The organism is Paenibacillus sp. Marseille-Q9583, assembly GCF_976954365.1.
The window spans coordinates 1-50,311 of record NZ_CDRJTB010000050.1 but is presented as its reverse complement, the minus strand read 5'-3'; the positions used below and the strand labels follow the sequence as shown (position 1 = coordinate 50,311).

At 45.1% G+C, this 50,311-nt stretch carries 55 protein-coding genes; 9 read left to right on the top strand and 46 right to left on the bottom strand.

Annotated features, from left to right (window positions below; translation table 11 throughout):
• The first annotated feature begins 110 nt into the window (after positions 1 to 110).
• On the top strand, positions 111 to 1,061 hold the full coding sequence (locus ACWNM1_RS20835) for a sugar kinase (RefSeq protein ID WP_449602490.1): 951 nt from the start codon (positions 111 to 113) through the stop codon (positions 1,059 to 1,061).
• Between the two features lie 587 nt (positions 1,062 to 1,648).
• Here the strand turns inward: ACWNM1_RS20835 and ACWNM1_RS20830 are convergent.
• The 6 genes from ACWNM1_RS20830 to ACWNM1_RS20805 form a co-directional block, all read right to left on the bottom strand.
• On the bottom strand, positions 1,649 to 2,665 hold the full coding sequence (locus ACWNM1_RS20830; RefSeq protein WP_449602489.1) for a LacI family DNA-binding transcriptional regulator: 1,017 nt from the start codon (positions 2,663 to 2,665) through the stop codon (positions 1,649 to 1,651).
• A 73-nt stretch (positions 2,666 to 2,738) separates the two neighbouring features.
• The gene (locus ACWNM1_RS20825; RefSeq protein ID WP_449602488.1) at positions 2,739 to 3,857 is read right to left on the bottom strand and encodes a hypothetical protein; all 1,119 of its coding nucleotides are present in this window, start codon (positions 3,855 to 3,857) and stop codon (positions 2,739 to 2,741) included.
• On the bottom strand, positions 3,854 to 4,393 hold the full coding sequence (locus tag ACWNM1_RS20820) for an RNA polymerase sigma factor (protein WP_449602487.1): 540 nt from the start codon (positions 4,391 to 4,393) through the stop codon (positions 3,854 to 3,856). Before ACWNM1_RS20820 ends, ACWNM1_RS20825 begins: the two co-directional genes overlap by 4 nt.
• 200 nt (positions 4,394 to 4,593) lie before the next feature.
• Positions 4,594 to 7,272: a ComEC/Rec2 family competence protein gene (locus ACWNM1_RS20815; protein WP_449602486.1), complete on the bottom strand. Its 2,679-nt coding sequence runs from the start codon at positions 7,270 to 7,272 to the stop codon at positions 4,594 to 4,596.
• A gap of 116 nt (positions 7,273 to 7,388) precedes the next feature.
• Positions 7,389 to 7,907 carry a deoxycytidylate deaminase gene (locus ACWNM1_RS20810; protein ID WP_042191041.1) on the bottom strand — a complete coding sequence of 173 codons (519 nt, stop codon included), beginning with the start codon at positions 7,905 to 7,907 and terminating at the stop codon, positions 7,389 to 7,391.
• 115 nt (positions 7,908 to 8,022) lie between these two features.
• Entirely contained in the window at positions 8,023 to 8,664 is a 642-nt protein-coding gene (locus ACWNM1_RS20805; protein ID WP_449602485.1) for a ComEA family DNA-binding protein, read from the bottom strand.
• 186 nt (positions 8,665 to 8,850) lie between these two features.
• Between ACWNM1_RS20805 and comER the strand changes: the two genes are divergently transcribed.
• Complete coding sequence (gene comER / locus ACWNM1_RS20800; protein WP_449602484.1) at positions 8,851 to 9,702, top strand: late competence protein ComER; 852 nt, start codon at positions 8,851 to 8,853, stop codon at positions 9,700 to 9,702.
• Between the two features lie 59 nt (positions 9,703 to 9,761).
• Here comER and leuS read toward each other — a convergent pair whose 3' ends face one another.
• The 6 genes from leuS to ACWNM1_RS20770 form a co-directional block, all read right to left on the bottom strand.
• The gene (gene leuS / locus ACWNM1_RS20795; protein WP_449602483.1) at positions 9,762 to 12,212 is read right to left on the bottom strand and encodes a leucine--tRNA ligase; all 2,451 of its coding nucleotides are present in this window, start codon (positions 12,210 to 12,212) and stop codon (positions 9,762 to 9,764) included.
• A 517-nt stretch (positions 12,213 to 12,729) separates the two neighbouring features.
• Positions 12,730 to 13,797, bottom strand: coding sequence for an AI-2E family transporter (locus ACWNM1_RS20790; protein WP_449602482.1), 1,068 nt, complete (start codon positions 13,795 to 13,797; stop codon positions 12,730 to 12,732).
• Positions 13,798 to 14,043: 246 nt separating this feature from the next.
• Positions 14,044 to 14,253 (bottom strand): hypothetical protein, encoded by a 210-nt coding sequence (locus tag ACWNM1_RS20785; RefSeq protein ID WP_036677557.1) that lies wholly within the window; start codon positions 14,251 to 14,253, stop codon positions 14,044 to 14,046.
• 14 nt (positions 14,254 to 14,267) lie between these two features.
• Positions 14,268 to 14,789, bottom strand: coding sequence for a PRC-barrel domain-containing protein (locus tag ACWNM1_RS20780; protein WP_042191050.1), 522 nt, complete (start codon positions 14,787 to 14,789; stop codon positions 14,268 to 14,270).
• Positions 14,790 to 14,888: 99 nt separating this feature from the next.
• Positions 14,889 to 16,034 carry a cysteine desulfurase family protein gene (locus ACWNM1_RS20775; RefSeq protein ID WP_449602481.1) on the bottom strand — a complete coding sequence of 382 codons (1,146 nt, stop codon included), beginning with the start codon at positions 16,032 to 16,034 and terminating at the stop codon, positions 14,889 to 14,891.
• Between the two features lie 230 nt (positions 16,035 to 16,264).
• Complete coding sequence (locus tag ACWNM1_RS20770) at positions 16,265 to 16,714, bottom strand: DUF523 domain-containing protein (RefSeq protein ID WP_449602492.1); 450 nt, start codon at positions 16,712 to 16,714, stop codon at positions 16,265 to 16,267.
• A gap of 126 nt (positions 16,715 to 16,840) precedes the next feature.
• Here ACWNM1_RS20770 and ACWNM1_RS20765 point away from each other — a divergent pair, with 126 nt between their 5' ends.
• On the top strand, positions 16,841 to 17,515 hold the full coding sequence (locus ACWNM1_RS20765) for an SOS response-associated peptidase (protein WP_449602480.1): 675 nt from the start codon (positions 16,841 to 16,843) through the stop codon (positions 17,513 to 17,515).
• A gap of 75 nt (positions 17,516 to 17,590) precedes the next feature.
• Here ACWNM1_RS20765 and ACWNM1_RS20760 read toward each other — a convergent pair whose 3' ends face one another.
• From ACWNM1_RS20760 to ACWNM1_RS20750, 3 genes are all read right to left on the bottom strand, one after another.
• The gene (locus tag ACWNM1_RS20760; RefSeq protein WP_449602479.1) at positions 17,591 to 18,688 is read right to left on the bottom strand and encodes a glycosyltransferase family 4 protein; all 1,098 of its coding nucleotides are present in this window, start codon (positions 18,686 to 18,688) and stop codon (positions 17,591 to 17,593) included.
• Between the two features lie 25 nt (positions 18,689 to 18,713).
• Positions 18,714 to 19,922: a glycosyltransferase family 2 protein gene (locus ACWNM1_RS20755; RefSeq protein WP_449602478.1), complete on the bottom strand. Its 1,209-nt coding sequence runs from the start codon at positions 19,920 to 19,922 to the stop codon at positions 18,714 to 18,716.
• A 159-nt stretch (positions 19,923 to 20,081) separates the two neighbouring features.
• A complete protein-coding gene (locus tag ACWNM1_RS20750; RefSeq protein WP_042130445.1) occupies positions 20,082 to 20,456 on the bottom strand; it encodes a hypothetical protein in 375 nt (124 codons plus the stop codon).
• Positions 20,457 to 20,656: 200 nt separating this feature from the next.
• On the opposite strand from ACWNM1_RS20750, the gene ACWNM1_RS20745 reads away from it, so the two are divergent.
• Both ACWNM1_RS20745 and ACWNM1_RS20740 read left to right on the top strand, forming a co-directional pair.
• Positions 20,657 to 21,022, top strand: coding sequence for a hypothetical protein (locus ACWNM1_RS20745; protein ID WP_449602477.1), 366 nt, complete (start codon positions 20,657 to 20,659; stop codon positions 21,020 to 21,022).
• Between the two features lie 33 nt (positions 21,023 to 21,055).
• On the top strand, positions 21,056 to 22,273 hold the full coding sequence (locus ACWNM1_RS20740) for a sialidase family protein (protein ID WP_449602476.1): 1,218 nt from the start codon (positions 21,056 to 21,058) through the stop codon (positions 22,271 to 22,273).
• A 462-nt stretch (positions 22,274 to 22,735) separates the two neighbouring features.
• Here the strand turns inward: ACWNM1_RS20740 and ACWNM1_RS20735 are convergent, their stop codons facing one another.
• Entirely contained in the window at positions 22,736 to 22,954 is a 219-nt protein-coding gene (locus ACWNM1_RS20735) for a hypothetical protein (RefSeq protein ID WP_449602475.1), read from the bottom strand.
• A gap of 24 nt (positions 22,955 to 22,978) precedes the next feature.
• Positions 22,979 to 23,719, bottom strand: a complete 741-nt coding sequence (locus tag ACWNM1_RS20730; RefSeq protein ID WP_449602474.1) for a hypothetical protein — start codon at positions 23,717 to 23,719, stop codon at positions 22,979 to 22,981.
• 194 nt (positions 23,720 to 23,913) lie between these two features.
• Here ACWNM1_RS20730 and ACWNM1_RS20725 point away from each other — a divergent pair, with 194 nt between their 5' ends.
• From ACWNM1_RS20725 to ACWNM1_RS20715, 3 genes are all read left to right on the top strand, one after another.
• Positions 23,914 to 24,102 (top strand): type II toxin-antitoxin system HicA family toxin, encoded by a 189-nt coding sequence (locus ACWNM1_RS20725; protein WP_449602473.1) that lies wholly within the window; start codon positions 23,914 to 23,916, stop codon positions 24,100 to 24,102.
• 37 nt (positions 24,103 to 24,139) lie between these two features.
• A complete protein-coding gene (locus ACWNM1_RS20720) occupies positions 24,140 to 24,562 on the top strand; it encodes a type II toxin-antitoxin system HicB family antitoxin (protein ID WP_449602472.1) in 423 nt (140 codons plus the stop codon).
• Between the two features lie 258 nt (positions 24,563 to 24,820).
• Positions 24,821 to 25,429 (top strand): Ltp family lipoprotein, encoded by a 609-nt coding sequence (locus tag ACWNM1_RS20715; protein ID WP_449602471.1) that lies wholly within the window; start codon positions 24,821 to 24,823, stop codon positions 25,427 to 25,429.
• A 51-nt stretch (positions 25,430 to 25,480) separates the two neighbouring features.
• Here ACWNM1_RS20715 and ACWNM1_RS20710 read toward each other — a convergent pair whose 3' ends face one another.
• Positions 25,481 to 25,954: a hypothetical protein gene (locus ACWNM1_RS20710; RefSeq protein ID WP_449602470.1), complete on the bottom strand. Its 474-nt coding sequence runs from the start codon at positions 25,952 to 25,954 to the stop codon at positions 25,481 to 25,483.
• A gap of 13 nt (positions 25,955 to 25,967) precedes the next feature.
• Positions 25,968 to 26,159: a hypothetical protein gene (locus ACWNM1_RS20705; protein ID WP_449602469.1), complete on the bottom strand. Its 192-nt coding sequence runs from the start codon at positions 26,157 to 26,159 to the stop codon at positions 25,968 to 25,970.
• Between the two features lie 134 nt (positions 26,160 to 26,293).
• On the opposite strand from ACWNM1_RS20705, the gene ACWNM1_RS20700 reads away from it, so the two are divergent.
• Positions 26,294 to 26,557, top strand: a complete 264-nt coding sequence (locus ACWNM1_RS20700; protein WP_449602468.1) for a hypothetical protein — start codon at positions 26,294 to 26,296, stop codon at positions 26,555 to 26,557.
• Positions 26,558 to 26,610: 53 nt separating this feature from the next.
• On the opposite strand, the gene ACWNM1_RS20695 is transcribed toward ACWNM1_RS20700, so the two are convergent.
• The 27 genes from ACWNM1_RS20695 to ACWNM1_RS20565 all read right to left on the bottom strand — a co-directional run.
• A complete protein-coding gene (locus ACWNM1_RS20695; protein WP_449602467.1) occupies positions 26,611 to 27,345 on the bottom strand; it encodes an N-acetylmuramoyl-L-alanine amidase in 735 nt (244 codons plus the stop codon).
• The gene (locus ACWNM1_RS20690; RefSeq protein WP_449602466.1) at positions 27,342 to 27,617 is read right to left on the bottom strand and encodes a phage holin family protein; all 276 of its coding nucleotides are present in this window, start codon (positions 27,615 to 27,617) and stop codon (positions 27,342 to 27,344) included. The genes ACWNM1_RS20695 and ACWNM1_RS20690 overlap by 4 nt, the downstream gene beginning before the upstream one ends.
• A gap of 15 nt (positions 27,618 to 27,632) precedes the next feature.
• A complete protein-coding gene (locus ACWNM1_RS20685) occupies positions 27,633 to 27,911 on the bottom strand; it encodes a hypothetical protein (protein WP_076136624.1) in 279 nt (92 codons plus the stop codon).
• Positions 27,912 to 28,013: 102 nt separating this feature from the next.
• A complete protein-coding gene (locus tag ACWNM1_RS20680) occupies positions 28,014 to 28,796 on the bottom strand; it encodes a hypothetical protein (RefSeq protein WP_449602465.1) in 783 nt (260 codons plus the stop codon).
• Positions 28,797 to 28,802: 6 nt separating this feature from the next.
• Positions 28,803 to 32,093, bottom strand: a complete 3,291-nt coding sequence (locus ACWNM1_RS20675; protein WP_449602464.1) for a phage tail-collar fiber domain-containing protein — start codon at positions 32,091 to 32,093, stop codon at positions 28,803 to 28,805.
• 12 nt (positions 32,094 to 32,105) lie between these two features.
• Complete coding sequence (locus tag ACWNM1_RS20670; protein ID WP_449602463.1) at positions 32,106 to 32,657, bottom strand: phage tail protein I; 552 nt, start codon at positions 32,655 to 32,657, stop codon at positions 32,106 to 32,108.
• On the bottom strand, positions 32,650 to 33,777 hold the full coding sequence (locus ACWNM1_RS20665) for a baseplate assembly protein (protein ID WP_449602462.1): 1,128 nt from the start codon (positions 33,775 to 33,777) through the stop codon (positions 32,650 to 32,652). Before ACWNM1_RS20665 ends, ACWNM1_RS20670 begins: the two co-directional genes overlap by 8 nt.
• Position 33,778: 1 nt before the next feature.
• Positions 33,779 to 34,111: a GPW/gp25 family protein gene (locus ACWNM1_RS20660; protein ID WP_449602461.1), complete on the bottom strand. Its 333-nt coding sequence runs from the start codon at positions 34,109 to 34,111 to the stop codon at positions 33,779 to 33,781.
• Positions 34,108 to 34,527: a phage tail protein gene (locus ACWNM1_RS20655; RefSeq protein ID WP_341146177.1), complete on the bottom strand. Its 420-nt coding sequence runs from the start codon at positions 34,525 to 34,527 to the stop codon at positions 34,108 to 34,110. The genes ACWNM1_RS20660 and ACWNM1_RS20655 overlap by 4 nt, the downstream gene beginning before the upstream one ends.
• A gap of 3 nt (positions 34,528 to 34,530) precedes the next feature.
• The gene (locus ACWNM1_RS20650; RefSeq protein WP_449602460.1) at positions 34,531 to 34,917 is read right to left on the bottom strand and encodes a phage baseplate assembly protein V; all 387 of its coding nucleotides are present in this window, start codon (positions 34,915 to 34,917) and stop codon (positions 34,531 to 34,533) included.
• A gap of 1 nt (position 34,918) precedes the next feature.
• Positions 34,919 to 35,941 (bottom strand): phage late control D family protein, encoded by a 1,023-nt coding sequence (locus ACWNM1_RS20645; RefSeq protein ID WP_449602491.1) that lies wholly within the window; start codon positions 35,939 to 35,941, stop codon positions 34,919 to 34,921.
• A gap of 11 nt (positions 35,942 to 35,952) precedes the next feature.
• A complete protein-coding gene (locus tag ACWNM1_RS20640) occupies positions 35,953 to 36,156 on the bottom strand; it encodes a phage tail protein (protein ID WP_449602459.1) in 204 nt (67 codons plus the stop codon).
• A complete protein-coding gene (locus ACWNM1_RS20635; RefSeq protein WP_449602458.1) occupies positions 36,153 to 39,062 on the bottom strand; it encodes a phage tail tape measure protein in 2,910 nt (969 codons plus the stop codon). Before ACWNM1_RS20635 ends, ACWNM1_RS20640 begins: the two co-directional genes overlap by 4 nt.
• Positions 39,063 to 39,220: 158 nt before the next feature.
• Positions 39,221 to 39,529, bottom strand: coding sequence for a phage tail assembly protein (locus tag ACWNM1_RS20630; protein ID WP_449602457.1), 309 nt, complete (start codon positions 39,527 to 39,529; stop codon positions 39,221 to 39,223).
• Between the two features lie 43 nt (positions 39,530 to 39,572).
• Positions 39,573 to 40,091 carry a phage major tail tube protein gene (locus tag ACWNM1_RS20625; protein WP_449602456.1) on the bottom strand — a complete coding sequence of 173 codons (519 nt, stop codon included), beginning with the start codon at positions 40,089 to 40,091 and terminating at the stop codon, positions 39,573 to 39,575.
• A gap of 15 nt (positions 40,092 to 40,106) precedes the next feature.
• Positions 40,107 to 41,555, bottom strand: a complete 1,449-nt coding sequence (locus ACWNM1_RS20620) for a phage tail sheath family protein (protein WP_449602455.1) — start codon at positions 41,553 to 41,555, stop codon at positions 40,107 to 40,109.
• Positions 41,545 to 41,949 carry a hypothetical protein gene (locus tag ACWNM1_RS20615; protein ID WP_449602454.1) on the bottom strand — a complete coding sequence of 135 codons (405 nt, stop codon included), beginning with the start codon at positions 41,947 to 41,949 and terminating at the stop codon, positions 41,545 to 41,547. The genes ACWNM1_RS20620 and ACWNM1_RS20615 overlap by 11 nt, the downstream gene beginning before the upstream one ends.
• Positions 41,946 to 42,380, bottom strand: coding sequence for a hypothetical protein (locus tag ACWNM1_RS20610; protein WP_449602453.1), 435 nt, complete (start codon positions 42,378 to 42,380; stop codon positions 41,946 to 41,948). The genes ACWNM1_RS20615 and ACWNM1_RS20610 overlap by 4 nt, the downstream gene beginning before the upstream one ends.
• Positions 42,377 to 42,946: a phage tail protein gene (locus tag ACWNM1_RS20605; protein WP_449602452.1), complete on the bottom strand. Its 570-nt coding sequence runs from the start codon at positions 42,944 to 42,946 to the stop codon at positions 42,377 to 42,379. The genes ACWNM1_RS20610 and ACWNM1_RS20605 overlap by 4 nt, the downstream gene beginning before the upstream one ends.
• A complete protein-coding gene (locus tag ACWNM1_RS20600; RefSeq protein ID WP_449602451.1) occupies positions 42,943 to 43,257 on the bottom strand; it encodes a hypothetical protein in 315 nt (104 codons plus the stop codon). Before ACWNM1_RS20600 ends, ACWNM1_RS20605 begins: the two co-directional genes overlap by 4 nt.
• Complete coding sequence (locus ACWNM1_RS20595) at positions 43,250 to 43,453, bottom strand: hypothetical protein (RefSeq protein WP_449602450.1); 204 nt, start codon at positions 43,451 to 43,453, stop codon at positions 43,250 to 43,252. Before ACWNM1_RS20595 ends, ACWNM1_RS20600 begins: the two co-directional genes overlap by 8 nt.
• Positions 43,453 to 45,498: a prohead protease/major capsid protein fusion protein gene (locus tag ACWNM1_RS20590; protein WP_449602449.1), complete on the bottom strand. Its 2,046-nt coding sequence runs from the start codon at positions 45,496 to 45,498 to the stop codon at positions 43,453 to 43,455. Before ACWNM1_RS20590 ends, ACWNM1_RS20595 begins: the two co-directional genes overlap by 1 nt.
• A complete protein-coding gene (locus ACWNM1_RS20585; RefSeq protein ID WP_449602448.1) occupies positions 45,446 to 46,966 on the bottom strand; it encodes a phage portal protein in 1,521 nt (506 codons plus the stop codon). Before ACWNM1_RS20585 ends, ACWNM1_RS20590 begins: the two co-directional genes overlap by 53 nt.
• A complete protein-coding gene (locus ACWNM1_RS20580; RefSeq protein WP_076208737.1) occupies positions 46,963 to 47,190 on the bottom strand; it encodes a hypothetical protein in 228 nt (75 codons plus the stop codon). Before ACWNM1_RS20580 ends, ACWNM1_RS20585 begins: the two co-directional genes overlap by 4 nt.
• Positions 47,187 to 49,022 carry a phage terminase large subunit family protein gene (locus ACWNM1_RS20575; protein WP_449602447.1) on the bottom strand — a complete coding sequence of 612 codons (1,836 nt, stop codon included), beginning with the start codon at positions 49,020 to 49,022 and terminating at the stop codon, positions 47,187 to 47,189. The genes ACWNM1_RS20580 and ACWNM1_RS20575 overlap by 4 nt, the downstream gene beginning before the upstream one ends.
• Positions 49,000 to 49,530 carry a hypothetical protein gene (locus tag ACWNM1_RS20570; protein WP_449602446.1) on the bottom strand — a complete coding sequence of 177 codons (531 nt, stop codon included), beginning with the start codon at positions 49,528 to 49,530 and terminating at the stop codon, positions 49,000 to 49,002. Before ACWNM1_RS20570 ends, ACWNM1_RS20575 begins: the two co-directional genes overlap by 23 nt.
• A 396-nt stretch (positions 49,531 to 49,926) precedes the next feature.
• On the bottom strand, positions 49,927 to 50,311 hold a 385-nt coding region (locus ACWNM1_RS20565), incomplete at its 5' end, for a hypothetical protein (protein WP_449602445.1).

The following is a 50,311-nucleotide window of genomic DNA, read 5'->3' as shown; positions in this document are numbered from 1 at the left end:
ACCTTTTGGATTAAAAATCAATCTTTTATTGTACAAAACCGATTTATGTGATAATTTCAAATTATACATCATTATACTGGGATAAATTCATTACCCTAGGAGGAACTCAAATGAGTAAACAGTTGGATGCCGTCACTTTCGGGGAGCCGATGGCGATGTTTTATGCGAATGAAACGGGTCCCCTACATGAAGTATATTCGTTCTCCAAAGCGTTGGCAGGTGCTGAGAGCAATGTTGCTACAGGCTTATCGCGCTTAAATCATCCTACAGGTTATGTTACGAAGCTTGGCGAAGATAACTTTGGTCATTTCATTGCTCAAGCAATGAAGAAAGAGAACATTGATACCACCAACATTACTTTTACTAAAGAAAATTCAACGGGTATGTTAATCAAATCAAAGGTTGTTACAGGCGATCCTAAAGTCGAATACTTCCGTAAAAATTCCGCGGCCTCCAAGCTTAGTCTGGTTGATTTTGACGAGGCATACTTTAATGCTGCAGGACATTTACACGTAACAAGTATCTCCGCCGCCTTATCCAAGAGCTGTCATGAATTCTCTGTTCATGCTATGGAGTTTATGAAGCGACAAGGAAAGACGGTCTCCCTCGATCCAAATCTGCGCCCTAGCTTATGGCCGGATACAGAAACGATGGTGAAGACGATCAATGATCTGGCTACACGCTGTGATTGGTTCCTTCCAGGACTCGGTGAAGGCAAGATTCTTACAGGTCTAAGTACGCCAGAAGAGATTGCGGACTATTATCTGGCGCGTGGCGTCAGCTTAGTCGTCATCAAGCTCGGACCTGAAGGCGCTTACTATAAATCCGCTGAAGGAGAAGGTTATGTAGACGGGTTTAAGGTAGAGCAGGTCGTTGATACCGTAGGTGCAGGTGATGGTTTTGCCGTTGGTGTAATCAGTGCGATGCTGGAAAAGCTTCCGATTGCTGAGGCCGTCAAACGTGGCAATGCGATCGGTGCGTTAGCCGTTATGTCGCCTGGCGATATGGATGGACTTCCGACCCGTGAGGAGCTTGCGAAGTTTATGCAGCAGGAGGTTTAAGCACATAGATTTGAAATAGGCTCACAACCTCCAGACATTCGCTCAAGATCAGCCTTATCCCATCATTAAACACTATAGGTTGTACAAATGGGGGTCCGCATTTCTGAGGTGTTTATGGGGCATTTCTGGGGTGTTTATGTTCCACTTCCTGCTTCTTCTCAGTCTCAATCCCTGGTATAGGGAATTCCTCCCTTTAATTTTGCGTTTTAGTCAATAAAATGAAGAACAAAGGGAAAACCTCCTTATAATTCATCGGATTTTGACTTATTTCGGGTTTTATCCGAATTTATACGGAGGAATTCCCTATACTCATTGAGAACAAACGGAACCCCATTAATTATAGGGAGCATTTCCCTATAATTTCAAATTCGCTCACTCTTAGTTAACTATCTGCATCTTTGAGCTACACCGTGCCATTTAGCCCTTGATCAATTCTTTTAATTCACATAAAAAATGCCGTCTCACAGTTGAACTGAAGTGCTCCCATCATAGTAGAGAGTAGAAAAAACAAAATTTTCTACTGCTACAATGATGGGAGCATAATCAAACTGTGGAACGGCATTTCTTTGTATTTTTATAGCCTGTACTTATTTATAAGACTTCACAGATTGCCCTTGTTGCAAGGTCGGCGGAAAACGATAAGTGATGGGAACAGAAGCACCTTTATCCTCGATACAAGAGAGTATAATCTTAGCAGCTTGCATGCCCATTTCGTAAGCAGGCTGACGAATTGTTGTAATGACCGGATTATAAATTTGCGCGAACTCCGCATCATCTATACCGATGACAGACAATTGTTGCGGAATAGCGATGGCATTTCGATTCGCATATTTCAAAATCTCTGCTAGCGTGATATCATTCGTAGCCAATAGCGCTGTCGGAGGGTCCGGCAACGCTAAAAGACGCCTCAGTCCTGCAGCTAGTTCCTCTTTTGGCACACTACAAATATACTCCTCACGCAGCGTTAGGCCCGCTTCTTCCATCGCTTTTTTATAACCACTGATCCGCTCTTTACGAGGGGTAATAGCATGTTCACCTAGCGGCAGGGTGACCAGAGCAATTCGCTCATGGCCTTGCTGTGTAAGCTGTCCCACACCTATCTTGGCCGCCATTTCATTGTCGAGCAGCAAACTCTGCGTAGTGATTCCATCTACCAGACGATCCATAAACACTAACGGAAAATCCGCCTCTATTAGTCGGCTGTATGCAGATGGATTGTTCCCCGTCGGAAAAATAATCAAACCGTCCACCTGGCGGGCAACTAAGGTTTCGACGTATTTGCTTTCTTTTTCCGCATTCTCATCGGCATTGCATATGATTACTTGAATCCCGTGTTGCTGCAGCTCGTTCTCGATCGCCCGGATACATTGAATAGACAGCGAATAATCGATATTAGCAACGATGATTCCGACCATATGCGTCCGATTCTGTTTCAGACTGCGCGCAAGTCCATTCGGTTGATAATTGAGCTCCTCAATCACAGCCTCGATCCGGTTTTTCGTCGCTTCACTCATATATTTAAATCGTTTGTTCAAAAATTGGGAGACCGTACTCTTCGACACTCCCGCTTTTTGAGCCACATCATCAATCGTTAACTTCTTCATCACTTCGGCTCCACTCTTCTCAAAAGAAAATTACTTTATCAAAAAGTATAGCTTTTATTGGGTGAATTATCTACTAAGGAGTATTGTTCATATAATCCATATAAAGCTTATTTTGTTGCTCTTCCGATAAAAAAGCCCAATTCTCATCCAGCCACCCCATTCCACTTTTTGCAATTATATCTGCTTTGTATAGCTCACCGTCAACTTTATAATCCATGGTTAAGGCATCTCCCTTAATCTCTTTAAAGCCTATGGCTGATGCTGGTGTTTGAATGCTTAAGGTCTCCAGATCATAAAGAACTGTTTTGTCTTGGTATGTCTTATCTACCGGGTATTCTAGGTAACTAAAAATGAGTTGCTCATTCTCCTTATCAACAGCAATGATCGACTTGTAATCTAATATTGTAATATCTAAGGATTTAAGATCAATCGGAACCACAGTTTCCCCTGCTGCTGCTTTTTTAACATTAAGCGTTGAAAGTTTACCCTCCTCATACATTCCTACACCAAGAGTCTTTTGGTAGGAAGAGAATAGAATATAATCTCCCGCTCCATAAATTCCACCTAAATATTGATACGTACTTGCACTTCCCGCATAAAGAGGAAAAGTATATATCCTAGTAGCCGATGAAGCCAATAGTTCCGTCTGGTCCTTCGAGCTCAGGTAAAGGGAGTACGGTTCTGTAGGATGTGTGTACTTTGGCTTCTTGTAGTCCACCATCGGAGGTGGCGGCGACCAGAGGATTCCCGCTGTTGTCTCAACCGCATATGCTTTGCTCTTATCTCTGCTCATTGGCAAAGGCATGTAATATCTCTTACCGCTAATCTCAAACTCTGCTGGACTTGTCGGAGGCTCTAACGCTTTGTCATTAGTAGCAGGAGCAGAAGAAGGTAGTATCCCTGCAGCTTGTGACTGCACCGATGAAGATTGGACTGGACCATGACTCTTCCATGCGCCTATAGGCAAGTTAAGTGCACCTATCAACAAAATCATAGCCACACTGGTCAGTAGCACACTTTTGTTTATTCGATAACGTCTGTGATTTTTATTTTTAAGCGTAGCAGCCTGTTCGATCTGAATCATCAGCTCAGGTGTAAAGCCATCTTCAATAAAAGGCTTTTTTCCTGCTTGTGCATACCAATCAGTCTGTCCGATCATCACTGGATTACTATTATCAGCTTTGCCTTTCATTCTCTCTCCTCCTTCTGGATGGCTTGCTTAACCTTCTCTCTCGCCCGCGCGAGACGAGATTTCACAGTCCCCTGAGCTATATTCAATAAATCAGACATTTCGGCAATCGATAGTCCATGCTGAATATCCAGTACAAGCACCTCTCTGTTCTTATCTGGTAGGGTCATAATCATTTCCCAGATTCGGTTCGCATACTGATTGCCTAGCGCTTCTCTTTCTGCAGATAGAGCAGTTATAGTGACAGGTTGATCCCCAAATGGTATGAATCTGCGCCAAAAGCTATTTTTGCTCCAACTGAAGGCAGTATTTCTAGTAATCGTGAGTAGCCAAGTTTTCATCGACGATTGTCCCCGGTACTTCCCCACATTTTTATATGCCTTCAAGAACACTTCTTGGCTGATATCATTCGCTTGCTCACGGCTTCTAGTTAAGAAAAAAGCATAATTCCACACATCCGATCCATACTCCTCCATCATTTCCCGCAAGGTCATTTCGGACGCATACGCTTCTGCATATGGCATATCTTCGCTTAGCATGTTTCGTCTCACCCCTTGCCTAATAAGACTTTCCAAACTTGAAAAAGTTCCCTTTAAAATAAATAATTAGGCCATATATTACTTAACAGCATAATCTCTATATCTGTCTATTAAAAAGCACCACCGATGAACGCTTAAACGTCATCAGTGGTGCTCGCGTGTCGGATTGGGGAGATCTGGATATATCTGTAAATAGCTTTCTATTGCACAAATTGCAATGCCTCCACCAACTTATATCGCACTTCAACCCCCTCCGCCCGCACCCGCATCTGTATCTCCCCCTGCTGATCCGTCCGGAATATAGATGCTTGGTTATCTTGCAATCGCTCCAATACCTCAGCTTTCGGGTGACCATACAGATTATTGACACCCGCAGAAATCACCGCTGCTGCAGGCTTCCAGAAGTCAAGCCAAGTTTCGCCAGAGGATGTCTTGCTCCCATGGTGAGCCACCTTCAGCACATCAATGACAGGTCCAGCGCTGATCCCCTTTTGCTTAGCCTGCTCTACAATCTCCTCCTCGGCGTCCAGATCCATATCTCCGGTGAATAGAAAGTTCCTACCATTCATCTCTAAGCGAAAAGCTACCGAATCGTGGTTCTGGTCTTCCAGTAGAGGAATGCCATTCTGATAAGGAGTACCCGACACTTCTCCATCCCTTCCCTCCGGCCATAAAAAGGACAGCTCCGTCTTGTCATCCGGGGAAAGGGTCATTCCTTGATGCACAGCATACAACTGAACATCCCTCTCTAGTGCAGTCCTCATCATCCCCATATAAAACTCGCGATCAACTAACGTTCCATTAAAAAGCAACGCCGAAACCGGAATCTCTTCCAACACGGCTTGGAGACCTCCGGCATGATCCTGATCTCCATGAGTCAAAATAATGACATCTAAACGGTGGATTCCACGTTTTTTCAGCAGAGGCACCAGCACTTTAGCTCCAACCTCGAACGGACTTCGTCGAACGCGCCACTCTTCTTTTTGACCAAAGTTTAAGGTTCCACCACCGTCCACTAGAATGTGTGCTCCGCTCGGTGTAGTGATAAGAATGCTGTCACCTTGTCCGATATCCAGATAACTAATTGTACCTCTACCTGCTTGACTATCCGACTGATAACCCCTATACAGCAACATCCCCAGCCCAACTGCTAATAGTAGAACAATCGCTCCGCTCCAGCGTCCAACCATCGAAGCACCAATAGCAATCTGTGCATTCCCCACTCTCCCAAACCCACCGTGACTGTTCACAGATAAACCAGCCTCCGCTAAAGGTCTCGTCTCATCCTCCATATATTGCGGTGCAGAACGAGCTTCCTTTCTTAGCTTGGCAACATACAGCAGACCATACAACAAAATATAGTAAACCCCGATCCACAGCAATGAAGGCGAGCCCCAAATCAAGACTCCACCAGCAAATTCATTGATCCACTCCACAGCGTAAAAAGTAAAGTTATTCAGCAGCTCCGTAACATGTGCCAGAACTTTTGCGGCATCTTCCCACAGTCGTCCAAGCAGTAGCGCAAACGTCCCTAGCGGCAATACTACAAAGGTAATAAAAGGTACAAAGACCAAATTGGCGACAAAGGACAGTAGCGAAAACTGATTAAAATAATAAATCGTGAGCGGGAAAGAAACTAATTGGGCCACTAACGTCACAGAGACCGCACCTTTAAGCCAGCGTGGCAGTATGCTCAAAAGAGGATTCATAAGCGGAACGTATACCATCAAGCCCAGGGTCACCAGAAAAGACAGCTGGAAGCTGACACTGAGCAGCATATAAGGATTCCAGATCAACATAACCAGTGCCGATGCCGCCAAAATATTCAGTCCATCCTTCAGCATCCCAACTCGTGCAGCGAGCAAGGCAATCATACTCATCAGCCCCGCACGCACAATGGACGGACCCGCACCAGACAAGAGGACGTATACCGGAACGAGTAAGAAAGTGAGCGTTAGTGCGGTCTCTTTTGTCAGGCGTAAGCGTCTGAACAGAAATAAAAGAACGCCTACATACACCGCTACATGCATACCTGAAATGGCGAGAATATGCGTCAAACCGAGCTGAGAGAACTGCTTAAAGGTATCCGGATCGAGATCATCCTGCATCCCAATGATTAAGCCCTTCATATACCCAGAGTGGCGTCCTTGAAAAAGTTGGTCCAGCTCTGCCCCAAGGGCCGTTCGCATGCTGTCATTTAAGCGAAGAATCGTAAACGGACTCCATGAATCCGGCACGTTTACCCTTACATTTCCCGCTCCCTGCCCCTTCAATAGCCACTGAATCTTCTTCGTATGTAAATAAGCACGATAATCGAAGCCTCCAAAATTACGCGCTACTGCCGGCTCTTCCAGCACGCCATTAAGAAGCACCTCATCCCCTCTTCGCCACTCCGCAGCGACAGCAATTTCTTGCTCAGCCAGAAGTTTGATCTGAACTGCGATTAACTCACCCTCCCCCTCTTCACCCTGCTCTTCCACTGGATCAGATGATTTTTCATCCCCTTCTGCAAGCAGGTTCATATGTGAGAGCTTCATTATAAAATCAATCCGATCCCCATCCCGTTCCACGACGGAAATGATCTTGCCTCTAGCTTCCACGGGGCTCCCATTCAGCTCTGCAATCGTGCTACCCAGCGCTTCAGGAATTCCGCTAATATTGCGAGCTTCGTTCCACTCCCAATATCCAGCCGCTAAAGAAACGGATAAACACAACACGGCTATGTATTTCCAACTTACTGCTCCCCACACCCTCAGACTTACCAGTAAAAATATTAATCCAGCCCACGCTAATAGCAGTCCGTTCCCTGAGCTTAAGCAAGCCGCTGCGCTTCCAGCCACCCAACATACTGTAAAGCTTAACAAGGGTCTTTCCTTCACGCGCCGATCCCCTTTCACAATACTGGATACAAAAAAAGAACCTCTGTATACGCCATAAAAGCGCACGAGAGGTTCTTCCTCAAGCCATCTTATTAAATTGGTGTTATACAGATCAGCTATTCCGATACTTTAATCATCGTTTCACTTGGCGGCTCATAGTTCTCCAATTGACGAAATATGATACCCTTGGCAGCCATCATCGCTTCAACCTTTTCCATATCCTTACGGTAAGGTCGGTAATACACGATTTCCACGATACCACTGTTCGCCAGCATATTAGCGCAGGTCCAGCAAGGCTCATCTGTCACATAGACGGTACTGCCTTCCCGATCGATTCGGTCTGTAAATAGCAATAGATTCTGTTCCGCATGAATCGTGCGAATACAGCGCTGTTTCTTCACCATTGTCTCTACGCCATCCACGATTTCCATTTCATATTGCTCCGAGAGCATGCAGCCTGCCTCTGAACAATCAGGTACGCCCATTGGCGCCCCGTTGTACGCTGTTCCTAGCAACTTCTTGCCTTGTACCAGCACAGCACCCACATGTCGGCGATTACAGCGTGAACGAGTTGAGACCATGCAGGCAATGTCCATGAAGTAAGTATCCCAGTCTTTACGATAAGCAGCAGTCATAATCAATCTCCATATCCTTCTAAATAGTTGTTAACTATTGTAACACATCCCCGCAAGTATTCACTAAGACAACGGTTGTAGCACATTCAACAGTACCTTCAATACCCTTTTATCTTCAAAATATTACTAAAGGCTTTAGCTTTTCCAGCATTTTGGGCCCGATCCCCTTCACCTTCCCCAAATCTGACAGACTACGAAAAGCCCCTTCACGATTGCGGTAATCGATTATAGTCTGAGCCTTCTTCTCTCCGATGCCCGGGAGGTCCATCAGCTCCTTAGCACCCGCAGTGTTCACATTTATTTTACCTTCCTGTGAAGCGACTGACGTGGTAACCTCAAGCGCCTCCAAAGCATTCTCTCCAGTAACTGTTGTTGTTCCCTTTTCATCTACTGGAGTCGGGACAGCATGATCTACTTGTGCAGTATCCTTCACCTTCTGAGCAGCATCAGACTTATCACTAACTTCAGCCTTTCCAGCACTATCAGTTTTCCCAGAAGCATCAGTCTTCATAGTGTCTTCGGCTCCCACTGTAACTTTCCCAGCACTTTGCTTATCTACCTTCGTCTGCTGGCCTCCCACTTTGCCCTCTGTAGCCGAAGCTTCGTCTGGCTCAGCAACTCCAATCGCCTGTTCCATGCTTGCATTCAAGGTTTCCCATCCGGCAATGCCGGAATCCCCCTTGCTCCCTGCAGACCATAGCAACCCACCACCCAGTAGAGCTACAACCACTGCGAGCACTATATTCCCTTTATTCAAAATGCGATCCCCCTCACGAAAATTCGTCCTATACTTTTTTGTGAATCTTCATACATTCCTTTAATTGGAATTCCCTTTAATAATTCATACAAAACCTGTCATTTGTCCAAGGCTATCCTGCATACATATAACGAAGAGAATTCATGTCAGTTAGTAAAAAGCAATGCTAGAAAGGAGGAACCACAGGTGAAAGTAGGATTTATCGGAACAGGCAGCATGGGCAGCCTGCTGATCGACGCCTTTCTTTCTTCCGGAGCGCTAGAACCGTGTGATGTGCTTGCCAGCAACCGCAGCCTGAACAAGCTGCTGGAGCTTGAGAAGCGTCACCCCGGCATTTCCATTTGCGGAAGCAATAGGGAGACAGCGTTAGGAAGTGATATCGTTTTTTTATGCGTAAAGCCACTTGAATTTAAAACATTAACAGATGAGATCGGCTCATGTCTCCGGAGTGAGCAAATTGTCGTATCCATTACAAGTCCAGTTCAATTGCATCATCTGGAATCCGCTTTGCCGTCCAAAATTGCCAAGATCATCCCAAGCATTACGCACTGCGTCAAGAGTGGGACTTCACTGTGCATATTTGGCAGCAGGCTTAATAAAGAAGACAGGCTTGTACTGCTACAGCTGTTGTCTTTCATAGGTGTTCCCTTGGAAATCCAAGAAGCACATACCCGAATCGCTTCTGATTTCTCCAGCTGTGGACCTGCGTTCTTAAGCTATTTCATTGAGCGCTGGATAGAAGCAGCCGTTGAGGCCACTGGAATTGAAGAGACATTAATCAGCCGTCTCGCTGGTGAAATGCTGCTTGGAACAGGCAAATTGCTGACAGAAGGGGAGTTTACCCCGCAAGAGCTTCAAGAACGGGTCGCTGTTCGCGGTGGCATTACCGCAGAAGCGTTAAACCACTTACGTACTAGTCTAGATGGTGTATTTGAGCGCCTCATCACGACAACGCATGATAAATATGATGAGGATGTTATTAAGCTTGATGAGCTATTCGGACACGACACTATTAATCAGGGTCCTAAAGATCGTTAGAACAACAAAGCCCGCAGCACGGATTTCTCCGATGCTGCGGGCAGAATTGCGTTCTTCGCTTAACCCACTACAATATTTACAAGCTTGCCAGGAACCGCAATAATCTTGCGTACGGTTTTACCTTCTACAGCTGCACTCACATTAGGAAGTGACAGCGCATGAGCTTGCATTTCTTCCTGACCCATATCCAGCGGAATCAGGGCGCGTTGTACGATTTTACCATTAACTTGAATAACGATTTCAACCTCAGCATCGACTGTCCATGCTTCATCATAAGTTGGCCAAGCCACGTAGCTGATGCTTCCTTCATGACCAAGCAGTTGCCACAGCTCTTCAGCAATATGCGGCGCCAGTGGTGATAACATTTGCACAAAGTGTTCGGCAGCTTCATGGGACAAGGTTTCTTGCTTGTAGGCATCGTTAATGAAAATCATCAACTGGCTAATCGCCGTATTGAAACGCAGATGTTCGAAATCCTCAGTGACTTTCTTAATCGTTTTGTGCCAAGTACGTTTGAACTCTTCCGTACCGCCATCTGCTGTGATTTTGGAATTGAGCTTACCTTCCTCATTCACGAACAGGCGCCATACACGGGACAAGAACCGGTGGACCCCTTCAACACCCTTTTCATTCCAAGGTTTGGTTGCTTCCAGAGGGCCCATAAACATTTCATAGACACGCAATGTATCTGCTCCGAAAGCTTCAACAATTTCATCTGGGTTGATGACATTTCCGCGTGATTTACTCATTTTTTCATTATTATTTCCAAGAATCATGCCTTGGTTAACCAGCTTATGGAAAGGCTCTTTCGTTTCCACTACGCCGATATCATAAAGCACCTTGTGCCAGAAACGTGCATAGAGCAAGTGAAGTACGGCATGCTCCGCTCCGCCAATGTACAGATCCACTGGAAGCCATGCTTTTTGCTTCTCAGGGGAGCACAGCTCTTGATCGTTTTTCGGATCAATATAACGCAGGTAGTACCAGCAGCTGCCCGCCCATTGCGGCATGGTGTTGGTCTCACGGCGAGCCTTCATACCAGTCTCAGGATCGATCGTTTCCACCCACTCTGTTACATTAGCAAGTGGAGACTCCCCAGTACCCGATGGTTTGATCGCATCTACATCAGGCAGTACCAGTGGCAGCTGATCAACCGGAACAGTCTTCATTGTACCGTCTTCCAGATGCAGAATTGGAATCGGCTCTCCCCAGTAGCGTTGACGGCTGAACAGCCAATCACGCAGACGATAGGTTACTTTACCTTTACCTACGCCTTTCTCTTCCAGCCAAGCAATTATCTTCGCAATCGCTTCTTCATTCTTAAGCCCATTCAAGAAATCAGAATTGACATGCGGTCCGTCTCCGGAATACGCCTCCTCTTCAACGTTGCCACCTTGTACGACTTCCACGATATTCAGGCCGAATTGTTTAGCAAATTCCCAGTCGCGTGTATCGTGACCTGGAACCGCCATGATCGCACCCGTTCCATATCCTGCAAGTACATAATCTGCAATCCAGATGGGTGCCTTAGCGCCATTCACAGGATTGATTGCATACGCACCCGTGAATACACCGCTCTTCTCTTTTGCCAAATCTGTACGTTCCAGATCGCTCTTATGGGAAGCTTTCACACGATATTCTGCAATCGCTACACGTTGTGCTTCTGTTGTAATAGCATCAACCAGTTCATGCTCTGGTGCTAATACACAGTAGCTCGCTCCGAACAATGTATCTGGACGTGTTGTAAACACGGTCAGGCTAGCATCGTGACCTTCAATTTCAAAGTTCACTTCTGCACCTGTGGATTTGCCGATCCAGTTCCGCTGCATATCCTTGATGCTTTCAGACCAATCCAGCTCTTCCAGATCTTCAAGCAGACGCTCAGCATATTCAGTAATTCTCAGAATCCACTGACGCATCGGTTTGCGGACAACCGGATGTCCTCCGCGCTCACTTTTACCATCAATAACTTCTTCGTTGGCAAGTACTGTACCCAGTGCCTCGCACCAGTTAACAGGTACTTCTGCTACATAAGCCAAGCCTTTGTTGTACAACTGGATGAAAATCCACTGCGTCCATTTGTAATAATCTGGATCTGTAGTGCTGATCTCACGATCCCAGTCGTAGGAGAAACCCAGCGATTTGATCTGACGACGGAAATTATCGATGTTCTTATCTGTAAAATCACGTGGATGCTGACCTGTATCCATTGCATACTGCTCTGCAGGAAGTCCAAAAGCATCCCAGCCCATTGGGTGCAGCACGTTAAAACCACGCATCCGTTTGTAACGGGATACGATATCCGTTGCTGTGTAGCCTTCTGGATGACCTACGTGCAGTCCTGCTCCTGAAGGGTACGGGAACATATCCAGTGCATAGAAATTCGGTTTGGTTGGATCTTCACCTGTCTTAAAACTTTTGTTCTCATCCCAGAACTTTTGCCACTTAGGCTCAATAGCCTGCGCCCGGTAACCGCCGGCAGGTATACTGTTTGTTTGATTGTCGCTCATTGTCTGCTCCTCCTTGGAGTGTTACTACTTAGATTTCTTAACCAAGCATAAACTGCCATCGGCATCCTTATAAGGACTATAAGCGTTTATGCGAGAAATATAAGACATGAAGTATTTCGTGAAACCTATACCCTCTTATATTTACAAAAAAACCTCCCATCCCTAGCGTATTATCGCTAGGGACGAGAGGTTATAATTCCCGTGGTACCACCCTAGTTAGCGGCTGAATATACTTTATTCTGCCACTCACTTTGCACCCTTTAGCGGGGGTGAGGCGACGGCGGTTCACCTAGGACATCCATTATGTCTAGTGGATATCCTGAAACTTGCGCCGTTACTCCGAGGTGAGTTCACTCCGTTCCGTTAACCGGCTCGCACCTTAGTGCCGGCTCTCTGCAATAACGGTATAGAATTAATACTCCTCATCATCGATCAACTATATATACCGACTGATCATCAGTAATATTCCCCAACATTATATACAAAACTGTTGACTATAGTCAATGTTTTACCCTATTTATACGGGTTTTCGTTTGATTAAATACGTCATAAAGTGTTGAATAACGACTTTTGCAGCCGCGAAGAACGGTACAGCAAGGATAAGTCCGATCATTCCCGCCAATTCACCGCCAACCAGAAGCGCAAAAATAATGAGCAGCGGATGCAAATGCAGCTTCTTTCCCACCACCTGTGGTGAAATAATGTTACTTTCCACGATTTGGCACACTGTGTTAACCACTGCAACCAACAGCACTAAACGAAATGAAACAGTCGAAGCCATCACAATGGCTGGTGCAGCCCCCAAAAAGGGACCCATATACGGAACAATATTGAACACTGCCACCACACTGGCAAACAGTAAAGCATATGGCATTCCGATGATGGCATAACCGATATAAGCAAGTACACCTATAATAATGCAGACCAAAAACTGTCCACGAATGTAGTTGCCGAGTGCATCATCGATATCTTTTAACAAAGTTACAATAGACTTACGGCGTGCGCGGGGCAGACAAGAAACCACTGTCCGCTCAAACACATCAAAATCCTTCAGAATATAGAACACTAGAAACGGTACGATGAAAGCATTGAACAGCACATTAATCGTTGTCCCTATATTATCGAGAAAATTAGAAATTCCTTCGGCGAGACGACTTTCCAGTTGGAAAAACCAGTTGTTCATCCCCATCTCGACCCCGGGCGGGATTAGTCTAGAATTCATATGTCGCATCAGCCCTTGGGCTTGCAGCGTCATCTCTGGCAAATGTTCATTCAACTCTTCAAGCTGCTCAATAAACATCGGGATAAGGTTAATTGCGATCACTGCAATCGCCGTTAGGAATACTGCATATATAAGTAGAACAGCTACACTACGCGGCATCTTCCGTCCGGCCAGCATACTAACGACGGGATTCAGCACGTAAGATATAATCATAGCTGCCAGAAATGGAGCGAAGATTGCCTTCAAAAATACAAATATCCCCTGCAGCATTGGACGAAGCAACCAAACGAAATACAAAATGATCAGGGAGAGCAGCACTCCGATCATCCAGCGGAACCACTTACTTTGGGACCATTGCTCCATGAGTGTACCCTCCTGCGACTGTAGCCTGGACTAGCTTCGTAAATAAGTATATGTATGGCCGCAGCAAAATAACCATCAAGCACACAAAATAACCCCACAAAGTGATGCTTTTGCTTTGATGCTGATTCAGGTACTTTGCGGGGAACCCCAAAAAAAGCGTCAATAACCCTGCAGCTGATTTCAGCTGAAAGGAGATTGACGCTTTAAGTACATAGATCATTCTTGCTTACAAAGCAAGATTCATAGTTAAGACGACGCATGAATTTGCGGGAAATCCTGAGTCATATCATCCCCGGAGAAGAGATCATCCAACGAGCTGAGTGTGCCATCTTCTTCAACTTGATACACCGACATTTTCTCGCCGTTTACCGTCAATTCAATGAAACAGCCCCAGCAATAGAACTGGTGGGAACCAATCTTTCCGATATCTTTGGAGTTACAGTTTGGACACTTCATATAATACATTCCACCTATCCGTTAACAATATTAATGGCTTTTTGTAGCCGTTCTTCGCTCATTGCAGGAACCATTAGAGCATTCTCACCAATGGACATCTCATCAGAACAAGGCAGCCATTTGCGGCCTTCGATCAAATCAGTCACAAGCCCGTCACTGATTTCCAGCGCTCCTATTGTGTTTCCCAACTTTTGGTCAAAATAAACATCAGATATTCGTCCAAGTATAGTTCCAGTTGTAGTCAGTACTTTCAAATCCTTAAGTTTGTTCTTTCCTAGTAGAAAAGTACAAGGTATATGATCAGCATCTGTCTTATCAATCGACTCTTTACTACGAATCATGACAGCATCCTCGCCGTAGGCCACAATATCTTTCCATGCCACAAATTTCACATGGCCACCAAAAAAAGATTTGCTTTCCAGTTCAATACCCGTAATATTCCAGTTTGAATCGAGTAGGATATCGACAATCTTGCCGATTTCATTCCCCTCTTCAACTTCAAATACAGCCAAGCCGATCAGATCTTGTAGTCTCATGGCTGCCTCGGTCCCCTCACTTTGAGTGTACTTACGAGTTCTCAGAAAGCCAAAAGCCCGAATCGCCCACATACAGATCGAAACCTAGAGTAACTAGTCTCATTTACGTAGGCGATTCAAAATGGTTTCAACTTTTCGAGCAACGTACTCGATTTCTTCAGTAGTATTACCCAAACCGATACTAAATCGAATCGCAGACTCCAAAATATTTTGGGGAAGTCCCATTGCTTTCAGAACATGAGATATTTCCAGGGATCCTGAGGTGCAAGCCGAACCACTTGCTGCCGCAATTCCCTCCATATCCAGGTTCATCAGCATAACATCTGTCCCAGCCCCTGGGAAGCTCAAATTCAGAATACTAGGCAAAAACTCCTCGGTATTACCGTTAAGCGAGTAACGCTCCCGTCCAATCAGAGTATCCAGCTCCTCGAGTAGTCTACTGCGTAGGAGCTTCATATTCTGTTGACGTTCTGACAGCCCCTTAACCGCTATTTCAACGGCTTTGGCAAACCCAGCTGCTCCGGCTAGATTCTCCGTTCCGGCACGTCTGCCGCGCTCCTGAAGGCCGCCATGAAGTCTTGGATGCAGTGGCGCTCCGCTTCGAACGTATAAACCACCGATCCCTTGAGGCCCATTGATCTTATGAGCAGTAAAGCTCATGTAATCTACTGGAAGCTCTCGGAGTGTAATAGGGAGTGCACCTAGAGCTTGTACAGCATCTACATGGAACAGAATTCCCCGTTTTCTAGCAAGCTGACCAATCTCCTGGATAGGCTGAACGGTGCCGACTTCATTATTGGCATACATTACGCTGATCAACACCGTGTCTTCCTGCAATGCAGCCTCTACGTCTGTAACAGATACCCTGCCCGTCGAATCCACAGGGAGATAGGTAACTTTGAAGCCTTCCTTCTCTAGCTCTTCGCAGGTATGTAACACTGCATGATGCTCGATCTGGGTGGTGATAATATGTCTTCCTTTATGGGAAACTGCAGCTGCTGCTCCATAGAGCGCTAAATTGTCGCTCTCGGTGCCGCCTCCAGTGAACACCCACTCGTCAGGTGAACAGCCCAAAAAGGCGGCGATATTATCGCGCGCCCCGTTCAATATTCTTTTAGCTGAACGCCCGAACTGATGTACACTCGATGCATTTCCGTATTGTTCTGTCATTATATTCAGCATGACCTTAGCCACCTCGGGATGAACCGGGGTTGATGCGGCGTGGTCCAAATAGATGGATTTCATATTCATTTCTCCGCTTCTAGAGTATAGGAAACTAGTTCTTCTAAAAATATAAGAAGGTATAAGTTTCACATTATACATTATCCTTATATTTCTCGCTTAAACGCTAACCGTCCTAAAAAGGACGCCGAAGGCGTTTATACTTGGAACTATTAAATTATACCGCGCGAGAAGTGAGTTTTCCACAAGCGAAAGAACACAATATTGTAATCATTTCCCTATGAAAGCTAGGATTATAGTAGCCAGTTCTCTTCAGAGGTTACCTCAATGCCATTTTTTCTAAGTAAAGCTGTAGTAACGCCGTTTCCGGCTATCTTCTTCCCCTTGAATTCCCCATTATAAATCATACTGCTGCCGCAAGAAGGACTGTTTTCTTTAAGCACTACCATCGTAGCTGATACCTCTCGGGCTTTTGCAAGCGTAATATAAGCACCCTCTAAATACATATCTGTAACATCTGTACCTGATCGATCTACTACTTTAGCCGTCCCTGCCAGTACATCCTCACCATTCCCACCAATGATTTCGGCTGGTTCTCTAGGCGTTGAGAATCCTCCCAGCAATTCTGGACACACAGCAATCGCTTGATTCTCATTCAAAAGCTTCTGAATTTTCTCATCCAAACAATCCGTACCATTATATCTCACCTTCATGCCAGCTAGACAAGAGCTTACCAAAATCACCAATGAGCACCTCTTTCTTCATTCATTCCGCTTCGTTTATAATAAGAAATATTCCGAGCATAACATGATGAAATTAAGCTGTAAACGGAGTGAACTTCTAATCTACTGACCTGGGGAGTGTAAATAATGTGCGGACGCTATACAATAACCGTCACTATGGAAGAGTTGATGATCAGATATTTTGCGAATGATTCAACCATTATCCACTATGCCCCTAAATATAACGCCGCGCCCATGCAGCAAATTCCGGCAGTCATTCATACAGGTTCCAGCAATAAGCTTGGGGAACTGCGTTGGGGCCTGGTTCCTTCATGGGCAAAGGATGACAAAATCGGCAGTAAAATGATCAATGCCCGGGCAGAATCGCTGCTGGAGAAGCCTTCTTTCAAGCGCTTAGTAAGCTCACGCCGCTGCATCATCCCATCTGACGGCTTCTACGAATGGAAGGTGCAGGGCAGCAGCAAACAGCCCATGCGGATCGTGATGCGCGATGGAGGTATTTTCTCTATGGCCGGACTATATGATATTTGGATGGACCCTGAGGGGAATAAACTAAGTACCTGCACGATTATAACGACTACTCCGAACGAGCTTATGGCTGAAATCCATAATCGCATGCCGGTTATTTTGAAGCCTGAGGATGAGACAGAATGGCTGGATCGGGGCAATCAGGACACTATCTCTCTAATAAAGCTCCTGAAACCGTATGATCAACAACTAATGAGAACCTATCCAGTTTCCACATCTGTCGGAAATGTTCGGAATGATGCGAAGGAATTAATTGAAGAGGCACAGAAATAGAAGGATAATTTATAACGTAAGATATAAATTCTTATATTTAAAAAAACATCTTAACCCTGCGGCTTAACCGCAGAGTTAAGACCATCGACGCTCGATCTTAGACCGGCGTCTCATCAATTGATGAGACATATGGAGAAATCTATCCGCATACAGCCCGGAGGAAAGATTGTTTCGGATATGCCATTCGCCATTCATCCTAATTCTGTCCCGCAGTGCTCGATCATGCATTAAAGATAAAGCAGCATTCACAGCTTCATCCAGTTGCCCTCTTGTGTATATTTTTCCAGTATGATTATTAATGACAAGTCTCCGAATGCCATCCGAATCCGTAGTAAGAACAGGACAACGACACAACATCGCCTCGGCTACTGCGTACCCAAACCCCTCAAGAATAGAGGTGGAACATAGCAGTCCTCCCGAGTCACCAATAATGCTCATATAATCTGCCATTTGCCCGTGAGGAACATTGGAATGCGAAATCAAACGTGAGGAAATCCCTGTCTCGGCTACAAATTGTTCGAAGCTCTCTTTTTGCTCCGGCTCAAACAAAGTATCGTCCTGAAAAATCCATAAATAAAGCTCGGGATGGATCGCCAGCAGCCGTTGTCCGATTTGTAGAAATTCTCTCCAGTTCTTATTCGTTTGAATTCGTCCCACCCAGCCGAGGATGGGAAAGCTTTTTGCGGGATAATTGGTATATCCAAACTGATCGCAATCGATAGGATTGTCAAAGCAATATTGAGGAATAGATGGAAATCCACCTTTAAAAAGCGTCTGCAAATGAGTGGTTTCTGGATAGAGCAGTGCATCAGTTAGCTTGTGAATCCGCTCATTAAAATTACTAATAACTTGCTCCGCTTCATCTAAGGTCCCCAATCCCTGCACCTCAAAAACAAGCGGCCCCTTGTAATCAAACCCTCTGAACCGCTCCGCTAAGTAAATATCCGTACACACTACAATCAAGTCAAAAGCTTCCCGAGTGAGCAGTCCCCTGATCTCGTCATCATTATTGGTAATATAGGTTTGAACATTAGGGATATTTTGCTTCCCTTTCCCAGGGTGTGTGTACAACAAATGACACTCTACACCGCGATCATGTAATGCTTGGCAGCGCACTCGGTTTAGGGTCTGCATGCCGCCGCTCGGGTTGAAGAAGGTGAACAAAATCTTCATTACGATCACTCATTCACATATTATTTTAGGAAAAATAGATCTTCAACAAATCATACAAATCTGCGCTTCGAAACAGCTCATTATAGTAGTGATTTTTAGTCGATGGGACATGTCTATGCCGGAATCCAATCAAGCTATGATCATCCGTATAATAATTGGAGATCGTGTCTCCACCGGTAGTAATCAAAGCCTCCAGCATGTATTCAATATCGAGTGCTCCGATGAAAATCTTGGGACCTAAAACTATCGTGTAGGGAGTGGACATGTGCTCTAGTGCTCCACAAATCGCGTGCGACTCCACAACTTCTGGCATCCAAACGAACTCGGTTGTAGGATGAGGGATTGAACCCAGAAGAACAGATGGTTGACGCGTAGGCGATAAATCCAGCACCCGACACTCATAATTGCTGTATGTCTGTTCATACAGATTCTCTATCCTCGCTATTTCCTCCGCACCAGCATTTACCACAGGAAATAACACGGTAATCATTGGAGGAATCCCTCTGCGGAATCGCGCCTGATGGCGGGTCAAGTGGTACGTATATCTCCATCTCCTATGATTTTCAGTGGAATGTAACTGTGCAGATACACTAAAGGTAGAGTCCACACGATAATTCACCAGCTCCACGGGGATAAAGCGAATATCACAATGTTCAGCCAGTCTAAGCCAGTAATCATAATCCTCCACAGGCTCCATTCCGTACCCTCCAACAAGCTTTGCAACCTGCGATTTGTACATGAAAGAAACGCCAATTAGCGAATAATCCAGCAATCTCTCTTTGGGCTGTGACTGATAATTTCGCTGAGTAGCCAGTTGGTGTTCGTTATGAAGTTGGTTTCCCTCGTTATCTATACTTTGAAAAGAACTGTACACGATCCCTAGCGCCTGCGGCCCCTTCACTAGTGCATCTCGAAGGATCTCGAGGAAGCGGGGTTCATAAACATTATCGCTGGAGACCCAGCTCAGATACTGAATATTGGGTTCGTTAAACAAAAGATCAAAGCCCGTATTCAGCGCATGTGCGATCCCCCTATTCGGCACATAAGATATAATAGCTACCCTTGGATCCTCCGCTATGATGGACTGTACAAGCGGTTCCATTTCCGGCGCTCCATCAATCACAATGATCAGTCGAAATTCGGTGAAGGTTTGGCGCAGAACAGACTCCAGAGCTTGCCGGAGAAATTCCGGCTTTTGGGTATACAAAGGCATAACTACCCCTACATCCACCATGATTTTTACCTCTCTCTACATTGGAGTATAAAATTAGTATATTTAAATTCCACATTAGTGCCTGTGTGAATGCCTTTATGAGATTTATTACGCCTAAAAAAGAAGCAACCACCCTGTTTGTATCGGTGATCGCTTCTTGATTTCCCCCAAAAAAACTTGTTATACAGGTATAGAAAGTGCCGAAATCTCCGTTAATTCAGATTGAAGCACTCTCTGATCGGTAACAAGATTTCCAAACTCGTCCAATCCGTACGTGGAACATACTACATTTGCTAATGGAAAAGAGGTACTTATCTGAACCTCGTAAGCGACATTCCCAGCAATGAAGAACTCTCGGATATCAGAACTCATCGCAGGAACATAATAACCTGTGACATAAAGCGGAGTAAGTGCAAGCGTTGAATACGGAACACCGAAGATTTCGACGATCACCATTGCGTTTGCATTACTAGTATTACGAACACTAACAGCTACATTACTCGCTGCTGTTCCAGTTGCTCTTGTGTTGGTAATAAGACCGGTAGTAAAAGGCATTTCCATCACTCCTTCCCTCGTTTTCTATCAATATACTCAGGAATCAATTGGAAGTTGTGAGACAGGAGGTCGGGGAGATTCATGGAATAATAGCATACCTCTCATATTTTCAATTTCCACAATTTTTCTGATGCCCTTGTCCGAACACAATGAACCTCAAATCATATATATATAGCAAACTAATAAAAGAGGTGAAGCTCATGGCAACAACAACAGGCATCATTACGAACACAGGGACTACCCCAGCAACCAACGTGATCATCAACATCGACAATGACAACCTTAGTTTTTCTTCTAACGTGGTCTATCACATTTACGTATGGAATACTCTTGTTAGTAAGGCTTTAGTCTACTCCAGCTCATTGAATATTAATGCTAACACCAGCCAGTTACTCGGTTTTAATATCGCAGGCAATTCATCCTATGAAGTCCAATTTCTCGTAACTGGAAATGCACCCGCAGACACGATTATTACGGTATACGGAACGGATTCGTCAGGAAACGTCATCCCTCATCAAAGAGTGCTGCAATCCGAACTTACTTTCATAGCTCAGCTGAACCCGTAAGTTCCGAAAACTCTATTACGAAAGGAGCGTTGTATGGTTAATATTCAGCTTTCGCCGAGCACAAGCAATCAATTCGAGCCTACCATTGCGGTAAACTGGCTAAATCCTTCGGTTATGGTCACCGTAGCTGTTGATCTTCGAACAGGCCCTCCCAATATAGGTTTGTACAAATCTATTGACGCAGGTGCCACTTGGACAACAACGTTATTACCGTTACCGACTGGATTTGCGGGTATCGAAGCACCACATATTGATTATATTTTTCCGACCACGTTCGTAGTATTGGCTCATGCCTTCGATTCTGACGGTCTAAGCGGGTCGATCGTTTCCTATACATCTGTCGACAACGCATCTTCATTCGGACCGCCAGTGATCGTGAATCAAGGGTTTGGACAGTTTGTGAATGATGATCAGGTGGTTGTTGTCACCGATAAGGCTGGATCAAGTCCTTTTTTTGGAAATGTATATACTGGTTATACGCATGATTACAACACACAATTCATACCAGGAAATACGATATTCTTCAATCGTTCCCTAGATAGCGGTAATACTTATTTCAGTCCCAGCCTGCTGTCTTCGGTCGAGGAATTTGAAGAATTCCCCGGTATAGCAATTACATTAAATGGGATTGTTGTCGTGGGATGGATCAATCAGCCTCCCGGTAATACTGAACTGAAAATTCGCACATCCCCAGACGGCGGAGTCACTTTCTCCCCTGAAACCATGGTCGCCAGTGTTGTAGTCCCACCGGATCCATTGCCAGGGTATACATTTAGATGTCTGACATACCCTGCCCTCGCAGCGGATATTTCTAATGCACCGACGACGCGAGGGAATGTCTATGCTGTATGGCAAGATTTCCGGGAAGGTTATTCCAATATTTTTCTTGCTACTTCCACCAATTTCGGTGTGGATTGGGGTGCACCCATATCCATTACGGGCAGTCCAGCGGGCTCCCAAAACTTTTTCCCAGCCATCACCGTGTCCCCTGCGGATGGTGCAATATTCGTTACCTATTACACTAATCGAGTCAATCCCCTCAACATTGATGTTTATCTAGCTACATCTAGAGATGGGGGGAAGACGTTTACAAACACCCGTATTACGACAACTTCCTTCGACGTCACCGGCCTGCCCCTAATCGGGGACTACATCGGCAATGCCATTGTCCCCCAAACAGGCCGTCTAGTGAGCGTATGGACGGACACGCGGACCGGTACAGAGAACATCTGGTTTGGTGATAATCAATAAGCTATTAATAAAAGGATGCCGAGGGAATATAGGGCATCCTTTTTTTGCGTAGCGAGACTAACCTTGACCATTTTCCCGGTAATCAAGAAGCCAAGCTTCATTGATTACTCTGATGTTCTTAACTAAGTGTTTACAGGAAATGTGGTTTTCCCATTAAAAAAGCCCCCAAAAAGGGGGCATAAACATTGATAATACTACAACTTTAAGTTTTTTATTCCAAATACATTAACTATATGTAGAACATATATTTAACGGCATCTACAAGAAATTAGAACAATCAAATAAAACCCGCACTGTGTAAGGATTTCCCTCATTCGTTACCTACTATAACCTACAAGAAAAAAGCACAACATATAAAGTCTCCTGCGGGTAATTTGCGGGTAACGAAATACATCAAAAGTGCCGTCTAGGACAACCCTGTGGCGGCTCTAATTTTTCCCCGTCAGGCAGAAGCCTGGCGGGTTATTTTATGTATGCTCTAAATTCAAATCGCTCCCTGAAGAAACGGGAACCTGCTATCTTAATTGATTCCGGCGTATATCCTTCCACGATGCCCCCATAATCCATGAGGTGACCGACTGGGTCTGGTTCCAACCGAAACCAGACGGATACCTTAGATTGTAATAGGGCAGCTGTTAAGAATTCAACATCGCTCCCTAAGACTTTGTATGTAGTACTCAAGCAATCACTCCTACAAAAAAATATCTAAAAATTATCCACCTTATGTTTCTCTATCAATTTATTTATCGTTAGATATTTTTCGTCTAATACTTTTCTTTCCTCTATATTTCTATTTAATAAATCTTTAAAGACAAAATTTTGAACATTAGCATTTACGTCCATTAAGCATGCAAAAAAATCCAGAAGTCGATCATGCGTAATTGTAATAGACTTAACAAGTTCCGCCCGTTGTTCCTCTTTAAATTCTCTCCCTTCATTTAGAGAATAAAGGAATGCATTGTATCCCGTGTAGCTATTATTAATAATCTTGATCATTTCTTTAAATTCTTCCTGTAGAGCATATCTTTGTTTTACAAGTGGAAGCAATACAATTTCATATTGTTCCCATGCATAAGAAAACTCTAAGTACGAACTACTCGCAACGTTTTTAAGGTTTTCAAACTCTCTCTCATTATATGATTTTAGTAGTAAATAGTTCATATCAGCTTGGTACAATATTGATTCCACTTGTAAGCCTTCTAGATGTCTCCTTGTAGTATCAAGATACGTACAAAAATCGGAATTTTTTCTAATAGCATTATAAAGTGGATCCTTTATGAAATTAAAGGCACTAATATATGTAGTTATTCGCTTATCTCTAATTACATTTTTCTGACCCAATTTATATACATAAATCCAACCAGTTACTGTAACAGTCATTGGTATAATTACTCCTAATAACCATTTTATATTATCTCCTGTTACATACCCTAGCATCTCACTCATATATCCCTAACCTTTCCTAATGCAGAATATTCATTTGTATAATCTGAATATAATAGTTGTGGAACATTCTGTAAACGATAAAAACAAACATCAGAAGTCACGGGCTTTTTGCTCCCCAACTTAATAATACGTGTTATTTACACGTTGACACGTGTAATAAATACGTGTATAATATAAGTATAAGGAGGGTTGAGATGAAGGCTTATAGTTCGAGGGAAATCATAAAAATTATCGAAGGAGACGGGTGGTACATAGTTGGAGTACATGGTAGCCACCATTATTACAAACATCCGACTAAGGCAGGGAAAATAACAGTCCCACATCCTAGAAGTAGCTTTCCTCCTAAGACACAAAAGAGTATCCTAAAATCAGCAGGGTTGTAGGGGCGCAAGCCCCTCTCCCCCAAGGAGGTTAATATAAATGAGTAAGAAAGATGTTTATCGCTACTGGGCGTTGCTAGACACGGCAGACGAAGGAATATCCGTTCGTTTTCCCGATCTGCCCGGATGTCTGACTTCCGGTGATACAGCTGAAGAAGCACACGCCGCAGCACGTGAAGCTCTTGAGGGGTTTATGTATGTGATTGAGCAAGACAATGACCCTATTCCTCCACCGTCTGAACTTGGTGTTATCTTGAAGCAAGCAGATCCTACAGAGGCCGCCTGTGAAGTGCAGGTCTATATGCCCACTGTTAGGGATGCAATGGAAGCCAAGGCAGTAAAAAAAACACTGACAGTACCAAAGTGGTTAAACGATGAGGCAGAAAAACAGCATCTGAACTTTAGCCAAGTATTGCAAGAGGGATTGAAACGAAGTCTTGGAATCGAAAAGCAACGCATTTAAGTTAGATACCTCCTTGCATACATTCCTATATATAGGATGATTCGCAGGACTACCTAATACACCGCCTGATGATGACCGGATGGGTATCGGTCGAAACCATTTTGCGCTACGGCGCAGGATGGTCGCGGGAACCCGCTACGAGCTGGCTTTGCAAGGCTGGTCTTCACAATATCGATCTTTGTATAATACATAGATTCCCCTCCCTTTATCTGGTAGACTTACCTTGTAAATTATTATCATATTTAGGGGGATTAAAGATTGAAGAAGCCGATTTATAAGAAATGGTGGTTTTGGTTAGTACTGATCCTTGTAATTGGATGGATAGGAAGCTTGGAGGATGGTAAAGAATCTACTACTCTTGCAGATCCTGAACCTAGCGCTCAGGCTGAAACTGTTATCACTAAAGAAACTGAAAAACCAATTGCTACACCAAATGAAGAAGATAAAAAAATTAAAGAAGCTGCTGAAAAAGCGGATGCCGAGAAAAAAGATAAGGAAGAAGCAGATGCTAAAAAAGCTGCTGAAGCCGCTGCTTTGGAAGCAAAGAAAAAAGAGGAAAGTGTCCCTAGAGAACATAAATCGGCATTAAAAAAAGCGGAATCATATGCAGAAACTTTAAATATGTCAAAGGCAGGCATTTACGATCAGTTGACTTCTGAATATGGAGCAAATTTCCCTCCAGAAGCCGCTCAATATGCTATCGACAACATTGTAGTTGACTGGAAAGAAAATGCATTGAAATCTGCACAATCATACGCAGAAACGTTGGATATGTCAGATTCCGCCATTTATGATCAATTGATTTCAGACTATGGAGCGCAATTCACTGCAGAAGAAGCGCAATACGCGATAGATAATTTAAAATAAGATAAAATACAAAATAACCCCGCTGACCAAATTTTGGTTGACGGGATTTCGTTATTTCAGGTGATCTTTTAAGATGTTTCCCAGTTCCGATGTGTATTTAGTTAGCCGTAGGCTAATCTCAGTACGCATAACATCTCGAGTTAATCCAAAGCGTTCCTGATATCCTCGGCAAAAGATTTTGTAATACGTGATAAATTCGTCTTGCTCATCAGCCAGCATTTTGATATTCCGCTGCTTCAGCTCTTTCTGCAGTCGATAGGTATCCTGCATGATCCGGCGCTGTATGGATTCGCCAGCCATCAAAAAGGTACGTTTAAGAATGTTGCTGGAGTGTTCGAGCTCCTTCAGGCTCTTGCCAACCATCGTATCTATGTAGGGAAGCAAAATAAGGTCTCGAACCATCGTGCGTTCCTCCGTAGTTATCATTTTATCTGGATTCTCACGCTGCTGTTCCTCGTACTGCTCAACATGCTCGGTCATGATCATCTTCGTTTTCCATCTTTCGTTATTGTCCAGTTTGCTCATACCTGCCCCTCCTTTAACCAGCAGCCTTCACTAATTGCCACGCCAGTATATTTGCTTCTAAAAACACACGTGGCGCACCGGTAGTCAGACAGGTTGCCCGGACACGACCATCACGGATACCGAGGACTTCAATTTTCCGTTGTGTGATTTCCCCATTCTTTGCTTGATATACAATTTCGATTGTTTGGCCGACACTCATCTTCATGTTGATCGCCTCCAAAATAAGAACATTTGTTTGTATTATATGAGAACATTAGTTCTTTATGCAATGGATATATTTAGGATGTCGCTTCTTATAAGTGAATTTATATAATGTTTAAAACGCGTAGAGGTGTGAATATGAATAACAAAGAAAAAAGAGAACCTGTGACCATGAACGTTAAGGAAATAAGGCAAGAAATTCGGGCTGCCGTTTCAATGGGAGAACAAATCGTCGTCTTTATATCTCATACTCGCGAGCGAATTAAGGGACTCGCAGGACATTCGAATGATCCAAAGAGAGTGAAAATCACCACTGATGAAGGTCCAGTGTGGGTACCTATCAGTAATGTAGAGAGTGTGTCGAGAGTAATAAGGTTAAGGATCGAGGGCACTAAAGAATGAACAATAAGCCCACTAGCCGAAGCCAGTGGGCATGATGTCAAGCGTTTGAGAGTTTACTTTGTGATGTTAACAGTCCTACTTGCTGCATCATAAGTAACTGTCGCCCCTAGAGCCTCTGCTACAGCTCGTGCAGGAGTAAAGGTTTTACCATTGTCGAGCACTCCATCGGCAACCTTCTTGCCGTTTACGTTAACTGTCACTTTTTCATCTTTATTCAATGGTGCTGCCTCCTTTTTCTTCAGCCCCAAATACTTTGCAATACCGATCACGTGACCATCAATGATTGCTTGGATAACAGCATCTTTTTTGAGTTTGGCAGCGTCGGTTGCTACATCCAAAAACAAATTCTCTGTGAGTACTGCTGGCATGTTACTCTCTCGTACCATGTGCAGGTTATCTGCCTTCTGTCCCCGATTGATCACTCCAACTGCAACTTTATTGAGCGTGTCCATAATAGCCGTGTGTAGAACGTTTTGCAATGCCGCTGACGCGGTGGATGCTTTGGTATATCTAAACGTCTCAAAGCCGCCAGAGCCGCCCCCAGCATTACCGTGGATGGATACTAGGATATCAACTCCTGCTTTATTGGCTAGATTTGTGCGCTCCTTTAATTCCAGAAACACATCGTTGCTACGGGATAGCAACACCTGAACCTCATCATAATTTGCCTCAAGTCTCTTTTTAATCTCCAAAGCCACAGATAATACGATGTCTTTCTCTTTTAAACCATTTGCAACTGCTCCTGGATCCTTACCACCATGTCCTGCATCGATCAAAACCTTTTTCATTGTTCATTTCCCTCCTTCGCTTTAGCAGTTTGTTTAACCAGTTGATTACCGTACACAGCAACTGCACTACATAAAATCGCTTGCAGCACACTATCCACGTTTAATCCAGTAGTCATTACAACTAGGATGATTGCAGCTAAAGTAACCGCGTAAATGATTGTCCAATCTGGTACCTTTGGCGTTTGTTTAAGGATATACCCAATCACCCAGCACACGGCGACAACCATCAACAATTCCGGTTTAATAAAATTTGCAACTGCACTCCATTCCATATCAATTCATCCTCTCTATTCTTCGATTTTATCCAAGCGCTTATGGGCTTGCTTGGTAGATTCTTCAACTCGTGTTACTCGCTCTGTTAATGCATCAAATCGTCTTACCTGGTCTTTTAACTCAAATCGAACATCATCAACGCCATGTTTGATGTATTCAACGTCTGTACGCAATGCCGCCCCACTACCAGCCTCCTGTGCCACATCCTTTTTAAATGCAGATGTTCTGGTCACCCACCCTAATACTACACCGCTTACTGCTGCGACTAATGCTGTGATCGTTGTAATCTCCACTACCTTTCCCCCCTTATATAAATAGCCCCCGGGGATCCGAGAGCAAAATAAAAACGCCTACTACGGGCGTAATAGATTGGAATATTTTGTCGATTGCTCGCCCTACTGGAATCTTGTTCCGATTGTTGCGTATTTGTATTGAACGTCAGCGCCCGACCAATTTGAGATAGTAGTGAGATTAGGAAAATTATATCCATCGGAGATAGTAAAACCCGTCATTACAGTCCACATATACCCCGTACCGCTTTCTTTACGTGTGAACTGAACGATTATTTCTCCAGTTGGTTTATAGATTGTGTAGCTATGAAGGTCTTTCATAGAAGCAATCATAGTCGAAATTGGTTTAATGCTACCGTTGCCAATGGTTTGTTCGATACTATCCAATCTTACAAGTGATAACCCAGCAGTACCCGTAACCTTTACACCCTTAACATAAGCTGTCTTACCCGCAAGAATTTGCGCGGCTGTAGCATCTGCACTTGAGGTATCAACTCCCGGCGTTAGTTGCCCTGTCAGCTTCATTCCTTTGCTGTATGCTATTTTACCTACCGCGATATCTGCCGCTGTTGCGGTACCGTCTGAGGTGGCGGTACCGTCTAGCCCCAGCATTTCAACCCCCATCATGATGTTCTTAGCAGAAACATGTAACGCATCACGATAAACAAATTCCGTCCCGCTATCAATGGCGTTCCATGTTCCGGCTGGAATATCACTGGGGCTTACTGATAAATAACCTTCCTGCATATATACGCTAGGGACTGATACCTCCTGACCGCCCCTGTCTTTCATAGTTCCTACGCCGTTATAAATCGCCCCCGCGCTGAATCTCGCACCTTCAAGCACGTGCGGCGTTAAGGCGTTCCCTGGCAAACATAACTGTGTCATTCTCCATTACCCCTTTCCGATAGATGCTGTTATATAGGCTGGAAATGCATCATCACTATGAACAACCATGAGCCTAACCTCAGTACCCGCCTTCGCTCTTATGAATGCCGGAACAAATACGTAAGCCTCACCCTCTAACCGTTTGAGCGGACAAATCTCATAGTTTTTTAAACCTAGTCGTGGGTCAGTGTACGAAATGTACATCGAAAAGTTTGAGGCGCTCATAAGGGACAAATAAGCCGACACTGTGAGCGTCTGATCCGTTCCGGTGACGTTATAATTAAGCGCCATAAGCCCAGCGGAGGACTTCGCTATAGGTGTATCGTCCACTTTTGATAGTGTGCTAGATACTCCCGCAATCTCTCCTTTAGCGTCACGAAGGGCTATTGTATTCGGAGAAGGCATAACGGAAGGGGCATAGCCGTTCAGTGTATTAGCGTTTCCGTATGATAGAGTAGGTTGATTCACGCCAGTAATCCCTGTTTCCGATGTGATGATTCCGATAGTCCATCCAGAACCTAAACCGGACGCTCCCGAATGGGATGCCACGACTTCGGATATTTCTATTTGAGGATATGCCCAAATGGTTGACGTGGCTCCCAACAATATGCAGCATTTTGATCCATCGTAAGCGAAGCGAACATTGTTAAAAGGCGGTTTACCTGTGATTTCAGCAGAAACATTGCCCCATGAGCCGCCGGAGAAGTTATAACCCCCTAGATTCAACTCCCAAGATCCGCCGCTTGCCGTGTAATTGTATCCCCTAATTTTGATATTTAACATTGCACTCGTATAACCAACCGGAAGCGTTATTTTAATCGTCCCCGTTACGCTGTTAGTGTTGCCCTCATAATATCCGGCTAAATTATGGTATTTGATAATATTGGAATTATAGATTTTAGCTAAAACCCCCGTCATAGTGCCGCCAGCGCTAGATACGTTAGATACCCAAGGAGTCCAAGAAGTTGGTGAATACTTTGATCTACTGTATATAGTGCCTGTGGCAGCTTCTATGACTTCCTGTTTTATATAGCTATTGGAAACGTTAGATGGATCATTCGTGGATACAGTTAATATCCCATATGCCGCAGGAGAAGAGTTTGTTGTTCCCGTAGGGTTGTAAATCATATATATTCCGTTTTTTACCAGGGTATTGTAGTCTGTGTTATTAGAGACAGTACCTCTAGTAGTAAATAAAGGAGCGTCATTAAAGCTGTCCCACTGTTTAATCCAAGCCGTCCACGCAAGCGCGTTTATTTTAAGTCTTGTGTAGCGATTTCCTCCCGCTTGTCCCATCCACTCTTGAAGAACCCAATTCCCCCCGTTTCCTGCTTCTCCACTATCTACAGTTACACGTAACATACCGAAAAAATTCTCTGGCGCTCCTGTAGGGTTCTGAATTGTCGGGTACACTCCAGCAGTAAGCATTGTGTCTAGATTGGTTATCTGTGTGACACTAGCTCCGCCCAAAGAACTGTAGGTGTTGACTCGCGGAACCTTGACGCTACTGTCTAGCCCTGCGTAACCGTCCGCAACACCTTTGACATTGGTACTCTCAATTTCTACCCAAGCCCCAAAAACACCATTGTAGATATTGCGGCTAAATATTCTTAGTCGATCTCCACCTGTCGCCACAGTGTTGAATGTGGTAAACGTCTGATTAAATCCGGCGTGTTTGGAGACTTTCAAATGGAACGCTGTTTTGGTAGGCGGCATATTGAGAAAAGTTAGCGCTAGTGCATTAGAAGGGCATAAATACTCACCTTCTCCAAGGGTGTTTAGGTCTGTGCCGCTTATAGTTATCTCAGTAGCCTTACGTGCGACGTTTAATGGTACTAGAGCATCAATAAGTTTAGCGCTAGAGTCCAGTCCTGCATAACCATTAGCTACGTTCTTACGACTGGCGTTTTCTTCTTCTGTCCACTCTCCCCAAACGCTGTTATAGCACTCCCGAATGTACGATCTCGGTACAGTGGCGAACGTAGTAGCCCGTTGGAAGAAGATGCTGTCAGGGTTTTGTGAGTGTGAAAACACCTCGATAAAGAACCAAGCCCCAGTGTTGTTTCCCGGTGCGTTTACCAGAGGGTACCCATCGTACTGCCCGTTGCGATTAACTGTGTTTAGGTCGGTACTTGGTGCAAGACGTATAACCTTTCCGTCGTTCTCTGTTAGCTTGTGCTTCTGTAGTAAGTAACCGGACTGAGTTTTTGTATCGTCTGGTATAGTCTGAACCGCTACAGGAAGAGTAGTTCCAGCCGTACCTGTGTAAACAGCACTTAGCGTTGGCGCAGTAGCTGCTCCTCCCCCACTCAAAACCCTTACGATTACAGTAAATGGGTTTGGTGCGGTTGTCCGCGATTCTAAAGGAACTCGCCATTTCAAGTCTGAGTCAAAAAAAGGTTCGCCAATAGATATATGGCTTTTCACTACTCCAGTCACTTCTGTGTACTGCGATCCTGTTGGGTACGATGCGGGGTTAGAATAAGTACCATTAAACCTTTTAACTAATTTACCTGCTGTGTTTATGGTGTTGAATGACCCTATAACCTCAATCTCATAAACGCCCCCGTTAACTGGAAGAATAACATCAATCTTTTGATTGGCGACTCCGTTGGCAAACGAGAAGTTAAAGACCCTTTCAACAACCCTACCATTGAGCATAGCGCCATCAGATAGCATGAGCTTCGTGGCGTCTAATGCAGCTACGCCACCAGCCACGCCCTTCTCTGTCTTGGGAATGGAAGCATTTTTAGCGTTAGTCTCAGCGGCGTTCCAAGCAACACGTTCTGCAGCTGTGATGTGAGCTGTAGCGTTGTCTACATGAGCAAGAAATTCTTTCTTTTGAGTGAAGACAAGCGAATCGTCGATCTTAGCTGAGATATTTGCGGCGGTACCTATAACAACATCAATATCAAAAACCTTCTCAATAATATCTGATCCACCGCCTGGCGGGATGTAATCAGCAGTCACGCCAGAGTTTGCATAAGCATATAAGATTTCTCCGACGTCTGGGTCTGTAGCAAACAAGCCTATCTCTCGGAAATAGAAGCCTGATGTGACGCTGGCGTTATCTACCACTGAACCAATTGTAGCCTTATTTGGCGGTTGAGCCCGGATGCGGGTAATGGGAAGAACCATCTTCTGCGATATCAATCCATTAAGCGCAGGCATGGACTGACCGTTAAGCGATCCATCCCCAATTGCTACCCGGGTATATTCAAGCTTTGCGCCTGCCTGCGCCTTACCTTGCAGAGCCAAGCCTTTTATTGTAATTGTCATGCCTCCAAAAACAGCCAAGGCAAACCCTCCTTAAATTCGTATCGTTTCGCCGAAGTAAATCACGCCACCAAAATAGAGCTGCAACGGCTCAGACTGTGTAATTGTCACACTATCCAGCACAGCAGACAGGCGCTTTACCGCATCTACTGCCCGGATAAATTCATGTGCTCGCGTGGTGGTCACGTCGGCGTTATTGGTCAAAACACGGAAGTGATATGGATCTCCACCGTATTCCCACCATTCTTCAACCCTCCCTTCGCCAAAGAGCAGCGCTATCAGATCTTCCACCGCTCCTGGTGTACCCTTTCGGCGATAGAATGGAATCGCAGTGCGCACCAACTCGCGACGCTGCTCGATAGGTAAATCAGGATCATAATAAGGCGGCTTGAACTGCCACGCCAGCTCCGCAACCTCTTCTTCTGTCCATTCGTTTGCTCTGCCGAAGATGTCTAATCGCTCAATGAGAATGGCCGTCTGCTGTAATTCAAAATCCAATGCTGTAGCTGCTGCTGCTATTGCTGGGTCTCTAGCTAAATTTGGCGGCAGAATATCTCGCAAACTAATAGTTTTAAGATCAATCATCGACCAACCCCCCATAGGTGATTGTCGTGGAACCTTCGTGTGCTACTTGGGTCGCCTCAATAGGTGTATAGGTTGGTGCTGTAACTGATAACCTAAGAGCACCGGCAGCCATTACACGTGAAATCAACTCGGATGGATTAATGTCTCTGCCAAGACGAGACCTTTGCCATAGCTGATATGCACTTACTGATGCAGCTACAGCCGCCTGAATTGCTGGCGCTTCAATTGCTCTACTGCGGCTAATGTAATAAGTTAGTCCAGTATTGTAGCTAACAGCCTGGGGAGGTTTAACCGTCACTTTATCTGTCAACGGACGTACTCCCCGAGACTCAAATACAGCCGCTACCGCTTCTATGGTATCTGCACCAGGGATTTTACCGCCAGTCAAGAGAGGTAACACCGTTACCTCACCTTCAGTGGGAGAGTATGCATACACATCTAATATGGCTGATGATGCTGACTTTGCCCAAAACTCGTAAGCCCCACGCGGACCGGCCGTGCTGTACGACTCTGGCGCTGTCCTGATCCGCTCCTTGAATGCATCATCAGTTTCCGCAGCTGCGCCGCCACCGCTCTCTGTCTGATTAATAGCTGAGATCACAAAAGGCAAGGGGTCCATTAACACATTGACTTGTCCAGGAAGAAAGCCATTCCCGGTAGGACCAGGATTACTACATGCAGCCAACACTGATCCAACAAATGCCCCGGCTGGAATCTCCAGTACCTGAGTAGTAGCGAAATAAATTGATCCGTCCCCACCCTGAGCACCGACACGCGTCCCGGCTGGGATCAATGTCGCGGAAGGCAACGGCATCGACAACGTGAATTTAACTGATGTAATAGCCGGAGCAGCATCTAGCCGCTGGGACCCCTGAAAGGCCGCCATGTGGTCCAATACAACGTTGGAAGCATACCGCAGCAAATTACCCTTGGCTGTTCTGTTGATCATTGTACGTTGCTGCACAATGACTGCAGCCAGAGAAGACAAAAAAAGCCTTACCGGATCGGCAGGCTGTAGTGTACGTGAGGTTAATCCCTCGTATACAGTTATGATGTTTTGTTGTATTCCCGCCGTATCCTCGGGAACAAACTGTATTTCTGGCAAATCAACATATTCCACGTTAAACCACTCCTTCTGCCAGTGAAAACTTAATCACGGGCTTTAAGTATCCTGTCAGAGCATCAGACAACGTTCCATTAAAGGATACTTGTACTACTTGCGCTCGTGGCTCTTGCATAACTATTGCTGTCGTTACCTCTGCTGCAGTTCTAGCCTCAGCAATCGGTCCTGGTTCATCAATAATGGAGTAATCTATCCCGATGTCGCGGGCAAGTGGCGAACTGCCGAGAGGAGTAGTTAATATTGTTCTAATGTTCTGAGCCACTTCCTCCGCTTTACTCATTGGTGTAAAATTGATTGTCGATGGCTGAGTCATATCAACGGTATAGATCATTTAACATACTCCTCCAGTGTAATGTTCACTTTTGATGTGAGAACATTCCCAATATTGTCCATGGTCTCCCAAGCTTGAGACATGTCTGTGATTATCCAGAGCCCAGTTCCTACACCCTTACGTCCAATAATCAACGGTAGTGCCTTGCCTGCCCTCTCCAACTCAGTAAGTCGGTCCAGCTCTTTTCGGGGATTCAGTCCAAGCCGCGCATCTAACTGTACCGAAAACGACACCGAGTCAATTCCCGGTCCTAGCCACTCCTTTTTAGGCTTTTTACCGATGATATCATGCTGTGCCCAACGTCCAGCAGTATTACGAGTGAACTCGTCAATCGTTCGCGTAGCTCCTTCTGAAACGACGAAAGTCACTGGCCCAAGGCTACCAATCTTAGACATAACATAATTTTGGTTTCCCATCTCTTACCCTCCGCTCGTTATCTTGCCAGTTACGTTTAGATTGCCATCAATCTGTATGCCGCTGGCCGCTTTGAGGTTAATAGTCTTAGTAGCGCGATCATAATAGGCATAGCTACCATCCTCGAACCATATACCACGCTGATCAGCTGTCCCGGGCATCTTATCCTCTGAACCGTAATAAGTACCTAGACAATAACCAGCGCTACGACTGTTATCCAAAAAGACACATAGCACAGTTTCTCCAGGCTGTGGCACGGCGTTCTCTTGCCCCCAGCCTCCCTGCGTAATAACAGGTAGCTCACCAGATACCAAGTCATCACGATCTGGAAAGGCGACCCGCACACTACCTGTTACTGCATTTGACGTTGAAACTTGACCAATTACAATCATACTACCACCCCAATACCCTTCTAATTTCTAAGTCAGTCGCAAACCCGTTGCCGCCTATAGCGTGATTGGCAGAGACAATAATATATTTACCATCAAATCGCCCCCAACCCTTAATATTGATTGTCAGACCTGCTGCCATTCGAATATCTCCCATGAGGCTTAACGTCCCTCTTCCTGCCTCCTTGTTTTTCTCACGCAGTCTTTTTCGGCCTAACTTGAGAGCCGATGCCTGAGAATCAGCCTGCTCGTTGATCTTAAGTATAGGCCCACTTTTGGGAGCTCCGGGCGGTGTATAGGTTACCTTTACAGTCTTTTTCGTTTTATTGTTTGTATAAGACACTTCACATGCTCGATAGGCTGTATAAGCTGTTCCCCATGAGAATCCATAACCTTTTACGTTATCTTCTCCACGTGTAATCGTTGCAATAACTGGTTTTTTCTCATAAGCGGACTCATCGAATAGCACAAGTGCTCCGTTTGATACTTTAATCGCAACACCTTCCTTGTTTGCTGTTTCTAATAGAAAAGCAAGATCAGAAAGTTGAGACTGTTCAAGGCGATCATAGGAAGGATTGTCTATGGATTCATATAATAATTTTAAACTCGCACGTTTGGCGATTTCCCCAGCTACCGTTTTAAGGGTCACCTTTTCCCAAGATTTTGAGCGCTTTTCTTGCCGAATATTTGCACTCACAGGTAAAGACACAGCTTTTATAGCTACCGTATCTGGAGGACCATTAAAATCAAAAGAATCAACTTCAAACGAGCCAAGGGGAAGTTTTTTAATCTCGCCTGGACCATCCCAGTTGATTGTGCGAATCTCTCCTGTAATCCGATCACCTTCAATCGGTGACCAAGGACCTTGCCAGTTCCGTTCTCTGTCTTCCAAAGCAATAGAGAGATTATCAAGCGTACCTGGAGCCGCATCGTTAAACTGAAAATCAGTTAATGCTTTGGCGATGTCCTTTGTAACATCCTTTCCGTTATACGAAAGTACCAGCACAGCCCTACGCGCGTCCTGCATCAGTTCCAATATTATCCCTCCCTCCGCCATGGCGGAAGCGTCTCAGAAGCGTTAGTAGGCTTATCCGGCACATTTAAGATTACATTTCCAGAAAACACAACGGTTCCTGCGTGTTCTGGGTTTGCGTTAATTAGCAACGTCATTAAATGCGCATTATTGTACAGCTTAAAGGCGATACCGTCCCAAGTATCGCCTTGTAGAGTTTTATAAATCATTGGAAACTCACCCGCCTTTGCTGCTGAGCGATTTCATTTAAGCGCCGTTCTAAAGTGTTATTTGCTTGCTTTATTGCATCGTTTACCAATTGCATGATGGATGGATCGACGCCTGGGATGGTAATAGCCGGAGCGTTGTTCACCTGAATTACCGTTTCACCTGAGTTACTGTTATAGCCCATTAAATCATTAGCCATATCGAGCAATGATCGAGATCGGGGTTTATTGTTAATTGGGATTGCAATTTCTGGACCAGCCTCACCAAAGATAGCTGGCTTTGTTGTTATACCGCCTTCCGCATAACCTTCAAATCCCGGATCCCGTAAGGAAAGGTATCTTTTCTTCCTACCATCAGGCGTATTCAGATCCGGCGCTCTTCCTGTTTGTTGCCATACAACCTGAAGATCAATCTTTTTCTCTGAAGGAAGCAAATTAACTTCGTCATTCAGTTCGGATATCAGTCTCACAGCTTCATCAAAACGATTTTTCTCAGCATCTGATGCTGTCTTGTACTTTTTGGCCATATCATCGATTGATCCGCCAAGCTCGCTCTCTATCATTTGTACCTGAAGGGTATAGTATTTTTTGAAAGAAGCTTCCGCCTCAACTATATCACCTTCAGTTGCTTGGATTTTTTCTCTATATTCATCGAACGATTTTTCAAATGCTTTATAATCTGATTGAAGTTCCTTCCAATAACCAGTATAGTTTTTCCCTGTCTCTTCTTGTATTTTGGAAGCTAATTTTTCCAGTGCTTCTTCGCGCTGATCCCCAACTGGAATCTCTTCATAAATACCTTTATACTGCTCGAAAAATTTCATATATTCGCTATAAGATTTTTTTGATTGAGCATAGATGTCATTTTGTTTCTTCAAATCCTCTTTATACCTTGAATAGTCTTTTTCTAGAGTAGGCAGATCTCCCTCGGCTTCGAGAACAGCATGTTCAAGATCTCGTTTACTTAGTTTTTCGCGAGTGTCATATATACTTTCGAGAAGGCCTGCTTGTTCACGGAATTTGCCACTTTTCAAATCTTCTGCAGACAAGATGTCTGAATTCATATCGATCAACTCTTGCTCGACATTTTTCATTTTACGTCGAGCTTCAGTCAGTTCATCTACAGGTGTTTTAGTATTTTCAATTTTTGCATTTAATCGATCGTACTCTGTTATTAAATCCTTTGTTTTCTTGCTAGATTCATTGATTGCTGAATAATTTGAATATGCCCCTTCAAGAGCATCAGCCATATGAAGAACTTCCTGCCTAGCTTCCTCCTGATGCTTTTTGTAAGCTATAACTCCCGCAGTAATTAAACCTACACTCGTAACTGCAATACCAACAGGGTTAGTCAGCAACGCGAGAGCTCTACCGAATCCTCCTGCCGCCCCTCCAGCCCCGCCAGCTGCTGTCGTAATTGCTCCAAAACCCTTAACGATTTTAGATACAGACTTACCGATTAAAGCCGCTGGTGCCACAAGTGCAATGGCTTTTAATATTTCGGTATTGTCACCCATCCAGTCAGCAAAACCTTGAAGCGCTGGCATTAAATCCTCACCAATTGGAATTACAAGCTCTGTCATAAGCTGACGGCCAACTGCTTGAAAGTCCTTGCTCAAGGTATCATATTTAACCTTCGCTACTTCCTCCATGGTCGCTTTAGTCATATCGAACTGTTCACGGGCAGTGCCTAAGGCAGCGATAACACCAGACTCCATATCCTCAAACTGGGTACCAAACAGAGCCACACCGATTGTGCTTTTCTGGATTGGATCTTCAATTTCACCCAGCTTATCGATGACTTGTTGCATGGCGTCTTTACCTTTGACTGATCCATCAGCAATACCATCTAAAATATTAATGCCTTGACCCATGATTCCTTGCAATGCTTCATAAGCTTTTGCTGATTTAGTCCCGCCTGCTTTTAAGTTCTTGACTAATTCTGATGCAGTATCTTTGGATACATGTTTGAGTAATTCCATATACTCAGCAGACTTCTTAGATCCTTTTGTCAGCCTTTGCGTAAACTCTTCTATATCATCCGGTGCGAACAACATGGCCATAGCTGTTTGTGTGCTTGTACTGCCGTCCTTAATCCGTATACCGAACTCTTTAACTGCGTCTCCAATTTTATCTATGTTAAAAGCGCCAGCACCAAGTCCAGCTGCGAATTGATCAAACATCTCCTCAGCATCGTAACCCAAAGTTTTAAAGTACACACTGTATTCATTAGCAGTATCAATAAGTTCATCAGACTTATTAAGTCCATTCTGTGCTCCTTGAGCCAAGAGGTTGTACGCTTGCTCTGCGGTGACACCGAAGTTTCTCATCATCGTGTCTGACACCTTGATACTTTGGGTAATATCCTCGCCAAACACATCTCTAAACACAATGGCGTTTTTAGTCGTACTTTCTAACTCAGCGCCCGTAGCCTGCGTTACCTGCCGAACCGTTGCAAGTGCAGCGCCCAGATCGTTAAAATCCTCGCCAAGTCGATCATTATAAAGGGATTCAGCGCTATCCTTCATCGCAAGCATTTCTTCGGCAGTTACGCCAGTTGCAGCCTGTAGCTGAGCCATAGCATCAGACTGATCGGCAATGGTTCCTACGATATTTTGCATACCGCCAGCAGCACCTTGAATTAAGGCAAATGCTCCTGTGTACTCACCGACTTGTCGCAGTGTATCACCAAAACCACCAGCACTGTCCCTCAAATCTCGTAAAGAATCATCTGCTCGATCTGCATCACGCCTTACATCGTCCAAATCTCCGCGCCGAGACATTTCCCTTAATGCGCGTTCTAGTTCCTCTATATGACGTTCCGCGTTGCCCATCGACTGCCGGAAAGAAGGGTCCATGAGCCCGTTTAACCGAAAGGCGATATCATATTCTCTGCTTCTTCCTGCCACGGTCTATTTACTCCCCTTCCGTTTCCGTAATCTATTTACCCGCTCCACCGAGTCCCTGAGTTCATCAAGCGGCAAGCTCAAATAGTAAGAGACTGGTGTATAGGTAATCATGGCTAAAGAGACAGCGAGGTCTTTAATCACCTCACTGTCTCCACAGCCTACATCAGCAAAAAATTTCTAGCCCTCAATGTCAATGCAGTAAAGTCTTTTGCCTTGGCTGTGCGAATCAATTCAACGTGCACCCCTGCTGCTTTGGCAACTACATATGCCAGGTATGCTTTATCCATTTCAGGAGCAAGGGATATACCACCTCTCTGTTCCGCTCGATACTGTCGATCACAAGAGATGATGTCGTTTCCAGATAAATTATCAAAATCGAGTGTGACTTCCTTTGTCTCTTGCCCTTCAAATATAAAAGGCTTCGCAAAGGTGTAAACCTCTGCCAAGCCTTGTGTTTCCTCAGACATTCCGTTTTCCTCCTCAAATTCCCAAGCGTTTGGGATTTATATTTTACAACGCAAGATTGGCTCGTGTTTGGGCCTGATAATCTCTTCCCAGCACCTTGAAGATGTAATTTAATTTATCGACTTCAAGTACTTCCTCGCCATCAATCAAAATTTTAAGATAACTAATGGAGAACGCGGTTGTTGAACTCATAGCCGTTGCAGCTTCAAGCCCCCCTAATCCACCACTCAGCGGACGTCCGCGAACAGTAATTTTAAGTGCCGATTCCTTATACTCATTCGTGGCAGTATCGAATTGTTGAATGGAGGCTCGAAGGTCAAGAGCATGAACCACCGGAGCTAAGATTTTTAGAGAAGCTCTCTCCACGACATTCCAGTTCAGCGTAAGCGTCATTGCGCTTGTCTGTCCTGGGGATGGGGCGTCGATTTCCCCCGAAATTCCGGCTCCCTTTATCGTTTCAGACAGGAACGCAATTTCAGGAAGGTCAGCCGTAGCTGTCCCCAAGTATTCCGTTCCGCTCAAAAACACAGAATAATCAATAACCCGTTCAGATCTTTTTGGCATGTGTGCTACCCCTTTCTACGCCGCGAAAAGCGCAGCCAAATAAGTTGTGTCGTATTCAAGCAAGAAATCAATTTCCTGTGCTGGTCCTGGTGGTGTGATAAATACATGGAAAGCGATTTTTCCAGACATCAGGCTTGTTACAGGATTCTCGGATTCTAAGAATTCCACGCGTCCACCTAGTAGCGCACCAGATGCCGTAAGTCCGTTCAACCAAATGTTAACGGAATCCGTAACAGCAGCGATTAAACGCTTATTCATAGGATCATCGACCTTCTGCATGTAAGTCAGAATCAAGCTATTTCCAACCCAATTAAACATGCGGCGAATGGGGATGAAACTATCCTTCGGATCCGTCACGCCCGGGAATGCTCCCGTATAGTTACCCCAAGATTTCCAACCGCTTACTCCAAGATTCAATGCAGTCATTATGCCTAGACTATTAAGATAACTAGCTTGATCAATCCCCAGAAAAATGTCTTTCCCGCTAGCTAGTGCCGTTCCATCCGCTTGAAGTGATTTATTAGATGGAGATGCAGACGGAATACCACCATTTGCCGCGTCCGTCGCCGCAATTAGTCCAGCAAGTTGAGTAGAGTAATGAAAAACCTTATCTCCCAGCGTAAGTAGAGGGTAGGCTGGAATTTGCAACGGTCCTGTATAGTTATTTTCCGACTTCCAAACTCCTGCATCAGTGTAAGGCTGAGCAGGATCAATATCAGTCAAAGCCATTGCCTTGAAATTGCCGTTAATGTTGCCAGATTTAGCTTTCATAACAGCTGCTACCGTTGGTTTATGTGACCAACCCGGTGCAACTAGCAAATCAGGGAGAATGCCAAAACGTGGGTAAACCTGATTCACTAATTCAAAACCAGTATATGCACCTTCCAGAGTTACCCCACCAATAACGTCATCCTCATCAACAGCTGCAGTGTTAAGTTTGTCATATCCCACTTGAAGTGATGTAATTGCTACCCCGATAGCTCCACTGGCCTTAGTTGTAATAACTACGTGACCATCATCGTTAAAAGCCGCTGTGTAATCTGTGCCATTGACATAGGCAGTAGCGCCATCCGAGGATTTGACAATTAGTGTTGGAAGTATTACACCACTGACAGCTAATGTAGCCACTCGATTTGCAACGGTTATAGCAGCCGGTTCTACGGTCGTCTTGTGTGTGGATGGATCAAGGACATTGACTAGTATCATTGGAGCCATGGCATACAACGCAAAATGTGAGTAAATAAGTTCGCATAGCCCGTAATCCTCCCAATCGTCTGAATAGCCAAGTGCAGATACTGCTTCCGCGTACGTATGGACCAACACTGGAGTATTCACCGGCACTGCTGCTGATGCCATGTTTACCGGTGCTGTGCCTACTGCAAACGGAATACCACTGCTCGCCTGTGTTGGAGCGAGTACAGATGTTGCTTGTTCAATAATATTTACACCATGTTTAAATGCCACTATTATTCACTTCTCCTTTCATTAGGGCTTGATATGCCACATACTGCGCGGTGCCAGTTTGGAGGATCAGCTTCTGAGAGTTGATCATTTCATTTAGCGGAAAAATCAGATCTTGGACTTCTGGTCTTTCAGTAAGCAAGGGTTCCAAGTAGGCCGGAATCCCCTCACGGAATACTGTGGACTGAAGCAAACGTCCGCCCGGTAGGTTTGGCCCCAGATAGATAAGGGAGTTCGTTTCCTTTTCTTTCACTGATTCTATTTGTTCCGTGTATACACCTACTACCTCTTTCTCTGACGGGTTTACTGTCAGGGTCGGATCAGAAGTGGATTCATCCGCATTTTGTTGAACACCCTCACTCAAAACTTGGATTTGATCTTCTTTTTTCCGTGTCATATATACTTAACCTCCTGTCTAATTTGTGGAAGTGTCCAAGTCGTTATAGCTTGGCAAATCCATTGCGGTTCTGGCTGGTCCTCTAAAAATTGCCACTTCCAATTTGGTTCAATCCGGAATTTTTTATCTATAATCCGCTGTCTCATTAACAACATGCGGACACGCTCCATGAGGTTCAACACATCGACAAAACCGGAATCATCGTCGGATTGTGTCCCAAACAATAATTTAACTTGAGCTCGGCTTTCTTTATCGTCGCTGTCACCCTCCATGGGACGAACAATAATGAGAGGGAAAACTGGATCATTCCGGTTTTCTGCAGTCTTGCTCGGCAATGCACCAAGATGCACCGCTGGAATCGTTGCTGCATCGTCGGCCAGTTCATTTTTTAAAAATTCCTTGATTGCCATCATCAACATAACTGGCGTCATGACGTTCCACCTCCTAAACGACGGTTAAGCTCATGTTCCAGTCGCTTGTTCATTTCTTCAATGGCCACATTCTCCAGGTGCTCGGTGACTTCTAAATTATTGAGCATGACTGGCACTGCTGGTCCATATAATTCCTCCACGGGTAGGCGGCGACGTGCGCTACGTCGGAAGACTCCGATATGCCCGTTTCTCATACGAGCGAGAAACGCACCATCCACTTTCTTGTTACCTCCTGCACGCTTAACCGCAGCTTTTAAGGCACGCGGACGTTTGGAGGAAAGTGCCTTAGGATTTGTTTTGAATTGCAACAGAGGAATGTTACCGCCTTTCCAGCGGAGTTCGCTGGATAGAGTACTGACGCTGCCCCGCTTGAGCACCACCTGATCTGTAACCGCCTTGGACTTCACGATGTACGTTTCCTTTGCTTTGCGGCCAGACTCAGTTTTTAGACGTTGAGAGGTCCGGTTGAGCGCCGAATAAAAGGACTTGCGTACATCCGTATCCAATGACCCCACCCTTCTTAGCGCCTCTCGGATACCTCTTGCCTCTGCCTGGACATCTATCATGTGATGTTCGCCTCCAATGAGATCGTAAGCAGGCCCATATCGTCACCTACGCGGTCCACGCGGTACCGTTGACCGTTAATAACCATCATCTCGTTAGGCTTGGGAGCGTACCCTAATTCTGCCTCACTCACATGTAGCACATGAGTAACCAAAGATACCCCCTCGGCATATGCCAGGGGGTGATCGCTGTCGATGGCTTGATCAAGTACAGCAGTAACTTCTTTTTTGTCGATTACAAATTTGTCTGCAAATTCTTCGCCGTTAAGGAACACGCCGATATCTTGGGAAACGTAATCTTTGAAGCTAACCACGTTTAGATCCACGCTGTGATTTTGAGTCTTCAGACAAAGTATCTACTTCGTCCTCCGATTTTTCTTCCTCGCGCTCTTCCAGATGCCCCATTTCTTGTAGCTGCTGAGTGAATTCCAAAGGTAAACGTCCCCTAATATCTTCACCTACCTCAAACAATCTGCCCCCATAGTTTAGTGGTTCCTTTAAAATCAACACTATTCTCCACCCCCTGGAGCTACGCCAGCATTTTTAAACAAACCTCGGGAATCCAGTAGCGTTACACCGTAATCAAAATAGATACGGAAATCCATACCCAACCGATCAAAAGGAATGTCTGTTTCTAGGGTTGGTTCCTCTTGACCACGTAGATAAGTTACCTCCACAGTATCCGCAATGTTCGCATCAGCAGCTAGATACCAGGCGGTAGAAGAGTATTGATCCAGTTCCGCATCAACAATCACCTCATACGAATTCCGGAATACGTTAACCACACCGCTATGAGCTCCCGCCGGATCAGCTTCAGAACGCAAGTATTGTACGGCTGCAGTCTCCAACTCTGCTGGAGAAAGTAAATACTTTGGAGCGATATTGAGTGTAGAAATACCCCGCTGATCCTTCTGTGTACGCATTTTTCTGCGGGCTTCACTCATAGAGACAGTATTAATCACGCTTGCCGTTCCCAAGTTATTATGATCTGCATGGAATAGGTTCTTGTTATCAAAAATCAGTGGATTGGATGCCAATAGCTGATAAACAAGTTTGTTTACACCACGCTTAGCCGCAATTACGTAAGCAGCAGGCACCCGGGACAACATGCTCAAATCATCATTAATAAACGCTTCCCGGGTAAAGCCCCACCGTTTGGAGTATGTCAGCACTGCTTTTGTGACCTTTTCGTCTTTCATCGCTGTATCATAAGGGATAACTCCATTTTGCGATGTCAACTCCAAGTTCCCAGCTTCGGAAATGCGGTAATGTTCTGCTGCCTTGAAATCGGAGTTGCTACCCTTCCCGGTCCAATACTGGAATGTGGTTGGGGCTTCTTGGTACGACTGAGACAGCGTTTTATTGGCGGCATTGGAGATAATGCCTTGGAAAGTAGTATCTGGGCTCAGCGCACGCTTCAGCAGTTCTTCATCACGCAGCAGATGTGCTCCAGATTCACCAGCACGAATCAAGCATTCGACGGCCAGGTCACGCAAGCGCAAACCACGTAGCTCCATTGCCCCCGCTGCTGGTTTTGAAACTGTACGCGCCGCCCGTAACAGCAATGCATCCGTTGCTGCTGCCCGGAACTTGTCTTGATCTTCCGCTCCTACCTGAATGGCTGACCGCTGTGGCGCTTTGTCCGCGATCTGTTTCTGGAGAATCGCATCCTTCACTTTGTCCACGGTGCTGCCGTCTTCAATATATGGTGTTGCGTCCATACCGAAGTTACGGCATAGGGAATTGATTTCTGTGACCCGGGACCGTTCTGCTGTCGCCCCTTGTTGTGCAGATACTGCTGGATCAATTCCAGGCGGCGCAGCTGATCGTTGCCCCTCTCCCTCTGGTGGTGTAGGCGTTCCAGATCCACCACCAATTCCTGCTCCATTATCCGGCGCATGCATTAAACCCTGTGCGGCCAAAGCCAGCATTTTAAGTCCCTTCATTCCTTCATCCTCGCTCTCATTTTGGTTATAACTACGCCCAACACCAACAGATGGATCTGCCGGAGTTGGTTCAATACTGATTTCAAATGGTTGCCACTTAAGTGCCACGTAAGCAGGCCCAGCATGGCGGCCATTGGCAGACACTTTTCCGGCTTTAACTTCCTCCCATGAAGACACTTCGTACCCTACAGATACTCCCTTGATGATTCCTTTTTTCACCTTCTGGAATACCTTGTCACTGTCCTCATCATCATCAAACTGGACTAATGCCCTTGCCTTACGTTCGTTGTCGTCCACCCATACCTTTTGAATAACACCAATCGGCATATTACCGTATCTGGAATTTCGACCATGTGCAAATAACAAAACCCCGACGTCGGTTAACCTTTGTAGGTCAATCGCTCCGGGGTCATGGCTTAAAATCTCACTACCGAAATAGCGTTCATACGGTGCTTCCGACGAAAACGAAAGCTCAGCAGTACGATCTTCTTCATTAATGCTATCTTTGCTGAAGGTCAGCGTACGAGATAACTGATTCTCAGGTGGTCCCGCAGCTCTATGCAGCGTCGTCGGAAGACTCTTCTTCATCCTCATGGCTCTCTTTCTCATTAGGTTGATCCTCCTTTCCTGACCGTTCCCCGATCAGCTCATTAATAAGATTAATCTCTGCGGCACGCTGTACCACCACATCCCGCCAATCCTCACCTCGCTCTGCACAAATACGGGCGAGCGTATCCTGGTTTGATTCCAACGCCGTTTTATTAGCGTCTGCTTCCTTTTTAGGATCAATCCATGTACTCCCAGGCGGTACCCATACATGAGCAGTGTAACGGTTACGGTCTTGCAAATATCCAGGCAGTTCAAGCTTTCCCTTTAGGTACATGGATTCTAAAAATTCCAAGTACACCGGACGTAGGACGCGTTCAACGATCATTTTCTGAAGCTTTTTATACAACTTACGATCCTCAATCAATCCTTGACGGGCTGACGAGTAATTCACTTGTGATAGATCACGGGATACAGCCTCATAGCTAAGACCTAGACCAGCAGCAATCATGCGAACTAAAGTCGTAATAAATTCCTTGGTGTTGGATGCTTGCCCTGCTGGAATAACCGTTTGAACCTCGTCACCAGGATTAAGTTCACCGATCATACCAGGGGCCAGAGACACACCACTGTAATCAATTTGAGTGTTCTCACCGCCACCACGAACACCACGCCCCACACCACCTTGAGGAATATCTTTTTTGATAAATACTGCCATACAAGCCAAGACCCGCTCCTTGATGCTCACAGCTTCAATAAATTGATTAGCATCTTTGATACGTGGCAACGCTGTAACCAACTGCGAGACTTCCCGAACCTGCTGTGGGCTCGTCTTTTTAAACAGGTATATAACGTCTTTGGCAGGAATTCGGACAGTTTCGGCTGGATTTAACAAATATCCATCTGTTGTCTTTTTGAAATGATACGCTACTGGTCGATTATACTCGTCCAGCTCAACTCCCTCTACGATCCGCGTTCCCTCACCAGGCTGAACCAAAGTATTCATTTCATCCACGGAACGCACCTGTAGTTTGAACGGGAATTCACTATTAGGTACATATACTTTAACAATGAGTATTCCACCATCCACAATGTAACGCCGAATAATCATTTCTGTGATCTCTTCTAGCGATTGGGTCGTTGTAATATCAATGTTTTCGGCTTTACAATACTCTTTCCAAAGAGTTTCGATTCGCTGATTCATCTCACCCGCCTGATTGCCAGGAGTATCATGAGAAATTTTAGCTTGTAACATTATCCCTGTACCCGCCACATTACGATCGAACGCCTGCAAAATCCCGGCCGCTATATCACTATTGTGTTCCAAGTCCTGCGCCCGAGCACGAATCACGGTTCTCTCTGCCTGCTTGCGCTGCTCATTTGGAGCAGAGGAGGGATTCCACCCTTGATTTAGCCTGCCCCTACTACCAGCATCAAAGACGCCCATACCATTACGCCAGGCTAAACGCTTGTATGCCCATCGCGGACTGACTGCTGCAATAGATTTATCTAACCAGTTCAGTTTCTTCACCTCCCTTCGAAATAGGCAAGCCGAAACATGCCGCCGCCGTCTTCAATGGACCTGATTTCCTGTTCCAATCGGTTACGCTCCTCGTACAATTTCCCCAGGTCTGGCCGCTTAATACTACGACTGCCAATACGATATTCTTGAGCGCCGCCCAAGATCGCACTAATTGCCTTTTCCACTTCAACTAATTGTTCTCGATACCGTGCTAAACGTTCTTCCGGTGTCATAACCACGAGTCACCTCCTTGCAACCAAGATTTTTTATTCTCTACTGGTTTATCTTCTGGTGGCTTCGATGGCTCTATTGGTTGTTCATATCGCATGTAACGAATGCCCAAGCAATCAGCCGCAAAAGCAGCATATACCTCGCAGTCGAGATAATGGTTATCTGCGTGGGCTGTTTTGGGGCGCCACACTTCAACTTCACGGCCACGCTGCCGTTCTTTAACCTTCTGTTCTGCCGTTACCTGCTCCGCATATTCCTCGTCACATCCTTCATAGACAAACCATCCGCCAGACTCTTCAGGTTTGCGGGCTAAACGACCCGCAATGAAATCTTTAAAGTACGCACCGTCCACCATGTACAACGAAATACCAAAAAGACCGCGTTCTTCGCGATCTATCTTGGTCAGACGGTATTTAGCAGGCAAAGGCGTATTAGAACCCTTTATCGCTACAGCCCATTCTGCATTCTTTGCACAAAAATTGTACGTATCATCCGCATTGTAACCGGAATCCACTGCACACAGATTAACAAAGAACTCTGTTCCATCCCGAGAACAATACGATATGTTCATTACGTCCTCAATTTGTGGCCAGGTTTCCACAACGCCATGTCGAATATTATGACTAGTCATTCCTTCGCCCCAAGCGCGTATCGTGTAGTACATCCGGTCTTTTTGAACGTCAACACCTGCCGTTAACAGAATTGTTTTGTCCGGCACTACACCCTCTTCATAACTACTTGATTTTTCAAGCACTTTATCACTGTTCATCTTGACCTGTGTATTTTCCCATGGTTCAGCTAACCAGGAATTAATAAAATTCATCAACTCTTCCGGTCCTGCCCGCTTGGATGTCAGAAATTCAACAGCTGCATCACCGAAACGAACCCAAGGGCTATACAAGGCATTGAGCCAGAAGCCAGTTTTCCGTTTCCTCCCCGTCGATCCGTCCGGCGCTCTCCACTCTCCAGCACGAAGCATGGCTGGCTTGTGTGCATCTCTGATTGATGCATGACAATGTTCGCACTCATAATAAGCCGTCGAACGTATTGTCTCTAGGTCTAGGTCAGAATCAAACTTGACGGAACCAGAGCTACCAGCGAATTTCAGCGTTTGATACTGTCCGCAATGCGGGCAAGGTACAAAATACTGAAGCTTGATATCAGCTCCTTCCCACGCTCTCCAAATCGGCCCGCTTCGCACCGTAGGCGTGGACGTTTGCATGATCTTCTTATTGTGCGGAAAGGTCTTCGTCCGCTCCCTAGCCAGCGCCCGAGGATCGGCCTCTTTACCAGCCGTTCGAGGGTATTTATCCACTTCATCCATGAACAAATAACGCGCTGGACGACTGGAAAGGGATGCTGGGCTGTTTGCTCCAGCAATTACTGCATACATCCCATCGAATTGCAGCTCTAAATCCTTGCTTCGGTTAGCATGGTATCGGCTGCGCAGCGCCGGGCTTAGCTCAATCATGGGTTGTAGCCGATTTTCTGATGTGAATTGAGCCAGCGTATCTATAGGATAAACAACTAAAGCCGGGTTTGGGTCCTGAGCAATGACGAAACCCAGCATGTTATTCAAACATTCCGTACCACCCACCTGTGTCGGCTTGAGGAATATGATTTCTTCCACACGAGGATCGGTGAAGGAATCCATTATCCCACGTAGATACGGCGTCCGGTCGGTGGACCATTGCCCTGGCTCTGCTGATGTTTTGCTGTCCAACATACGGTATTTATCTGCCCATTCGGAAACCGTAAGCTTTTCAGGCGGACGCAAGACGTTTAAGGCCTCAATGAGCCAGTCTGCCCACTTACTTCCTGCCTTTTTTGGCATGGTACACACCCCTGACGGACATTTGCAGCAAGACTGCATTTGTCTTGTCACTGATGCTTTGTTCGATTTCTCGGACCAGCTCAGGGGAAACGTACGGCGCTACCTCCATCGCAACGGATCGACTATACCCGGTCATAGACCGTTTAAGTGATGTAAAAAAACGTTGCAGTTCACTGACTACCTCGTCCCGCCGAATGTATTCCCCTTTGGATACAGCATTTCTCATAGCTGCTGCATCTGCTTGCTGCTCTTTCAATCGTGCTTCATGACGCAGCTTCTTGGCGGCATCTGTGATCGGACCATTTTCCTCGTCCTCCTCTTCTGCTCCTAGCCGATAGTCCATAACCCAATCAAAACAGTCTTTTAGTGGATACCAGCCGTTCATAGCTTTGGGCATTCCGAGCTTCACCCACTGTGCAAGTGTGTTCCGGTGGACACCGAATAACTCGGCAGTGTATGAAGCGTTGATACATAAGGTTTCTTCGATCATTTTCGTGTAGGATTCCAAGCCTAAAACACCCCCTCAAAATGCACAGTGCACAGTGATTTTTTTGCATCAGAAATAGCCAGGAATCGGGCTCACACGCACCCGCACCCCACCCCCGCCCCGGGAAGGACCCAAGGCCAAATTTCTACCATTAAATAATACTTTTACACAAGCTATTTCTTAATATAGATGTAGTTGTACAAATAAAAAGAGTCCGCTGAAAAACGGACTCTTTTATACTACACTTAGCTTACTTCTAATTAAACCAAGATAACTTTCTCTGGTGTCATAACAATACAATCATATCTGGCTGATTTGCTTTCAGTGTATAAGGCTCGATACTCAAGCCTTATTTCAGTGGGGATCTTTATATGCATTAAACTCCGATGCGGTCTATTAAACAGTAAAGCCTCAGCTCTACTGTTCTCTATTCCTACTTCTAAGAAAATCAGACATCTGTGTTGAACGTTCCGTTGCACTTCTTTGCTCATAGTCATCCAAGAAAACCTTTACTCGGTCGATTAGCTTCTCTTGTTCTTTTTTCTCTAATTTGGCTTGCTCTATCTCCGCATGAACTTTATTAAGATCCTTTCGAAAAATAAAATGGATATACATTGCAAACCTAAGAGCAGAAAGCAACATATAGATCAGCAACACAACAAGTACTATTACATAAGGTGTTGCCAAAGAATCTGTGAAAACCTCAGATATAATAGGTAAGAATATAGTACAGATTAAATATGCAAAAGCTCCTATAAAAGCGTGGTTTAGATACCCCACTAATTTATAAAAATTCTCTTTC

Bases quoted from the DNA above. Each gene is read 5' to 3' on its own strand.
- ACWNM1_RS20835 (WP_449602490.1), top strand. From the start codon at position 111: ATGAGTAAACAGTTGGATGCCGTCACTTTCGGGGAGCCGATGGCGATG.
- ACWNM1_RS20830 (WP_449602489.1), bottom strand. From the start codon at position 2,665: ATGAAGAAGTTAACGATTGATGATGTGGCTCAAAAAGCGGGAGTGTCG.
- ACWNM1_RS20825 (WP_449602488.1), bottom strand. From the start codon at position 3,857: ATGAAAGGCAAAGCTGATAATAGTAATCCAGTGATGATCGGACAGACT.
- ACWNM1_RS20820 (WP_449602487.1), bottom strand. From the start codon at position 4,393: ATGCTAAGCGAAGATATGCCATATGCAGAAGCGTATGCGTCCGAAATG.
- ACWNM1_RS20810 (WP_042191041.1), bottom strand. From the start codon at position 7,907: ATGACTGCTGCTTATCGTAAAGACTGGGATACTTACTTCATGGACATT.
- leuS (WP_449602483.1), bottom strand. From the start codon at position 12,212: ATGAGCGACAATCAAACAAACAGTATACCTGCCGGCGGTTACCGGGCG.
- ACWNM1_RS20790 (WP_449602482.1), bottom strand. From the start codon at position 13,797: ATGGAGCAATGGTCCCAAAGTAAGTGGTTCCGCTGGATGATCGGAGTG.
- ACWNM1_RS20785 (WP_036677557.1), bottom strand. From the start codon at position 14,253: ATGAAGTGTCCAAACTGTAACTCCAAAGATATCGGAAAGATTGGTTCC.
- ACWNM1_RS20780 (WP_042191050.1), bottom strand. From the start codon at position 14,789: ATGAGACTACAAGATCTGATCGGCTTGGCTGTATTTGAAGTTGAAGAG.
- ACWNM1_RS20775 (WP_449602481.1), bottom strand. From the start codon at position 16,034: ATGAAATCCATCTATTTGGACCACGCCGCATCAACCCCGGTTCATCCC.
- ACWNM1_RS20765 (WP_449602480.1), top strand. From the start codon at position 16,841: ATGTGCGGACGCTATACAATAACCGTCACTATGGAAGAGTTGATGATC.
- ACWNM1_RS20760 (WP_449602479.1), bottom strand. From the start codon at position 18,688: ATGAAGATTTTGTTCACCTTCTTCAACCCGAGCGGCGGCATGCAGACC.
- ACWNM1_RS20755 (WP_449602478.1), bottom strand. From the start codon at position 19,922: ATGGTGGATGTAGGGGTAGTTATGCCTTTGTATACCCAAAAGCCGGAA.
- ACWNM1_RS20750 (WP_042130445.1), bottom strand. From the start codon at position 20,456: ATGCCTTTTACTACCGGTCTTATTACCAACACAAGAGCAACTGGAACA.
- ACWNM1_RS20745 (WP_449602477.1), top strand. From the start codon at position 20,657: ATGGCAACAACAACAGGCATCATTACGAACACAGGGACTACCCCAGCA.
- ACWNM1_RS20740 (WP_449602476.1), top strand. From the start codon at position 21,056: ATGGTTAATATTCAGCTTTCGCCGAGCACAAGCAATCAATTCGAGCCT.
- ACWNM1_RS20730 (WP_449602474.1), bottom strand. From the start codon at position 23,719: ATGAGTGAGATGCTAGGGTATGTAACAGGAGATAATATAAAATGGTTA.
- ACWNM1_RS20725 (WP_449602473.1), top strand. From the start codon at position 23,914: ATGAAGGCTTATAGTTCGAGGGAAATCATAAAAATTATCGAAGGAGAC.
- ACWNM1_RS20720 (WP_449602472.1), top strand. From the start codon at position 24,140: ATGAGTAAGAAAGATGTTTATCGCTACTGGGCGTTGCTAGACACGGCA.
- ACWNM1_RS20710 (WP_449602470.1), bottom strand. From the start codon at position 25,954: ATGAGCAAACTGGACAATAACGAAAGATGGAAAACGAAGATGATCATG.
- ACWNM1_RS20705 (WP_449602469.1), bottom strand. From the start codon at position 26,159: ATGAAGATGAGTGTCGGCCAAACAATCGAAATTGTATATCAAGCAAAG.
- ACWNM1_RS20700 (WP_449602468.1), top strand. From the start codon at position 26,294: ATGAATAACAAAGAAAAAAGAGAACCTGTGACCATGAACGTTAAGGAA.
- ACWNM1_RS20695 (WP_449602467.1), bottom strand. From the start codon at position 27,345: ATGAAAAAGGTTTTGATCGATGCAGGACATGGTGGTAAGGATCCAGGA.
- ACWNM1_RS20690 (WP_449602466.1), bottom strand. From the start codon at position 27,617: ATGGAATGGAGTGCAGTTGCAAATTTTATTAAACCGGAATTGTTGATG.
- ACWNM1_RS20680 (WP_449602465.1), bottom strand. From the start codon at position 28,796: ATGACACAGTTATGTTTGCCAGGGAACGCCTTAACGCCGCACGTGCTT.
- ACWNM1_RS20670 (WP_449602463.1), bottom strand. From the start codon at position 32,657: ATGATTGATCTTAAAACTATTAGTTTGCGAGATATTCTGCCGCCAAAT.
- ACWNM1_RS20660 (WP_449602461.1), bottom strand. From the start codon at position 34,111: ATGATCTATACCGTTGATATGACTCAGCCATCGACAATCAATTTTACA.
- ACWNM1_RS20655 (WP_341146177.1), bottom strand. From the start codon at position 34,527: ATGGGAAACCAAAATTATGTTATGTCTAAGATTGGTAGCCTTGGGCCA.
- ACWNM1_RS20650 (WP_449602460.1), bottom strand. From the start codon at position 34,917: ATGATTGTAATTGGTCAAGTTTCAACGTCAAATGCAGTAACAGGTAGT.
- ACWNM1_RS20645 (WP_449602491.1), bottom strand. From the start codon at position 35,941: ATGCAGGACGCGCGTAGGGCTGTGCTGGTACTTTCGTATAACGGAAAG.
- ACWNM1_RS20640 (WP_449602459.1), bottom strand. From the start codon at position 36,156: ATGATTTATAAAACTCTACAAGGCGATACTTGGGACGGTATCGCCTTT.
- ACWNM1_RS20630 (WP_449602457.1), bottom strand. From the start codon at position 39,529: ATGTCTGAGGAAACACAAGGCTTGGCAGAGGTTTACACCTTTGCGAAG.
- ACWNM1_RS20625 (WP_449602456.1), bottom strand. From the start codon at position 40,091: ATGCCAAAAAGATCTGAACGGGTTATTGATTATTCTGTGTTTTTGAGC.
- ACWNM1_RS20615 (WP_449602454.1), bottom strand. From the start codon at position 41,949: ATGACACGGAAAAAAGAAGATCAAATCCAAGTTTTGAGTGAGGGTGTT.
- ACWNM1_RS20610 (WP_449602453.1), bottom strand. From the start codon at position 42,380: ATGACGCCAGTTATGTTGATGATGGCAATCAAGGAATTTTTAAAAAAT.
- ACWNM1_RS20605 (WP_449602452.1), bottom strand. From the start codon at position 42,946: ATGATAGATGTCCAGGCAGAGGCAAGAGGTATCCGAGAGGCGCTAAGA.
- ACWNM1_RS20590 (WP_449602449.1), bottom strand. From the start codon at position 45,498: ATGAGAAAGAGAGCCATGAGGATGAAGAAGAGTCTTCCGACGACGCTG.
- ACWNM1_RS20580 (WP_076208737.1), bottom strand. From the start codon at position 47,190: ATGACACCGGAAGAACGTTTAGCACGGTATCGAGAACAATTAGTTGAA.
- ACWNM1_RS20575 (WP_449602447.1), bottom strand. From the start codon at position 49,022: ATGCCAAAAAAGGCAGGAAGTAAGTGGGCAGACTGGCTCATTGAGGCC.